We start from the raw sequence: 55,739 nt of genomic DNA, 5'->3' as shown, positions 1-55,739 counted from the left end.
GTGCTCGGGGAGCTGGGTGCGCGGGAAGTACCGGTCGGCCTCGCCGGCGACCAGGCCGGGCAGTTCGTCGTTCTCGCCGGCGCCGGTGGAGCCCCACAGCCAGTGCGTGGCGTTGCGGACGATCATCGGCGCGGGCTCGGGGACCCGGCCCGCGTACTGGATGCCGAGCAGTTGCTGCTCCGGGCGGTCGACCTCGCGCCAGAGGCTGGGGCGGCCCGGTCCGCGGCGTTTTCGGCAGGTGAGCAGCCGGTCGGCGACCCCGGAGGGGGAGGGGCCGAGCTCGACCTGCCAGTACATGGTGTTGGCGGAGAGGAAGACGAGCGAGGTCCCGTGGTTGCGTGCCCGCTCGACGGTGCGGCGCATCGGCGCCGACCAGTACTCGTCGTGGCCGGGGAAGACCAGGCCGCGGTAGCGGGCGGGGTCGACGCGGCCGGCATGCAGGTCCCGGGTGTCGGCGTAGGCGATGTCGTAGCCGTAGCGCTCGGCCCAGCGGATGAAGTCGTAGGCGTGGCCGACGTGGAGGGGCAGGCCGGCGCCCGCGTAGGGCCGGTCGAAGGAGACGGTGACGGCCGCGTCCTGCTCGCCGAGGAGCCGGCCCGCCTCGTCCCAGGCGTGGTAGAGGCTGGCGCCCGTCCGGCCGTCCTCCGGGTAGAGGTTGTAGGCCTGCCAGGTGATGTCGGGGAGCAGGAGCAGCAGGTCGGCGGGGTGGTCGTCGCGGACCGTGAAGGGGATGTGGGAGCGGTAGCCGTCGACGGTGGTGAGGACGGCGACGTACGCGCCGACGCTCCAGTAGGACGGGACCTGGAGGCGCCAGGAGAGCCACCAGTGGTGGCAGGAGACGGTGCGGTCGGCGGCGAGGGGGGCCGGCTGGACGATGCCGGAGAGGCGGGGGCTGGTGGTGATCTTCGAGGCGCCGTCGCCGCCGTAGTGGCCGATCCGGTAGACGTCCACGGAGAACTGCTGGGGCGGGTCGACGGTGATGTGGAAGTCGATGGCCTCGCCCGGGGCGACGGCGCCGGTGGAGGCGAAGCCCTTGATCTGGCGGTGCACGTCGTCGGCCGTGCGGGGGCCGCCGTTGCCGCGGGCCCGGGGGATCTGGCCGGTGCCGGCGGCCGCGGCGGCCGGGTCCACGTACCAGGGGACGACCTGGCCGGTGTCGTCGAAGTAGAGCTCGCTGCCCCGGAACCAGGGCAGGGGGCCCTGCCCGAAGGGGTCGTTCACCGCGTGCGCGAGCGCGCCCGACTCCCAACGCCGGATCTGGTCCGTGCCCATGACCGCTCCCCTCCCTCGCTCCCCCGGCCGGCATGCATCGCCTCGGTGCGCGGCGCCCCTTGCGCCGGTTCGGCGCTTCCAGGGCATCCGCCTCGGGAGCATCCAGCCGCGACCGGTCCCAGCACATCACATAACGCACGCAGTCCGTCACCGTTCGTCGCGAATTGACGAGACCGGAACATTGGCGTCCGCTTGCGTGTGCGATCCGTCGCCCGTCCGGGGACCGGACGCAGGTGTGTCTCAGACGAGACGGACGGGCTTCTCCGTGCGGACGCCGAGGGCCGACAGCCAGTCCCGCAGAGGCTCCGGGTCGCCGTCCTCGACCAGGCAGAGCACGCGGGGGGCCAGATCGGCCCGGCGGTCGCCGCCGACCAGCAGGACCGGTCCGTCGAGCCAGTCCATCCCGGGCGCGGCCCCGGCCGAGTCCACCGCCGCGCAGCACACCATCGCCGTCACGTGGTCGGCCAGCAGGTCCCGGCCGCTGCGCGGCGGCTGGAGCGGGAACAGCGGTACGGCGTCCGCGCCGCGTGCCTTCCCGGCCCCCCCGGCCGTACCCGCGGCCCGCTCCTCACGGGCCAGATCGGCGCTGAGCCGGCCGGCCAGGGCCTCGCCGAGCGCTCCCTCACCCGCGGCACCGGTGAGACAGCCCAGCACCCGCTCCAATGTGGGCCCGACGAAGCCGTCCGCGGCGGGGAGCGCCGCGTCGGCGGCTGCGATCGTCGCGGACCCCGCCGCACCGGAGGGCCCGGACGGGGCAGGTGAGGCGGAGGCGCCGGCAGCGGTGGCAGCGGGAGCCACCGAGGCGGCGGGGGCGGCAGAACCGGCCCCGGCAGGGCCCACCGAGTCGGCGGACGCGGCGGGTCCGGCCGCCCCGGCGGGCAGTCCCGCGGGACCCGCGAGCGCGTCGAGGGCCGCGTGCAGGCGGGCGGCCTCCGCCCGCCACTTGCGGTCCACGACCTCTTCCGGATATGCCGCCCACTCCACCGGCGACCAGTCGGGCCCGGACTCGGCCGGACCTCCGTGGAACAGCCGCGCGGCCAGCAGCGAGGTCGCCTCGTCGATCACGCCGGGCTGCTCCAGCAGATCACAGGCGGGCCGCTCGCCGAGCCGCGAGGTGAAGCCCTCGGCCAGCCGGTCCCGCCGCGACAGCTCGGTCAGCGCCGAGACCACCCCGGCGTCCAGGTGCGCGGGCCAGCGGCCCATCCGCCAGGCGGGCAGGGCCACCCGGGTCAGCAGCCGGTCCCAGCCCGCATAGGCGAGGCCGACCTGCTCCTGGGCGACGATGCGCAGCCCGTAGTCCACACCCTGTGCACGGTCCGACGCGGCGGCGGCCACCCCCCGCTCCATCTCGGCGGCGTCCGTCCGGCACAGCCTCAGCAGCAGCCGGGCCGGCGCCGCGATCCAGCCGAGGCCTCGGCGGCCACCCACGTCCACGGCCGCGTCCAGGCCCCGTACGAAGCCTCGCGCGTCGGCTATGTCCGGGTGGGCGGAAGGGCCCGTACCGGCGACGACCGGCGCCAGCACCGCCCGCAGTTCCGCGACCCGCATCCACCACAGGAACGGCGAGCCGATCACCAGCACCGGGGCCGCACCGGGCGCGGACTGGGGGCCGCCGGCTATGCCGCCCCGGCGGTGGGCCGCATGGGCGCGGTCCTCCAGCCAGCTGTCGCAGTCCGGCGTCAGGGCTATCGCGGAGGGCGGCGGCACGTCCATCCGGTCGGCCAGGTCCCGCACCAGCCGGTAGAGGTCGGGGGCGGCCGCCTCCGGCAGCGGCACCGTCGGCGTCACCGCCGGCCTCGACCGCAGCACCACCGCGGCGAAGATCCCGCCGAGGAGCAGCACCAGCGCCGCGACCGCGCAGACCACGAGCGTCACCGTGCCCCAGGGCTCCCCGGCCAGCCGGCCCGTCGCCCGGGCGGCCACCAGCACCACCGCGAGGGCGGCGGGCAGCAGCGCGACGGCCAGGGCCCGGCTGCGCACGCGCAGGACGGCCAAGGCGCGGGACCGCGCGGACGGAACGCCCGCTTCCATGATCGAACCGATTCCGGACACGGCCGGTCTCACCCCCTCTGCCCTGCGGCTGCGTTGCTCACTCCCCCACTGTGACACCCGCCACTGACATCGCAAGGTCGGTGGGCCAAGTGCCGGAATGCTTGCGCCGCACCCTAGTTGGGGCGCGCCCGGTCGTCAGGCAGACGAGGTGACGATCACCCGATGGAATGGCTTTGGGTAAAGCTGGGTGCGTTCGAACGAGGCCGGATGCAGTCGCACGCGGACACGCCCGCGGGCCCGGGCGCAGGACCTGCGCACCGGGCCCGCGGCCCTGCGGAGCCGCTGGTCAGCCGAGGCCGGCCGCCTTGGCGGCGATGTCCGTACGGTGCTGCGAGCCGTCCAGCCGGATGCGCGCCACCGCCGTATACGCCCTCTCACGGGCCTGCGCCAGATCGGAACCGGTCGCCGTCACCGACAGCACGCGACCACCCGCGCTGACGACGGCGTCGCCCTCGCGCCGGGTCCCGGCGTGCAGCACGTAGGCATGGGGCTCGTCCTCGGCGGCCACCTCGAGCAGGCCCTCGATCCGGTCACCGGTGCGGGGGGTCTCGGGGTAGTTGTGCGAGGCGATGACCACCGTGACCGCCGCGTCCTCGCGCCACACGAGCGGGGGCAGGGTGTCCAGGGTCCCGTTCGCGGCGTTCAGCAGGACGCCCGCGAGCGGGGTGCGCAGCCGGGCTAGGACCACCTGGGTCTCGGGGTCGCCGAACCGGGCGTTGAACTCGATGACCCGGGTACCGCGACCGGTGATCGCGAGGCCGGCGTAGAGCAGCCCCGAGAAGGGGGTGCCGCGGCGGCGCAGCTCGTCGACGGTCGGCTGGAGGACCAGTTCCATGACCTCGTCGACCAGCTTCGGGTCGGCCCAGGGCAGCGGGGAGTAGGCGCCCATGCCGCCGGTGTTGGGGCCCCGGTCGCCGTCCAGGGCGCGCTTGAAGTCCTGCGCGGGCTGGAGCGGGACCACGGTCACGCCGTCGGTGATGGCGAAGAGGGAGACCTCCGGGCCGTCGAGGTACTCCTCGATGACCACGCGGTCGCAGGCGAGCGCGTGCGCGCGGGCGGCGGCCAGGTCGTCGGTGACCACCACGCCCTTGCCGGCCGCGAGACCGTCGTCCTTGACGACGTACGGGGCGCCGAAGGCGTCGAGGGCCGCGTCCACCTCTTCGGGGGTGGTGCAGACGTAGCTGCGGGCGGTCGGGACCCCGGCCGCGGCCATCACGTCCTTCGCGAAGGCCTTGGAGCCTTCGAGCTGCGCCGCCTCGGCGGACGGCCCGAAGACGGGGATCCCGGCGGCGCGCACGGCGTCGGCGACGCCGGCGACCAGCGGGGCCTCCGGGCCGACGACGACCAGGTCGGCGGCCAGATCGGTGGCGAGAGTGGCGACGGCGTCGCCGTCGAGGGCGTCGACCGGGCGCAGCGTGGCCACGTCGGCGATCCCGGCGTTGCCGGGCGCGCAGTACAGGGCGGAGACGGCGGGGTCGAGGGACAGAGAGCGGCACAGGGCGTGTTCGCGGGCGCCGCCGCCGATGACGAGGACCTTCACGCTGCTCAGCCTAGCCCGGACGGCGGCGCCGGCTTCGTGCGGCCACCCAACTGGGACGGCCTACTCGTTTGTGTATTCCTCCACAACGGTGGCTCCGAGCTCGCGCACGATCAGGTCGTGTCCGGTCAGCGCGCTCTCGACGAGGTCGGGGTCGTCGTCCTCCGCGAAGTCGTCCTCGGGCGCGACCGGCGGGGGCGCCTGCTGTACGGGAGGCTGCGGCGCGGAGACCGACTGCTGGGGCTGCTGGGGTTGCTGGGACGGCTGCTGCGTCGGAGCCGTCGAGACCTGGGGGGCAGGGGCATGCTGCTGCGGAGGGGGCGGAGGGCTGGGGGCCGGGGCGGGCGCGTACGGCGCGCCGTACGACGAACCGGGGGCGGACGCCGGCGCCGGGCCCCCGCCGCCCACGACGGCGTCGATCTTCCAGTTGACCTGGAACTGCTCGGCCAGGACCGCCTTGAGCACGTCCTCGCTGCCGCTGCTGGCGAAGTTGTCGCGGGCTCCGGCGTTGGGGAAGCCCAGCTGGAGGGTCGTCCCGTCGAAGCCGGTGACCTGGGCGTTCTGGCTGAGCAGGATCCAGGTGAAGCGACGGCGGTTCTTGACGGCCTCCAAGACGCCCGGCCACATCGCCTGGACCTGTCCGGCGCCGGCGGCCATGCCGGGAGAGGGTGCGGGCGCGGCGGCCGCGGCCGCCGGGGCTGCGGGCGCCGGGGTGGCCGGAACGTGCGCGGGTGCCGACGCGCCCTGGCCGGGAGCGGCCGCGCTGGGCCAGGCACCGGGGGCGGGGCCGGCGGCGGGCCGGGCGGCCGGGGCACCGCTGCCGGGCTGCGCGGCCCCGGGCCACGCACCCGGCGCGGACCGGACGGGCGCGGCCTGCACGGGTGCGACGGCAGGCGCGGCTTCCGGCTGCACGGGCGCGGGGGCCTGTGCGGGAGGGGTGACCGGCGCGGGGGCCTGTACGGGGGCGGTGACCGGCGCGACGGGAGCCGGAGCCGGCGTGCGGGCGGCGGCCCGCGCGGCGGCGGGGCCCCCGGCCGGGCCGGCGGGAGCCATGGCGTGCGCCTCGGGCCCGGGCACGTAGCCCATGGCGGGCGGCCCTGCGGCGAAGGCGGCGGCCCCGCTGCGCTCCAGGCGGTCCAGCCGGGCCTGGAAGGACCTCTCGTCGTCGAAGGCGGCGGGGAGCAGCACGCGGGCGCAGATCAGCTCCAGCTGGAGCCGCGGCGAGGTCGCCCCCCGCATCTCGGTGAGGCCCGCGTTGACCAGGTCGGCGGCGCGCGAGAGCTCGGCGGCACCGAACACCGACGCCTGGGCCTGCATCCGCTCCACGACATCGGCGGGGGCGTCGATCAGCCCCTTCTCCCCGGCGTCGGGCACGGCGGCGAGGATGACCAGGTCGCGCAGCCGTTCCAGCAGGTCGGCGACGAACCGGCGCGGGTCGTTCCCGCCCTCGACGACCCGGTCGACGACCTCGAAGGCGGCTGCGCCGTCCCCGGACGCGAAGGCGTCGACGACGGAGTCCAGGAGCGAGCCCTCGGTGTAGCCGAGGAGCGAAGTGGCCATGGCATACGTCACACCCTCCTCGCCTGCGCCGGCGAGGAGCTGGTCCATGACGGACATCGAGTCACGCACGGAGCCGGCTCCGGCACGCACGACGAGCGGCAGCACGCCGTCCTCCACCTGGGCGCCCTCGCGTCCGCAGACCTCGCCCAGGTAGTCCCGCAGGGTGCCCGGCGGAACCAGACGGAAGGGGTAGTGGTGCGTCCGGGACCGGATGGTCCCGATGACCTTCTCCGGCTCGGTGGTGGCGAAGATGAACTTGAGGTGCTCCGGCGGCTCCTCGACCACCTTCAGCAGGGCGTTGAAGCCCGCCGAGGTGACCATGTGGGCCTCGTCGATGATGTAGATCTTGTAGCGGCTGGACGCGGGGCCGAAGAAGGCCTTCTCGCGCAGGTCGCGGGCGTCGTCCACACCGCCGTGCGAGGCGGCGTCGATCTCGATGACGTCGATGGAGCCCGGCCCGTTCCTGGCGAGGTCGCGGCAGGACTGGCACTCCCCGCAGGGCGTCGGAGTGGGACCCTGCTCACAGTTCAGGCACCGGGCGAGGATGCGCGCGCTGGTGGTCTTTCCACACCCGCGCGGCCCGCTGAACAGGTACGCGTGATTGACCCGGTTGTTCCGCAAGGCCTGCATCAGGGGTGCAGTGACATGCTCCTGACCGATGACCTCGGCGAACGACTCGGGGCGGTAGCGGCGGTACAGCGCAAGGGACGACACGTCTACGAGGTTATCCGGGCCCACCGACAACAGCGGCCCTCCGGCACCACGACGGCCCCCGGAACGCAAAGCGCCCCCCACGCACCCGCCAGAGCCCACTTACCCTTGCTGCCTTCCGGCCCTGGGGGAGTTGGGTGAGATAGCGCCACGTGAGGGGCTGGCCCCACCCTAGCGGATCCGCACCCCCGGAATCGACCCCGCCCCCACCTGCACCCCCGAACCGCCCTCGCGGGATCCCCTGCGAACGATCACGTTCGCGAGCACCCCTCCGCGTCTTGTATTGTTTGCGGCGGAGGATTCGCCTAGAGGCCTAGGGCGCACGCTTGGAAAGCGTGTTGGGGGCAACCCCTCACGAGTTCGAATCTCGTATCCTCCGCACCGGCCCATCAGGGCAGACGAAGGACCCGACCGCTCAGCGGTCGGGTCCTTCGTCGTTCGGCCCGGCAAGGCGGCGTCCCCCATCGAAGGCGGAGCGCAGGCGGTCCAGCCGGCAAGCGGTCCGCTACCTCTCGTCGGCGAGGGCGAGGGCTCGAAACTCGCCCCCGGGCTCGGGTTCGGTCCCGGAGGCCCAGCGGTATCCGAGCACACCGCGTCGTCGGTCACCGGCACGTACCGGGAGAGGCGGATCGGAAGGCGGAGCGGAGCGGCATACCGGGAAGCGCATCGGAAGCGCGGTGTGCCGGGCCCACGGCGTCACGGCCCGGAACGGCCCGGCACGGCCCGGCACGGCCCGTGGGCGGGGTCAGACGAAGTCCGGCATCTCGCCGACCGTCGTCGACATGTCGATCACCGCGAAGGCCGCGCCCTGCGGGTCGGAGACCGCCGCGAACCGGCCGAAGGGGCTGTCCATCGGGCCGAAGTGCAGCTTCCCGCCGTGCTTCTGGGTCTTCGACACCGCCTCGTCGCAGTCCGGGACCCCGAAGTAGACCTGGATGTACGGCGGCACCTCCGGCGGGAAGTCGTCGTCCATCTTCATCCGGCCGAGCACCGGCCGCCGCGGCTCGCCGGCGCTGAAGACCTTGAAGTCCATGTCGGCCGGCTCGGGGTCGTCCCCCGGGTCCATCCGCTCGGCGCTGTACGGGAAGACCTTCGTCAGGAAGGCGTCCGGCTTGGCCGGCTCCCGGGTGAAGACCTCCGCCCAGGCGTAGGAGCCCGCCTCGCCCATCTTCTCGAAGCCCTTGTGCTCGCCCGGCTGCCAGACGCCGAAGACGGCGCCGCTCGGCTCCTTCGCGATGAGCATCGTGCCGAAGGGTCCGACCTGCATCGGGCCCATCAGGACCTCGCCGCCGTGCTCGGTCACCTTCCCGGCCGTGGCGGCAGCGTCGGGGGAGGCGAGGTACAGACACCACTGCGAGGGGGCGTCGATCCCGGGCATCGGCGGTACGACGGCCGCGACGGCCTTGCCGTCCGAGTAGGCCTGCGTGTAGTTGCCGAACTCGGTGCTGGACTCGCCGAAGGTCCAGCCCAGCACGTCGCCGTAGAAGGTCTTGGCGCCCTCCACGTCCCTGAACATCGCGTCCACCCAGCACGGCGCGCCTTCGGGGAACTCAAGCATGATCGATCGACTCCTCGGCTCGTTCCTCGCTGTCGTACTCACGCTAGGCGCGCGGTGTGGTGACCGCGCGGGGAGCGCGCCCGCGCGGGACGCTGGAGCCATGGACAAGGACATCACCATCCGGCTGGCACAGCAGCCCGACGCCGACGCGCTGCTCGCACGGAGCCCGCTCGCCGCGCTCGTGGGAATGCTGCTGGACCAGCAGGTGCCGATGGAGTGGGCGTTCTCGGGGCCGTGGACGATCGCCCGGCGGCTGGGCTCCGACGACCTGGACGCGCACGTCATCGCCTCGTACGACCCGGAGGCCTTCGCGGCCCTGCTCTCGGAGAAGCCCGCCGTGCACCGGTACCCGGGGTCGATGGCGACGAGGATCCAGCAGCTGTGCGCGTTCCTGGTGGAGCACTACGGCGGGAACGCCGAGGCCGTCTGGGCCGACGCCCCGACGGGGCAGGAACTGCTGGGGCGCCTCAAGGCGCTGCCCGGTTTCGGGGAGCAGAAGGCCCAGATCTTCCTCGCCCTGCTGGGCAAGCGCTTCGGGGTGCGGCCGACGGGCTGGCGGGAGGCCGCGGGCGGCTACGGCCAGGCGAACGTCTACCGTTCGGCGGCCGACATCACCGGGCCGGAGTCCCTGGCCAGGGTGCGGGCGCACAAGCAGGAGATGAAGGCCGCCGCCAAGGCCGCGAAGGCCGCGGGCGGCTCCTGACCCGTTTCGGCCGTCGCCGCTCCGTCCCTGGTCAGGCCGGGGGAGCCGACGCGGATCGACCGGCCGTACGCGGTCCTGGTTGCCCCCTGCCGCCGGTCGGTCAGGACCGTAGATTGAACCCATGACAGAGATCGCGGTCCGCGCCGCCACCGCCGAGGCCGTCCAGGACGCCCCCGGCAGCCTCATCACCCTGCTGACCGACACCGCCGAGCTCACCTGCAACACCGCCACCTTCGAGGAGGGCGCGGCGGGCGCCCCGGTGCACTTCCACACCAAGGCCACCGAGTTCTTCCATGTCACCGCAGGACGCCTCGACGTCCTCGTCGGCGACGAGATCCAGACCCTGGGCACCGGCGACTTCCTCGCGATCCCGCCGGGCGTGAAGCACGCCTTCGCCCCCGCCGCCGGCCACACGGCGAGCGTCTTCGTCGGCTTCACCCCCGGCATGGGCCGCTTCGACTACTACCGGCTCCTCGGCCGGGTCAACGCGGGCGAGGCCACCGTGCAGGACATCAAGGACAGCTCGGCGACCTACGACAACCACTACGCCGAGAGCCCCGCCTGGAGCGGCCGCCGCCGCAGCGCGGAGCCGTAGACCACGTCCGCGTCCAGGCGGCGCAGTTCCTCCGCGATCAGTTCGGCGCCGCTGCGGATCTTCAGGGCGACCCTGCGGTCGGGGCTCCCCGGCAGGGTCAGGGTGGCCAGCGCGCCCGCGGGCCGGTCCACCCGGACGTCCCCGCCCGCGGTGCGCAGCACCACCCCCGTGATGACCGGGCCGCCCGTCGCGACCCGGTCCACCGGGACCCGGAGGCGGTCCTCCAGCCAGCGCGCCAGCAGCTCGGCGCTCGCGTTGTCGGGCTCGCTCTCCACGGCCGCACCGCTCACTGTCAGCGGCTTCTGGTCCAGCGCCGCGGCCAGCAGGGCCCGCCACGGCGTGAGCCGGGTCCAGGCCAGGTCGGTGTCGCCGGGCTGGTAGCCGGCGGCCCGCTGGTCGAGGACTCCCACCGGGTCGACGGCGGCGGCCGCGTCCGTGATCCGGCGCTGCGCGAGCGCGCCCAGCGGGTCGCCCGCCAGGTCGCCGGGGGCGTCGGCAGGCCACCACGCCACCACCGGCGCGTCCGGCACCAGGAGCGGCAGGACGACCGACCCGGCCTGCTCGGTCAGCGCCCCGTGCAGGCGCAGCAGCACGAGCTCCCCGGCCCCGGCGTCCGACCCGACCCGCAGCTCGGCGTCCACCCGGCTCGCGCGGAGCTTGTGCGGGCCGCGCGAGACCCGCTTGATGACCACGATGATGCGGCACGGGTGCTCGCGCGAGGCCTCGGAGGCCGCGCGCACGGCGTCGTAGGCGTTCTCCTCGTCGGTGACGACGACGAGCGTCAGAACCAGCCCCATGGTGGGGCTGCCTATCGCCCGTCGTGCTGCGAGCAGGGCCCGGTTGACCTTGCTGGACGTGGTGTCGGTGAGTTCGGTCCGCATGCCCCGAGTCTGTCACCGCATCATCTGCGCCTGCGCGCCGTCCCGAAGACGGAGCGTGAGATCTCCCGGCCCAACTGCGTGCCGACCGACCGGGCCAGCGAACGGAACAGCCCGCTGCCCACCACCTGCTCGGCCAGCGAGGGCTCCGCCTTCGGGGCGCCGCGCCCGGCAGCCCGCGCGGCCTCCTTCGCCGCCGCATCGGCCTGCTTCTCGGCCGAGGCCGCCGCTGCGGCGGCCTCGGCCTGCGCCTCCGCGGCGGCCTGCTCGGCGCTGATCCTCTCGTACGCCGACTCGCGGTCGACCGGCTCCGCATAGCGCGGCCTGAGCAGCGAGGACTTCACGGCCCGATCCAGCTCTTCGACGGGGATCGGCCCCATCAGTGACTGCGGGGCGCGCAGCCGGGTCGCGGCGACCGGTGTGGGGGCGCCGTTCTCGCTGAGCACGGTGACCACGGCCTCGCCGGTCCCCAGCCCGGTGAGCAGCTCCTCCAGGTCGTAGGCGGAGTGGGGGAAGGTCTTCACGGTCGCCCTGAGCGCCTTGGCGTCGTCGGGGGTGAAGGCGCGCAGTGCGTGCTGCACGCGGTTGCCGAGCTGGGCGAGCACGTCGGCCGGCACGTCCTTGGGGGTCTGCGTCACGAAGAAGACGCCGACACCCTTGGAGCGGATCAGCCGGACGGTCTGGATGACCGACTGCAGGAAGGCCTTCGACGCCCCGCCGAAGAGCAGGTGGGCCTCGTCGAAGAAGAAGACGAGCTTGGGCTTCTGCAGGTCGCCGACCTCGGGCAGGTCGTTGTAGAGGTCGGCCAGCAGCCACATCAGGAAGGTGGAGAAGAGCTGCGGCTTGTCCCGGACCGCGGGGAGTTCCAGTACGGACACCACTCCGCGGCCGTCCGCGGCCGTGCGCAGGAACTCGCTCGTGTCGAACTCGGGCTCGCCGAAGAACTCCGTGGCCCCCTGCGTCTCGAAGGCGGTCAGCGCCCGCAGAATCACCCCTGCCGTCGCCGTGGACAGTCCGCCGAGGCCCTTGAGCTCCGCCTTCCCCCGATCGGAGACGAGGAAGGCGACGACCGCGCGCAGGTCCTTGAGGTCGATCAGCTTCAGGCCCTTGGTGTCGGCGTAGTGGAAGATCAGGCCGAGGGACTGCTCCTGGGTCTGGTTGAGCTGGAGCACCTTCGACATCAGCACCGGGCCGAAGGCGGTGACGGTCGACCGGACGGGGATGCCGGGCCCGATGCCGCCCAGCGAGTAGAACTCGCCCGGGAATCCGGTGGGCTCCCAACTCTGGGCCACGTCCCGGGCCCGCTCGTCGATCCGCTCGCCGGGCGTACCGGGCGCGGTGATCCCCGAGACATCGCCCTTGATGTCCGCCAGGAAGACGGGGACCCCGTTCGCCGACAGCTGCTCGGCGATGAGCTGGAGCGTCTTGGTCTTGCCGGTGCCGGTGGCACCGGCGATCAGCCCGTGCCGGTTGAGCATGGACAGGGGGATGCGGATCCGACGGTCGGGCAGGCACGCGCCGTCCCAGAGGAGGGCTCCCAGATCGAGGGCGGGTCCGGTGAAGGCGTACCCGGCGGCGATCCGCCCGGCCGGGCCGGTCGGGTCCGCAGCGGCGGCGTCGGTGCTCTCGCTCATGGATTACTCCCCAATTGGCACTGCTCGCTACTTTTGCACCGCCGGTACGAGGCTGCGCCCGCAGGCACGGGCCCGGTAGGCTTTCCGTGTGATCTTCAAGCGCATCGGAAGCGGGCGGCCGTACCCCGACCACGGCAGGGAAACCACCCGGCAGTGGGCGGACGTCGCGCCGCGCCCGGTCCGGCTCGACCAGCTCGTGACGACCAAGGGCCAGCTGGACCTCGAAACGCTGCTCGCCGAGGACTCGACCTTCTACGGAGACCTCTTCGCCCATGTCGTGAAGTGGCAGGGCGACCTCTATCTGGAGGACGGCCTGCACCGCGCCGTGCGCGCGGCCCTGCAGCAGCGCCAGGTGCTGCACGCCCGCGTCCTCGAGATGGACTGACGCTTCGCGTAGATTGCGCCTTTCGGGTCACCATTGACCTATCAGCAGATCATTTAGTAGGCATCGCCACCGGGTCGCACTACGCTGCGCCCATGAGCATGCTCACTCCCCCCGGCATGGGCGGAAAGTACCGCGTCACGGGGACCGCCTACCCCCGCATGAGCCGTAAGCGGAGCCGACGTCGGATCGTCCTCGCCGTGCTCGGCTCGGTCCTCGCGCTTGCCCTGGTCGGCTACGGGGCACTGCAGCTCATCGGCGTGTTCCGGGGCGATGGCCCCAAGCGGAACACGGCAGCCGGTGCCAAGGACTGCCCGACGAAGTCACCCGGAGCCGCCGCCAAGGGCGGCGCCCCCGCGGCCGCCGCCACGGCGTCCGCGCCCGCCCAGCCGGCGGTCGTGCTCCCCCAGCCCGGCACGATCACGGTCAACGTCTACAACGCGACCCCGCGCGCAGGCCTGGCCAAGGCCGTCGGCGACGAACTCGCCAAACGCGGCTTCCTCGTCGGCACCGTCGGCAACGCCCCGGCCGACTTCGACAAGAAGGTCCCCGGCACCGGGATACTGCTGGGCTCCCCGAAGACCGACAAGGCCGTCTTCGCGGTTCTGGGCACCCAGCTCCCCGGGACCACCCAGCAGACCGACACCCGTGAGACCGCGGACGTCGACCTGATCCTGGGCGACGCCTTCAAGGAGCTCAGCACGAAGGAGGACGCGGACAAGGCCCTGGCCCTGCTGGCCAACCCCGCGCCCGCGCCCGCCAAGAACTGCTGAGCCCGCGAAGGAACTGCCGGGCACGCGGCCTGCGGCACCGGTGGTCCGCCGGCCGCCCGCCCGGCCTCCGGACCGCCGGACCTCCCCGGAACTACTCCGCCGAGCCGTACATCCGGTCGCCGGCGTCGCCCAGGCCCGGCACGATGTAGCCGTGCTCGTTGAGCCGCTCGTCCACCGCGGCCGTCACGACCGTCACCGGCGTGCCCGCCAGGTCGCGCTCCATGACCTCGACGCCCTCGGGCGCGGCCAGCAGCACCACGGCCGTGACGTCGTCGGCGCCGCGCTTGATCAGTTCCTGGATGGCCGCGACGAGCGTGCCGCCGGTGGCGAGCATCGGGTCCACGACGTAGACCTGGCGTCCGGAGAGGTCCTCCGGCATGCGGGTCGCGTACGTGGAGGCCTCCAGCGTCTCCTCGTTGCGGACCATGCCCATGAAGCCCACCTCGGCGGTCGGCAGCAGCCGCACCATGCCGTCGAGCATGCCGAGGCCGGCCCGCAGGATCGGGACGATCAGCGGCCGGGGAGCCGAGAGCTTCACGCCCGTGGTCGGGGCGACCGGCGTCTCGATGTCGGCCTGCTCGGTGCGCACGTCACGGGTGGCCTCGTACGCGAGCAGGGTCACCAGCTCGTCGGCCAGCCGCCGGAAAGTGGCGGAATCGGTGCGCTTGTCGCGCAGGGTGGTGAGTTTGTGCGCCACCAAGGGGTGATCGACGACCTGCAAACGCACAACATCCTCCAAAACTCAGCCTGCGACCAGCAAAAACGGTCGCACGACGCGACCAGCAACCAAAAGGCTACGCGCTGACGCGGCCCGTTCGCGTCCCGAGCGGCGGCCGCGCCCGCGACGGCCTGCGGATGCGGCCCGCTCGACCGCCCAGCACGCTGGACTGGTGAGCAACGCACCGGTGATCGCAGCCGTCGACGGGTCCGAGCACAGCCTCAAGGCCCTCCAGTGGGCGCGGGGCGCCGCGCTGCGGCACGGCACCGGGCTCCTCATCGCCCACGTACTGCCCGATCACGCCCAGCTGTACGCGGGCCGCCGGGCGGCGCTGCACGACGCCTCCGAACCCGCGGAGTACCCCGACCCCGTGCACGACTGGGTCCGGAGCATGATCGGCGAAAGCTCCGCGCTGCCGGACGGGGTCCGGTACGAGTCGCTGGAAGGGTCCGTCCCCGAGGCGCTGCGGGTGATCGGGGCGGGGGCCCTGATGCTCGTGATGGGCTCACGGGGCCGCGGCGGCTTCGCCAGCCTGCTGCTCGGATCGAGCAGCAGGGCGGTGGCGTCGACCGCGCCGTGCCCTGTCGTGGTGGTCCCGCACGCCGAGCGCAACGCCGAGGCGAACGTCCCGCAGGAGTCCGCCGGACGCGTCGTCCTCGGGCTGCACGCCGCCGAGACGCCCGACGACGTACTGTCCTTCGCCTTCGCGGAGGCGGCCGTGCGGGGGACCACCGTCCAGGTGGTCTCCGCGTACGCCGTTCCGCCCGCACCGGCCCTGGTGATCGACCGGCCCTTCGAGGTGATCCCGCCGGAGGGCCTCGCCGACGAGGGGGACGGCGTACCGGCCGAGCGGGAGATGCTCCGCTCCCAGACGCGGCGGCTGGAGCCGCTGCGCGCGCGCTACCCGGACGTCCCCGTCGAGCAGGCCGCCGTCCCCGGCGACCCGGCGGGCCGGCTGGTCGACGCCTCCCGGTCGGCGGCCCTCGTGGTGGTCGGCCGCCACCACCCCAGGCGCACCGCCATGTCCCTGCAGATCGGCTCGGTGGCCCATGCCGTACTGCACCACGCGCACGGCCCGGTGGCGATCGTCCCGACCCTGGGGGACGACGTCTGACCTGCAGGGGGGTGGCATCAAACGCCCTGTCCGGGGGAAGGTGGGTGCAGGGGGAAACGACCGACCAGCCCAGGGTGGTGGCCGATGCCCGACACGCAGCCGAGCGACGACACTCCGGAGACCGCGGCGCAGCGCCGAGCACGCCGCGCGCAGTTCCTGCGTGACCTGATGGAGGCCCGCGCGCTGCGCGATCGGGTACAGCCCCGCCGGGCCCGTGCGGCCCGTATGCGCCAGCAGATGCGCATGCGCACCTTCCGCTGGTGATCCGGGCGTGAACCGGGTGCGCCCCCGCGCGACACGAGCGGGCCGCCGGGCAACCGGTGCGGCCTCCGCCACCCCGGAACGCCCCGGCGCCACGGCCCCGCACCCGCCCCGGCGGGGTACGGCGCGGCACGACGCAAGCGCGGAAGACCTCTCGCAACGCCGCTGTTTCTGCCACGATGCCGATTGGGCGGGGCAGGGCGGCGAGCAGCACGGCCGTTCCGCTCCAACCTCCGGCCGGGGGGACCTCCAACCGGCACGCCTAAGACCAGTGGGAGAGTCACGGTGTATTTCGCCGCACTGCTCGCGCGCACCGAAGACGGGTGGGAAGCGAGCGACATGGAACTCGACGATGTCGAGTCCCTCAGTGATCTGATCGATCTCGCCCGTTCCGCCGCTGTCGACGACGACACGGTGGTCGCCCTCATCGAGCAGGAGGACGCCTGGTTCGGCGTCGTCCGCGTGGACGGCGAGGAGGACCCGCGGTACTTCGTGTCGAACGCCGCCGCGGCCGCCCGCAGCTCCTACGGCTCGATGCTGACCAAAGAGCTGCTGGGCAGCGACGAGGAGGACGACGAACTCGACGAGCTGGACCTGGACGGCACCGAGGACGGCGAGGAGGAATCCATCGCCGCGTTCACGGACGAGGACGCCGACGAGGACGGGGAGCGCGGGGCCGGCTCGGAGCCGGTACCGGCCGGTCCGCTCGGCGATCCCCGGCTGCTGGACGACCTCGGCGTGACCAACAAGCAACTGATGACCCTGGACGGGGACGCGCTCTCGGAGATCGCCGATTCCCTCGGCGCCACCGAGGTCCTGGAGGCCGTCCGCTAGTGCTCACCACGAACACCACCGATCCCGTCGATCCCGTACGGGACCCGTGGCGGGCCTCCATGCGCCTGGCGCTCCAGGAGGCCGCCCGGGCGGTGCCGGCCGGCGACGTGCCGGTCGGCGCCGTCGTGCTGGGCCCGGACGGGGAAATCCTCGCCACCGGGTACAACGAGCGCGAGGCGAGCGGCGACCCCACGGCGCACGCCGAGGTCCTGGCGCTGCGCAGGGCCGCCGCCGCACTCGGGGAGTGGCGGCTTCCGGGGTGCACCCTCGTGGTCACCCTGGAGCCGTGCGTGATGTGTGCGGGAGCGCTCGTGCAGTCACGGGTCGCCCGGGTCGTCTACGGCGCGGACGACGAGAAGGCCGGCGCCGCCGGCTCGCTGTGGGACCTCGTACGGGACCGCAGGCTCAACCACCGGCCGGAAGTGGTGCGCGGGGTGCTCGGCGACGAGTGCGCACGGCAGCTGTCGGAATTCTTCCGCGACCTGTGAGCCGTGCCGGACCGGCTCCGGCCGGCGTCCGAGCCTTTGCCGCACCGGCTCCGGCCGGCCTCCGGCGCCTTGCCGCACCGGCTCCGAGCGGCCACCGAGCGGCCACCCGGCCCCGCCGGGACACCCCCGGGCATACCGATTTCGGCGGATGGGGTTCCTTAGGCTAGGATCCATCTCGGTAGTGTGTCCGAGTGGCCGAAGGAGCTCGCCTCGAAAGCGAGTATGGGGCAACCCATCGGGGGTTCAAATCCCTCCACTACCGCTTCGATCGCGAGCCCCGCCCCGCAAGGGTCGGGGCTCGCGGCGTATCCCGGGGTGTTTCCCGAGCGGCACCGAGCGCGCGCCGCCGGCACGGCGGGCGGCGCGGCGGCGAGTTCGCCGCCGTTCCCGGCGCTCGGCGGGGATGTTCCCGATCGTCTCTCCGGAGGACAGCGGCGTGACCGCCCGCCCCCTCGGCCGTTGTCACGGCATGACCAAGACCCAGCGCCTCCTCGCCGCCTTCGCCCTCGCGGGGGCCGCCGCGGGCCTCGCCGCACCCGCCGCCTCCGCGGACACTGCCCCGATCTCCCCGCTGACCCTCCCCGACGTGCCGATCCCCTCGCCCGGGACGCCCGCGGGGGCCCAGCCCGCCTCCGTCCAGGAGGTCGTCGGGAAGGTCGGCGACGGCGCGAACGGGCTCAACGCGGCGGCGGACCTGCCCAACCAGCTGGCGCCCGTCATCGCCCCCGTACAGCCCCTCACCGACCTGGCCGGCGCCATCCAGTAGGCGAGGCCGCGCGAGTGCAACGCGTCGAAGGCCCCGACGGGATCGGGACCTTCGACGCGTTGGACGGGAGAAGCGGCATCGGGGGGACAAGCCGCTTCCCCCGACGAGACGGGCCTGCCGGCCCGGGGACGCAGTCAGGCAAGCCCGCGGCCCGGGCCCCGCAGTGAGGCCCTGTCCCTCACCCACCGGTTTCCTGAACCGGTGGGCTCACATCCATCGTGCGCCCGCACCGACCGCCGGAGGCCCGGCAAAAGGCCTGGAGCGGCGGGTCCTTGGTCCCTAAAGGACAGGTGAGTGCCCCATCCTGACCGGTTAGACTCACCCGACTTGCAAGGACCGGTTGGGGAGGCCGCCCGCACGTGGACACCAAGAAGCTCATCACGGGTGCCCTCACCGTATTCGCCCTCTTCGTGATCATCACCCAGCCGAAGCGAGCCGCCGAGATCGTGGAAATAGGCTTCCAGGGGATATCGGATGCCGCATCCGGCATCGGCGAGTTCATAACCGAACTGGTGCGCTGACCCGTACGCCGAAGCGGTTCCCGGACTTCCGGCCCCCCACTCGACGGGTGGGGGGCTTTTGCGTACCCACCAGCGGGCATAATGCCCGGAAATGCCCAACTTGCCCTCAACACGGCGATATACGGTGCTTGCGCACAGTGCACATCTCTTGTGATGCTATGACCGCTTTTGACGGATGATTTGACTGAAGGGGTGGCGTGACCGTGCCGGCCAGTACTGCGCCTCAAGTGCCGCCCCAGCAGGACCCCCAGGTGCCGCCCCAGCAGGAACCCCGGAACGGGACCCGCCAGGGGCAGCCGCCCGAGGAGGCCCCGGCGGCCCCGAGACCCCCGAGCCGGGGTGCGGACACCCGCGCCCTCACCCAGATCCTGTTCGGCCAGCTGAAGGGCCTCCAGCCGGGCACGAGCGAGCACACCCGGGTGCGCGGGGCCCTGATCGAGGCGAACCTCCCGCTGGTCCGGTACGCGGCCGCCCGCTTCCGCAGCCGCAACGAGCCGATGGAGGACGTGGTCCAGGTCGGCACCATCGGGCTGATCAACGCCATCGACCGGTTCGACCCGGACCGCGGCGTCCAGTTCCCGACCTTCGCGATGCCGACGGTCGTGGGCGAGATCAAGCGGTACTTCCGCGACAACGTCCGCACCGTCCACGTGCCGCGCCGCCTCCACGAGCTGTGGGTTCAGGTCAACGCCGCGACCGAGGACCTCACCACCCTCCACGGCCGCACCCCGACCACCGCCGAGATCGCCGAGCGCCTGCGGATCACCGAGGACGAGGTGCTGTCCTGCATCGAGGCCGGCCGCAGCTACCACGCGACCTCGCTGGAGGCCGCCCAGGAGGGCGACGGCATGCCCGGCCTGCTGGACCGACTCGGCTACGAGGACCCGGAGCTGGCCGGGGTCGAGCACCGCGACCTCGTCCGCCACCTCCTCGTACAGCTGCCCGAGCGCGAGCAACGGATCCTGCTCCTGCGGTACTACAACAACCTGACGCAGTCACAGATCAGTGCGGAGCTCGGTGTTTCCCAGATGCACGTCTCGCGACTGCTCGCCCGGAGCTTCGCCCGACTGAGATCCGCAAACAGGATCGAGGCGTAACCCTTACGGGTGTAGATCATTCACGCGTTTCCCGACAGAACGGGCTGATCACGTTCTGCCCCTTTCTGTCGTCGGAGATATATGTCGACATGGCGCTACAGCGTGTTGCCGACATGTGACATTCTGCGTGAACCGCGTTTGCCGCGGCCCCGCCTCCGGTATTCAGGTGGAAGCTGCGTTCCTCTGACGGGCGCGCCGTACGCGACCGTCCGCGACCTCAAGGGGGTGGCATGTCCGTAGACCAGGGCAGCTCCAAGGTGCTCACGCTCGTAAAGCCCGTGACGCCGCCGGCAGTGTCCGAACGCTCGGAAGCCATCGACACCCGCACCCTCTCCCGCTCGCTCTTCCAGCGACTCGCCACCCTGGACGCGGACAGCCCCGAACGGGTGTACGTACGCGACACCCTGATCGAGCTGAACCTGCCCCTCGTGCGGTACGCCGCCGCCCGCTTCCGCAGCCGCAACGAGCCGATGGAGGACATCGTCCAGGTCGGCACCATCGGGCTGATCAAGGCGATCGACCGGTTCGACTGCGAACGCGGCGTGGAGTTCCCAACGTTCGCCATGCCGACCGTCGTGGGCGAGATCAAACGATTCTTTAGGGACACCTCCTGGTCCGTGCGCGTCCCGCGCCGTCTCCAGGAGCTGCGCCTGGCGCTGACCAAGGCCAGCGACGAGCTCGCCCAGAAGCTGGACCGCTCGCCGACCGTGCCGGAACTCGCCGCCGTGCTCGGCGTCTCCGAGGAGGACGTCGTCGACGGCCTCGCCGTCGGGAACGCCTACACGGCCTCCTCGCTCGACTCCCCCTCCCCGGAGGACGAGGGGGGCGAGGGCTCGCTCGCGGACCGCCTCGGCTACGAGGACACCGCACTGGAGGGCGTCGAGTACCGCGAGTCCCTGAAGCCGCTGCTCGCCAAACTCCCGCCCCGGGAGCGGCAGATCATCATGCTGCGCTTCTTCGCGAACATGACGCAGTCGCAGATCGGCGAGGAGGTCGGCATCTCCCAGATGCACGTCTCCCGGCTGCTGACGCGCACACTCGCGCAGCTGCGCGTGGGCCTTATCGGCGACTGACACGAGAACCCGCAGGCCGGTATCGCCGGTCGGCCGGTATCGCCCCGGTCGGCCGGTATCGCCCCGGTCGGCCGGTATCGCCCCGGTCGCCGCGTCGCTCCGCAGGACGATCCGGCGCCGACCGCTTCCCAATTGACGGATCGTCAGGAACACTGGCGCGATGCGAAAGGGACCGCGGGCGGCCACCGCCCTGCTCGCCCTGTGCTGCACGGCCGCCGTCGGCCTCACCGGCTGCGGCGGCCCGGCGCGCGAGGGTTTCTCCGCCGTGGGCGCCGCGGCCCCGGGCCCCGAACGGGGCGCGGGGGAGAACGTCGCCCCGCAGGGCGGCGTGGAATTCCAGCAGCTCGGCGACCCGTCCGGGACGGGCGGACCCGCCGAGTCGCCCGGCACGTCGACCGGTTCTGCGGGATCGGCACCCGCGGGCGGCCCCGCCCCGGGCGAAGCCACGAGCACCGCCGGCGGCGGCTCCGCGAGCGCCCCCGGCGCCACCGCCGGCCCGGGCCGCAGCCCGACGTCTCCCGGCACTCCCGGTACGCCGACGACCCCGGCGGGCCCAGGCGGCCCCCCGGGCCCCCCGGGCTCCGCGAGCCCCACCGGCCCCCCGAGCAAGCCCGGCACGACACCGCCGACGCCGCCCCCGGCCACCCCGGCGCAACTGACGCTGTCCGCCCCTGCCCGGTCCTCCGCGGCAGACCGCTGGTGCGAGCGGGTCACGGTGACCTTCACCAACACCGGTACCACGGCAGCCCGTTCCGGCACGATCAGTTTCGCGACGCACGTCATCGGCGCCCTCGGCGTCGACTGGGCCACGATCACCACGACCCAGCCGCTGCCCGCACCCATCGCGGGCGGAGCCTCGAAGACGCAGACCTACACGGTGTGCCTGGAAGCCTGGCGGGTGCCGCTGGGCATGCATGTGGACACCCGGAAGGTCACCGCGACCTGGAGCTGACCCGCCCCGGCGGCCTCAGCGCAGGACGACCCAGGCGGCCGCGCCGATCACGAGCACGAGCGCGAGGGCCAGCGCCACCTTCACGGCCGGGCCGGACGACCTGGACGCCTCCTGCTCGGTGCGGCGCTGCTGGCGCGAGCCCGGGCCCGCCTGCCGGGCCGGTGCGGCCTCCTCGACGAAGGCCCGGAACATCTGGGTGCTGCCCGCCGGGTCGTAGTTGCCCTCGGGGACCTGTGAGTTGTGGTTCTCAGCCATGGAGCAGGACCCTAGCCGGTTTTCCGATTCCTTTACCGCCCCACCTCCCCATTCATTTGCCTGTAGCAACCACCCAGTCCTATGGTTGCCTCAAGCAACAAGATGGGGAGCCGCCGGTGCCGACACAGACAACGCGGACCACTCCGCACGAGGAGCTGGCCCGCCGGCTGTCCGGAATCGGTGCGGTCAAGCGCGAGCTCGCCCGCAACCTGCCCCCGGACTGCCCGCCCGGCACCGCCGCCGTGCTCACCGTTCTCGACCGGCACGGAGAGATGCGGCTGAGCCGGCTCGCCGACCTCATGGCCGTCGACATCTCGGTCACCAGCCGGCACGTCACCCACATCGCCGCCCGCGGCTGGATCGAGCGCGAGCCGGACCCGGGCGACGGACGCTGCCGCATCCTGCGGCTCACCCCGGCCGGACGGGCGCTGCTCGCCGACATCGGCGCCCGGTACTCGGCCGCGCTGGAGAGAGCCCTCCACGACTGGTCCGCCCAGGACATCGACGTACTCAACACCCTGCTGGCCCGACTCCGATCGAGCTTCTAGAGGAAGGAAAGACATGGCCCCGTCGGAGACGACCACCGACCCCGTGTCCACCTCCGTGGACATGACCCACCCCCAGATCATGAAAGCGCTGTCCGGGCTGATGCTCGGCATGTTCGTGGCGATCCTGTCCTCCACGATCGTCTCCAACGCCCTGCCCCAGATCATCAGCGACCTCGGCGGCACCCAGTCCTCCTACACCTGGGTGGTCACCGCCGCCCTGCTGTCCATGACGGCGGCCACCCCGCTGTGGGGCAAGCTGTCCGACCTCTTCAGCAAGAAGCTGCTGGTCCAGATATCCCTGGTGATCTACGTCCTCGGCTCCGTGGTCGCGGGCATGTCCCAGAACACCGGCACGCTCATCGCCTGCCGCGTGGTCCAGGGCATCGGCGTCGGCGGCCTCTCGGCCCTGGCCCAGATCGTGATGGCCGCGATGATCTCCCCCCGCGAGCGCGGCCGGTACAGCGGCTACCTCGGCGCGGTCTTCGCCGTGGCCACGGTCGGCGGCCCGCTGCTTGGCGGTGTGATCACCGACACCTCCTGGCTGGGCTGGCGCTGGTGCTTCTACGTCGGCGTACCCTTCGCGATCATCGCGCTGATCGTCCTCCAGAAGACGCTGCGGCTGCCGGTCGTGCGGCGCGACGTCAAGGTCGACTGGCTGGGCGCCTTCCTGATCAGCGCCGCCGTCTCGCTGCTGCTGATCTGGGTCACCCAGGCCGGCGACTCCTACGAGTGGATCTCCTGGCAGACCTGGGCGATGACGGGCGGCTCGGTGGTCCTCGGACTGCTCTTCGTCCTCGTCGAGTCCCGCGCGAGTGACCCGATCATCCCGCTGCGGCTGTTCCGCAACAAGACGATCACCCTCGCCTCGACTGCGTCGCTGTTCGTCGGCATCGCGATGTTCTCGGGGACCGTGTTTTTCAGCCAGTTCTTCCAGTTGGCCCGTGGCGAGTCCCCCACGATGTCCGGAATCCTCACGATTCCGATGATCGCCGGGCTCTTCGTCTCCTCGACCGTTTCCGGTCAGGTGATCACCAAGACCGGTAGGTGGAAGGTCTGGCTCGTCTCCGGGGGTGTGCTGCTGACGGCCGGACTGGGTCTGCTCGGCACGCTCCGCCACGACACCCCGTACTGGCACATCGCGATCTACATGGCGGTGACGGGCCTCGGTCTCGGCATGATGATGCAGAACCTCGTCCTCGCCACCCAGAACCAGGTGGCCCCCGAGGACCTGGGCGCGGCCAGCTCGGTCGTCACCTTCTTCCGCTCCCTCGGCGGCGCCATGGGCGTCTCCGCGCTCGGCGCGGTCATGGCCGACCGTGTCACGCACTACGTCCAGGACGGGCTCACCGCCCTCGGCCCGAAGGCGGCGGCCATGGGCCAGAGCGGCACCGCCGGCGGCGGGATCCCCGACCTCGACAAGCTGCCCGCGCCCGTCCGCGGGGTCATCGAGTCCGCGTACGGGCACGGCGTCGGCGACGTCTTCCTCTACGCCGCCCCGTTCGCGCTCCTCGGACTGGTCCTGGTGGTGTTCATCAAGGAGGTCGCCCTGAAGTCGAAGCCCGCGGTGCACACCCCTGCGGCGGCTTCGGCCGGTGCCTCGCCCGCCGGGACCGCCAGGATCGGCGAGGGCGCGGACGCCGCCGTCAAGGCCTGATCCCCGAGCACGGCCTGAGCGCCGCCCGGGCGCCCGGGGGGCGCTCAGGCCGTGCTCGAGGCGTGCCGGGGCCGTGATCGGGACGCGTTCCGCCCCGGGCCGCGCTCGGGCCGCTCGGGGCCGCTCGCGCCGAGTTTCGTGCTCGGGCCATACCCGCTCGCACGGGGCGGACGACGCGGGATCAGGACGTCGGGGCCGTCAGGTCGTAGAAGGCGGTGCCGCCGACCGTGGACTCCTTGAAAGTGGCCTTGACCCAGGTCTCGATCTCCGTGCTGGTGCCACCGCCCGGGCCTGCGGGACCACCGCCGCGGCGGCCGCCGCCCTCGGCGCCGGCGGTGGTGCCGCCCTGCCCGATGAACCAGTGGATCTTCCCGTCCCGCACGTACTCCTTGAACTGCTCCAGGGTCGGCGAGGGGTCACTCCCGTTGAAACCGCCGATCGGCATGACGGGCACGCCGGAGGCGAGCTGGTAACTCGCGGCGTTCTGCGCCCCGACGGCCGCCGCCGCCCAGGTGTAGGTGCCGGCGTCGGCGGTGAGTGCCGCCTTGGCCTCGGCACCGACCCGGGCGCCGTTGAGCAGGCCTCCGGCGCCGCCCGGGCCGCCCGTCATACCACCGGGCAGGCCCCCCGGCCGCTCGGCTCCGCGGCCGTCCGCTCCCGGCATGCCGCCCTGGCCCTGGCCCGGCGGCAGGACCCCCTGCGGCAGCGTTCCACCGGGCTGCTGCCCGCCTCCCGGGCGCCTATCGGCGCCGGCCTGGCCGCGCTGGTCGCCCTGACCGCCGTCCTGGCCTCCCGGCCGCATCCCGCCCGGGCCGCCCGCCATCCCGCCCGGGCCGCCCCGGCCTCCCGCCACCGCCGGTCCGGCGGTCACGATGGAGCCGGTGTGGCCGGTGCTCACCGTGGTCATGCAGTACGCAAACGGTCCGGCCAGGGCCGCAGCCACCCCGAGTCCCGCGATGGCCTGCAGCATCCGCCGGCCGGCCCGCCCCGCGAACGGCAGTGCGACCGCGGCGAGAAGCCCACCAGCCAACACCGCCCAGCGCAGCCACGGCAGATAGCCGGTGGCGCGGCCGAGCAGTACATACGACCAGATCGCCGTGAGGGCGAGCGTGCCGGAGAGGGTGACGGCGGCCGTCGCGGTGCCGCGCTCCTCCCACAGCACGGCGACGCCCATGCCGATCAGCGCGGCGACGAAGGGCGCCAGCGCCACGGTGTAGTACTCGTGGAATATGCCCTGCATGAAGCTGAACACCACCGCGGTGATCAGCAGCGAGCCACCCCAGGCCAGGAAGGCGGCGCGCGCCATGCCGTCCACCGAGTCGGTGGCGCGGCGGGCCCGCCAGGTGATCACCAGGCCGGCCACGAGCAGCACCAGGGCCGCCGGCAGCAGCCAGGAGATCTGCCCGCCGACGTTGCCCGAGAAGAGCCGGTCGATCCCGCTCTCTCCCCAGCGTCCGCCGCCGGCGGCGGCGCCGGGAGCCTCTCCGCCGCCGCCGACGCTCCCGGTCTCATTGCCGTTGATCCTGCCGAGGCCGTTGTAGCCGAGGGTCAGCTCCAGGAAGGAGTTGTTCTGCGAGCCGCCGATGTACGGGCGGGAGGAGGCGGGCCACAGTTCGACGACGGCGACCCACCAGCCGCCCGCCACCACCATGGCGCCGCCTGCGAGCAGCAGCTGGCCCAGCCTGCGGCGCAGCCCGGTGGGCGCGCAGACGGCGTACAGCACGGCGAGCGGCGGCAGGATGACGAAGGCCTGCAGGGTCTTGGTCAGGAAGGCGAAGCCGACCGCGCCCCCGGCCCAGACCAGCCAGCGGGTGTGCGCCCCCTCAAGGGCCCGCAGCAGGCAGTACACGGTCACGGTGAGCAGCAGGGTCAGCAGCGCGTCGGGGTTGTTGAAACGGAACATCAGCGCGGCGACGGGTGTCAGTGCGAAGGCGGCGCCGCTCAGCAGCGCTGCGCCCGGCCCGAACTGGCGGCGTACGGCGGCGTACAGCACGCCGGTGGTCGCCACACCCATCAGGGCCTGCGGGACGAGAATCTGCCACGAGCCCAGACCGAAGAGCCGGACCGACAGCATCATGGGCCACAGAGCGGCCGGGGGCTTGTCGACGGTGATGGAGTTGCCCGCGTCGGAGGAGCCGAAGAAGAACGCCTTCCAGCTCTCGCTGCCGGCTTGCACGGCAGCCGAGTAGAAGGAGTTCGCGTAGCCGGAGGCGCCCAGGTCCCACAGGAGCAGCGCCGCGGTGGCGATCAGCAGCCCGGTGAGGGCGGGCCGTTCCCAGCGGGGGCGGGCGGTATGTGCGCCGGCCACGGCGGCCGGGAAGATCGGGAGTGCAGCCGTGGTCATCGGCCCTCCTTGAAAGTGGATGTGCGGGCATGGGCGCCGCGTCGCTCGGGGAAGACCCAGGCGCGCAGGAGCAGGAAGCGCAGCACGGTGGCTGCGAGATTCGCGGTGATCAGGACGGCCAGCTCGGTGCCGTGCGCGGGATCCGGGGTGGCCGCCGCGAGGGCGGCGAGGGACCCGCTGGTGAGGGCCAGCCCGATACCGAAGACCACCAGTCCCTGGGCCTGGTGGCGTACGGCGCGCTCCCTGCCCCGGACGCCGAAGGTGAGCCGGCGGTTGGCAGCCGTGTTGGCCACGGCGGAGAGCAGCAGCGCCGCGCCGTTGGCGAGTTGGGGGCCGGTCCCGCCCCGGAAGGCGGAGTACAGCACCAGGTAGAGCAGGGTGGAGAGGACTCCGACGGTGCAGAAGCCGATGAGCTGGCGGGCGAGTCCGCCGTCCACCCCGGGAACCGCGGTGCGGTCGCGCGGGTCGTCGCCGAAGGGGCGGGCGAGCCTGTCGAGCGGGAGCGCTCCGACGGCCAACGCCCGACCCACGCGCCAGACGCCCTTGAGGTCCTCGGTGGCGGTCTTGACGATGTGCACGGTGGAGTCGGGGTCGTCGACCCAGTCCACGGGCACTTCGTGGATCCTCAGCCCGGCCCGTTCGGCGAGCACGAGCAGTTCGGTGTCGAAGAACCAGCCCGTGTCCTCCACCAGCGGCAGCAGTCGCTCGGCGACCTCGCGCCGGATGGCCTTGAAGCCGCACTGGGCGTCGCTGAACCGGGCGGCGAGGGAGGACCGCAGCAGGAGGTTGTAGGCGCGGGAGACGAACTCCCGCTTGGCTCCCCGCACGACCCGCGAGGAGCGGGCCAGGCGGGTGCCGATGGCGAGGTCGGAGTGGCCGGAGATCAGGGGGGCGACCAGCGGCAGCAGGGCGTTCAGGTCGGTGGAGAGGTCCACGTCCATGTAGGCGAGGACGGGGGCGTCTGAACCGGACCAGACCGTGCGCAGGGCCCTGCCCCGGCCCTTCTCCTCCAGACGGGTGCTGCGTACGCCGTCCAGGGCCGCGGCGAGGCCGGCCGCGACCTCGGGGGTGCGGTCGGTGCTCGCGTTGTCGGCGACCGTGATCCGGAAGGGGTAGGGGAAGGTCCGGGTGAGGTGCTCGTGCAGTCGGCGCACGCACGGTCCGAGGTCCTTCTCCTCGTTGAAGACCGGGACCACCACGTCGAGGACGGGCTCGCCGGGCACGGGCGCGAGGGGCGCCCGTGCCGGAAGGGCCCCGGGAGAGGTGTCGGTTGGCATGCTCCGACACTCGTGGAGCCGCCTGTCACCTCGGTGTGGTGAGCCTGTGGCCCGTCTGTGAGTCCGGAGCCGGCGTTCCGGCGGCCTTGACGAGCGGCAGGACGACCTCGAAGCAGGTCCGTCCGGGCACGCTCTGCACGCCGACGCTCCCGCCGTGGGCCGTCACCACGGCCCGGACGATGGCCAGCCCGAGGCCCGTGGAACCGGCGGCTCGGGAGCGGGAGGCGTCGCCTCGGGCGAACCGCTCGAAGACGCGGGGGAGCAGCTCGGGTGCGATGCCGGGACCGTCGTCCTCGATGCGCAGCCGGACAGCGGATGTTTCACGTGAAACATGGGCGGTGACGGTCGTGCCGGGCGGTGTGTGCGTACGGGCGTTGGCGAGCAGGTTCACCAGGACCTGCTGGATGCGGGCCGCGTCGGCGCGTACGGACGCGGGCTCCTCGGGCAGGTTCAGGCGCCAGTGATGACCCGGGCCGGCCGCCCGGGCGTCGCTGACGGCGTCGATGACGAGCGGAGCCAGGTCGGTTTCGGTGTCGGCGGTGGCCGGCGGGCGACCCGCGTCGAGCCGGGCCAGCAGGAGCAGGTCCTCGACCAGACCGGTCATCCGGGTGGCCTCGGACTCGATCCGGCCCAGGGCGTGCCGGGTGTCGGGGCCGGGCTCCTCCCGGCCGCGGCGCGTGAGTTCGGCGTAGCCGCGGATGGAGGCCAGCGGCGTACGCAGTTCGTGACTGGCATCGGCGACGAACTGCCGCACCCGCATCTCGCTCTGCTGGCGCGCCGTGAGGGCGGAGGAGACGTGGCCGAGCATCCGGTTGATGGCGGCGCCTACCTGGCCCACCTCGGTGCGGGGGTCGGCCTCGGCGTCCGGGACCCGTTCGTGGAGGGCCGGCTCGCCCTTGTGCAGGGGGAGTTCCGAGACCCGGGTGGCGGTGGCGGCGACCCGGCGCAGCGGGCGCAGGGCCACCCCGACCAGAGCCTGCCCGGCGAGCGAGGCGGCGATCAGCCCGGCCAGGGTGACGCAGACCTCGACCCCGACCAGGGTGCGGACGGTGGAGTCGACTTCAGTGAGCGGGAAGGCCAGCACGACGGTCCGGTCCGGTGAGGCGAGCACCCGGTAGGTGCCCAGTCCCGGCAGCTCCGCTCCCACGGCTCGCCCGGGCGAGCCCGTGGCCTTCTCGGCGGCCCGGGCGAGGGTCGTGCTCTGGGCTTCGGTGAGGGACGGCGGTACCTGGTCGGGAGACCATTGCTCGCCGCGGGTGTTGCGGGCGCTGCCCATGACCTCGCCGCTGTGGTCCAGCCGGATACCCACGGCGTCCAGCGGACTGCCGGGGGCCATGACGAAGCCCGCGCCGCCCTCCCGGGCCGCCTTCCCGCCGGGCACCCGGGCGGCCATCCTGATGGACGTGGCCAGCTGCTCGTCGAGCTGGGTGACCAGGTATGAGCGCAGCGCGAGGGTGGTGACGGTTCCGATGGCCGCTCCCACCACGGCGATCAGGGCCACCGCCGAGACAACGAGCCGGGTTCGCAGAGACCAGGGCCGGCGCCCGCCCGGTCGCCGGCTCCGGCGACGCGGTGCCACTACTCGGCGGGCTTGATCAGGTAGCCGGCGCCGCGGCGGGTGTGGATCATCGGGGGCAGACCGAGGCCGCTCTCCAGCTTGCGGCGCAGGTAGGAAATGTAGAGCTCGACCACGTTGGCCTGGCCGCCGAAGTCGTAGGACCAGACCCGGTCCAGGATCTGCGCCTTGCTCAGCACACGCCGCGGGTTGCGCATCAGGTAGCGCAGCAGCTCGAACTCGGTGGCGGTCAGGTGGACGTCCCGGCCGCCGCGCACCACCTCGTGGCTGTCCTCGTCGAGTCGCAGATCGCCGACGGTCAGGACCGAGCCGCCGCGCGCAGCCTGCGCCGCGCCCGAGCGCCGCACCAGGCCTCGCAGCCGGGCCACGACCTCTTCCAGGCTGAACGGCTTGGTGACGTAGTCGTCACCGCCCGCGGTGAGGCCGGCGATCCGGTCCTCCACGGAGTCCTTGGCCGTCAGGAACAGGACGGGGACCTGGGGGATCTCCCGACGCAGCTGCCCGAGGACGGTGAGACCGTCCATGTCGGGAAGCATGACGTCGAGGACGACCACGTCCGGGCGGAACCTGCGCGCGGCCCGCAACGCCCCTGCGCCGTCGCCGGCGCTGCGAACCTCGCAGCCTTCGTAGCGCAGGGCCATGGACAGCAGCTCGGAAAGCGAGGCCTCGTCGTCGACGACGAGCACCCGGCAGGGCCCGCCGTCGGGCCGTACCAAGGCCGTGTGGTTACCGGTGGACGTGGACGCTTGGGAGGTGGTCGTCGCAGTCATACGGACACGCTCCCCGGCCCCTCTGAGAGCGTTCTTGCCCCAACCTGTGAATTTCCTGAGAAAGGCCCCCGTCCCGTGGGGCCCGGGGGAAGCCAGCGCGTCAGCCGTCGAGCCGGAACAGCCGGGCGCCGTTGTCGTGGCAGACCGCACGCAGCCAGTCGTCGCCCAGGCCCAGCCGCTCGAGGGCGGCGAGCTGGTGCTCGTACGGGTAGGGGATGTTCGGGAAGTCGGTACCGAGCAGGATCCGGTCGCCGAGGTCCACGAGCCGTCCGAGGTCCGCGGGCGGGAACCCGCTGAAACGCTCGGAGAAGTCGGTGAAGGCCATGGTGGTGTCGAGGCGCACCGCCGGGTGGCGGTCGGCGAGGTCGAGGAAGTCCGCGTACTCGGGCATGCCCATGTGGGCGATGACCAGTGGCAGCCGGGGATGGCGGGCCAGCAGACGTGAGACCGGACCGGGGCCCGTGTACTTGCCGGGGACGGGCCCGGAGCCGCAGTGGATCACTGTGGGGAGGCCGGCCTCGGCCAGCAACCCCCAGACGGGGTCGAGCAGGCCGTCGTTCGGGTCGTAGCCGCCGACCTGAAGGTGTGCCTTGAAGATCCGGGCACCCGACTCCACGGCCTGGCGGACGTACCCGTCCACACCCTCCTCCGGGAAAAAGGTCGCGGTGTGCAGGCAGTCGGGTGTGCGGGCCGCGAAATCGGCGGACCAGGCGTTGAGCCAGGCGGCCATCTCCGGTCTGTGCGGATAGAGCATGGAGGTGAAGGCCCGGACTCCGAACTCCCGCAGGAGCGCGACGCGCTGCTCCTCCTCATGGCGGTAGGTGATGGGCCACTCGACGCCGGTCAACGGGCCGATCGCGTCGAAGTAGTCCCACACCTTGTCCAGGACCCGCTCGGGCATGAAGTGCGTGTGGACGTCGACGAGTCCGGGCAGCCCGAGCCGCTCCCGGAAAACGCGGACCGCATCAGGTGTTGCGGACAAAGCCATGGCTCCGCTCGACGGTCGCGACGTGGAGGGTGTAGCTCTCGTACCAGTCGGCGCGGCCCTTCTTCATGGCCGCCTGGTGCTCCAGGTTCTCGCGCCACACCGTGAGGGACTCGTGGTCCCGGAAGTAGGCGACAGTGATGCCCAGGCCTCCGGGATTGCGCGCGGACTCGTAGCCGAGGTAGCCGGGGATCGCCTGGACGATCTCCTCCATCCGGTCGTTGAGTTCATCGAGGCCGGTGTCGTCCGCGGTGCGGACGCTGCTGAAAACGGCCATGACGTAGGGCGGTTCGAAGGCCGCCACCGGCTGAGTGGTCATGCCCACCACCCTCGGCGGAGCGACCCCGGCGTGTCCACCCGGATCGGCCCCGGGAGGCCAAAGGGATCCAAGACTTGACCATGGCGCCGGTCTCTCGGATCTCCGTCCCAGGCTGTCAGAACAGGCCGTACTGCTCCATGGGAGGAGCGGCCGCGGTGGGGATCTGTGCGACCGGCACCGAGGTCGTCGCCCCCTCGCCGGGGGTGGCGAGCTCCCAGCCGGCCAGGAGCCGGGTGTCGACCACGAGCCCGTCCTCGAAGTGCAGGTCGGGCCCGGCGGCCCCGACCAGCCGCCCCACCACGGCCCGGTCGGCCGCCATCTCCTCGATCACCCGGCCCGGGGCCGGGAGTCCCTCCCAGCCCTCCATCCCGAACACCGCGGCGTGGTCCGTGACTTCGCACCGCAACCGCTCCAGGGACTCCGGCCAGCCGGCCAGCCCCGCCGCCCGGCCGCGCAGCTCGGCGACCTCCCGCGCCCGCTCCGGCGCGCCGGGCAGATGGGCCCGTACGGCGCGCTTGCGCGCGTACGCGATCCGGTCGGGGACCCCGAGCGCCGCCCGCAACAGCTCCTCGGTGCGCCGGGTGGCCATCAGCGGTCCGCGTCCCAGCCAGGTCCACGACACCGCCCCCTGCTCCAGCAGCCGGGCGGAACCGCGCTCCTCTGCGGTGATTCCGACCTTGACCATGCCGGGTCCGAACCAAGCCAGATAGACGCGGTAGGTCCGCGGATCGGCGGCGTTGGTGTCGGCCGCCACGGAGAACGACCGGTCGAGGCGGGCGCATTCGGCGCACTGCGCACTGCCTCCGCGGCCGGGGATGGTGGCGGAAGCCGGACAGGGGGTCCTCCTCCCGGCCCTCCACACGCCCAGGCATCGCCGCTCCCCGCGTGCGACGAAGGCCAGCCGCTGCCCGTACGCCGGCGCACTCACACGCTCGCCGCGCCCTTGGCAGTACCACCCGATGACCGGGGCGGAGCCCTTCCACCGGATCCCGGTGCACCACCAGGTCACAGCGGGAGCGGCCGCTCGAAGAAGGTCTCCAGGACGACGGTCGCATGCGTGCCGCTGACGCCGTTGATGGCGTAGAGGCGACGCAGGACGTCCTGGAGCTGCTCGGTCGAGGCCGTGCGCACCTTCACCAGCACCGACGCGCTGCCCGCGATGATGTGCGCCTCCTGGATCTCCGGGATCGCGGCGAAGTCGTCTCCGGACTCCCCCATCCACGCGTTGGAGTCGACCATCACGTACGCGAGGACCCCGCTGCCGACCGTGGCCGGGTCGACGTCGATGGTGGTCCGCCGGATCACCCCGCGCTCGCGCAGTTTGCGTACGCGCTCGTGCGTGGCCCCGGCCGAAAGCCCCACGGCCGTGCCGAGAGCCGCGTAGGACTGCCCGGCGTCCTGCTGCAGGCGCAGGACGAGCGCCCGGTCGATGTCGTCCACGCAATCTTCCTCTCTTGGGCCTGACAACCCTTGCGAAGACGGTACCTGATCCTGCAATCTCACCATCAGACCGAACAAAATTCGGCAGTCTGCTCTCAGGGGGAATCGTGTCTGCCATAGCTGACCTCGCGTTGTACGAAATCCTGGACGAGCGGTTCAAGACCGGGCGCTGCGCCAATGGCGACGCCCGACTGGAACGGCTCCACGACGACTGCCGCTGGGCGGAAGGCCCGCTGTACCTGCCGGCCTGGCGGCAGTTCGTGTGGAGCGACATCCCCAACGACCGGATACTGCGCTGGGACGAGGCGACCGGCGCGGTCTCCGTCTTCCGCTCGCCCGCCGGGCACTCCAACGGCAACACCCTCGACCGTGAAGGCCGCCTGATCTCCTGTGAACAGGGCAACCGGCGCGTGACCCGCACCGAACCCGACGGCAGCATCACCGTCATCGCCGACCGATTCGACGGCAAGCGGCTCAACAGCCCGAACGACGCGGTGGTCCGCTCGGACGGGTCCGTCTGGTTCTCGGACCCGGACTTCGGCATCACCAACGACTACGAAGGCCACCGCGCACCCAGCGAGATCGGAGCCTGCAACCTCTACCGGGCCGATCCCTCCACCGGCGAGGTACGCATGGTCGCCGACGGCTTCCTCGGCCCCAACGGCCTCGTCTTCTCCCCCGACGAGAGTGAGCTGTACGCCGCGGACACCAGAGCGGGCCACATCCGCGCCTTCAAGGTCACCGAGGACGGCGCCCTCAGCGGCGACCGCGTCTTCACGGTCTGCCCCGGCATCGACAACATCCGCTTCGACGACGAGGGCCGGCTGTGGGCGGCGGCGATGGAGAACGGTGTCCACTGCTACGCCGCGGACGGCACCCTGATCGGCCGCCTGCGCGTCCCCGAGCCCGTCTCCAACATCGCCTTCGGCGGCCCAAAGAACAACCGCCTCTTCATCACCGCCACCACCTCCCTCTACTCGCTGGTGATGTCGGTGACCGGCCTGCCTCGGGTCCTCTGAGGCCGGCCGGGCGGACGTCCGGCTAGCGGGCGACGAACTGCGTCAGGATCGCCTGCACCTCGTAGATGTCGACGCCCTTGGTGAAGGTCTTCTCGATCGGCGCCGAGCTGCCGGATATCCAGATCTTCAGCTCGGCGTCCAGATCGAAGTGGCCGGCGGTCTCCACCGAGAAGTGCGTGATGCTCCGGTAGGGGATGGAGTGGTACTCCACCTTCTTGCCCGTGAGCCCCTGCTTGTCGACGAGCACCAGTCGCCGGTCGGTGAACAGGATCGTGTCCCGGATCAGCAGGAAGGCGGCGTGCACCTGCTCCCCCTGACCCAGCAGACGTGCGTAGTCCCGCTGCGCCGACACGGGGTCGACGGTGTGCGCGTTCCCGAACAGTCCCATGGTTGCCCCCGTTTTCCAGCTCGGACGATCTTCAAGAACCGTACCGACGCCGCCGGGTAGCCGACGTCCCCCGCCAGGGCCATCCCGTCCCTGACATCTCCCGGGGGATGACCTCCCCATCAAGGAGGACACCCCGCCGGGAACATCCGGGATATACGACAGAGGCCCCGGACTTCCGTCCGGGGCCTCTGCCCTGCTGTGCACTCGGCAGGATTCGAACCTGCAACCTTCTGATCCGTAGTCAGATGCTCTATCCGTTAAGCTACGAGTGCTTGGGCTTCCCGGGGTTTTTCGCCCCGTTGGCCTTGCGAGAACAACAATACATGGACCTTGCCGGGACGCGAAATCCATTAGCGAAACCCGCACTGACCTGCGGAAACGGTCGCGAATGAAGATCATCCACAGGGTCGGCGCGCAGGGCAGGCAAGACGCGGAGCGCACCGGAACGCCCCAGCCGGCGTTCGGCCCCCGGAACGCATCGAAGCCCCGGTCCTGACGGACCGGGGCTTCGATGAACTGCGGAGGCGGAGGGATTTGAACCCTCGATGGGCGGTAAGACCCAAACCGCATTAGCAGTGCGGCGCCATAGACCGGACTAGGCGACGCCTCCAGCACACCCCCGCGTACGAAGGTGCGTGCAGATGATGACACAGGCGCAGGGCCCCTCACCAATCCGCTCCCACGGTACTAGGCAGGACGGGCCCAGGGCAAAGCCTTAAAGGCCCGTCGCACGCAACATCAGCGCGCCCGCGTCGTTGGTCAGGCGTATGACGTACGGACGACCTGGAGTGCCCCATGCTGCGTCTCGCCGCCTTCGCCGTCACCTCGGCCCTGGCCACCGCGGCCGCCGGGCCGCTGCCCCCGCTGCCCCTGGGACAGCTGCTGGCCGCCCCCGACCGGCTGACCATGACCATGGCCGACACCGGCAACCGCCAGCTGGACCGTGAGTACACGCTCGAATGCGGACCCGTCGGCGGCGATCACCCGCAGGCCGAGGGCGCCTGCGCGCGGCTGGACGAGCTCGCCGAAGAGGGGCGGAACCCCTTCGCCCCCGTCCCGCCGGACCAGATCTGCACCAAGCAGTACGGCGGGCCCGCCACCGCCCGTGTCACCGGAACCTGGAACGGACGCAAGGTGAACGCCACCTTCCGCCGGACGGACGGATGCGAAATCAAGCGCTGGGACGAGTTGGAACCTCTGCTTCCGAGTGGGCGTTCCTGACCTGGGAGGATGACCGGAAAGGGCGTTGCCGGCCGCACATCGGCCACCCCGCCGCGGGCCTGTGGCCTTAGACTCCTCCCGTGACTTGCCGGTAGTCGTTGGTCAGGGAGGAAGCTCGTCGTGAGCAGCAGGCCATCCCGAGGCGCTGCTCGCCTCGCAGCAATACTCGACGCCCTTCCGGACGCGCTGTTGCTCGTCAACGCCAACGGCACGGTCGTCAACGCCAATTCGATCGCGCTCGAGGTCATGGAGAGCCCGGGTACCGGACTGGTCGGCCGGGGGGTGCTCGACCTCCTGCCCGAGTTCGACTCCAAGCTGATCCCCGGCTCCATGCGCCGCCCCGGCGAGGACGAGGGCGGCCGCACCAAACCCAAGCGGATGGTCGCCCGCCGCACCGACGGCTCCGAGTTTCCCGTCGAGGTCACCAGCGCCCACCTCGACGGCCGCGACGCCTACCGCGAGCCGCAACCCGCCTACACCGGTGACGAGCTGCTGATGCTCGTGGTCCGGGACCTCTCCCAGACCGTCGACACCGAGGCCGAGCTGGCCCGCTCCCAGCGGCAGACCGAGATGATCCTGCGCGCCGCCGCCGAGGGCGTCGTGGGCACCGACACCGACGGACGCGTGGTGCTCGTCAACCCGGCGGCCGCCCAGATCCTGGGATACCGCGCCACCGACCTCGGCAACCGCGAACTGCACGGCCTGGTCCAGCACTCCCGGGCCGATGGCTCGCCCTTCCCCTTCGAGGAGTCCCCGCTCGCCGACACCCTGCGCAGCGGCCGCAAGCACCGCGTGCGCGGACAGGTGCTGTGGAACAAAGCCGGGCAGCCGGTCGCCGTCGACCTGACCACCTCTCCCGTACGGGACGGGGAGCAGCTCGTGGGCGCGGTCATGACCTTCACGGACCGCCGGCCCTACGACGCCCTGGCCGCGCGGCACGCGCAGCTCATCGCCGTCCTCGGGGACTCCCTGCGCGGACCGCTGGACGAGCTGCGCGGCGAGCTGGCGACCCTGGCCGCCGACGACGCCGGACAGCTGTGGCCCGAGGCCAATCAGCTCCTGCACCACCTGGCCGCCGGATACTCGCGGATGACCACCCTGGTGGACAACGTGCTCGGCTTCCAGCGCCTGGACTCCGGCCGCGACAAACTCTCCAAGAAGAAGGTCCTGATCAACGGCGTGGTCGCGGCCGGCGTCGACGGCGCGGTCGAGCTGATCGGCCCGGGTCGTGCGCAGTTCGCCGTCCACGCGCCGACCATCGAGGCCGAGGTGGACGCCGAGCGGATCTCGACCGCCCTCGCGCACTTGGTCGCGGACGTCGCCGGCGTGGACGCCACCGGCAAGACCCGTCAGGGCAGCGGGTACAGCGACTCGACGATCGTGGTGGCCGCCGCCCAGCGCGGCGACGTCGTACGGATCGAGGTGCGGGGCCCCTACGAGGGCGGCAACCCGGTCCACGAGCCGATCGTCCGGGGCATCGTGGCCGCCCACGGCGGTGTGCTGCAGACGGTGGAGGTGCCCGGCGCACCCGGCGGGGCCTACGTGCTGGAACTGCCGCTCGGTGCAGGTGCCGGGACGGTGACCCTGCCCGAGCCGCCGGAGGTGTCACCGGCGGGCACCGGCCCGGACGGCGGGGCCACTGCTGCGGGCGCCGCCCCCGGCAAGGTCTCCGGCGGCCGGCGGGGCCGGCGCGGGGTGGATGCCTTCCTGGAGGATGAGACTCCCGGCCCCGAAGCCGCGCAGGCCGGCCAGGGCGGGGGCGCGCTGGCGCTGCCGTCGGGTCGGCGGCGGGCGGGCGAGGCCGCGCCTCAGGCGGGTCCCGAGCTCGCACAGTCCCCGGTGAACCCCGCGGGCCTCGGCACCGGCCGCAGGCGCGGCCGGGCCGGTGACGGCAGCGGTGAGAGCGGCGCTCTCGACGGCCAGGGGGGCCCCAGCCGGCCCGTGCAGCCGCAGGGCACCGCCATGCCCGCGCTCCCGCCCGTGCCCGCGGTGCCCCCCGTCCCGGTGACCGAGCACCCCGCAGGCCGGCGGCGGGCGCTCGGTCCGGCCGGCCCGGCGCAGCCCGGCGGTCCCGTCCCCGCGACGGGGCTCGGCCCGACGCCCGCTCCCGCACGGCCCATCGCCCCGGAGGGCGGCTTCGCGCTGCCCGCCGGCCCTGCCCCGGTTCCCCCCGCCGCACAGGTCCCTGCCGAAGCCGGCCCCGCCGCCGCTGCTTCCGCCGGCGAGCCCGGACCCGACGCCGCGTCACCGGCCGGCCGTCGTGGCCGCCGGGCGCTGGGCGCGCCCGGAGTCGAGCCCGAGGCGCCGGCCGCACCGTCCGACGCGCCCGCCGAGAACCCGACCGGGCGGCGGCGCGCGCTGGCCGGCGCCCCCGCGTGGCCGGTTCCGTCGGCCACGGCCGCTGCCGGGGACGACGGGGCCTCGGGCCAGGTCGCGGTCCCCGGAGCGCGTCGGCCGCAGGACACCCCGGTGCAGGGGCAGGCCGCACAGCCGATCAGCGTGCGCGCGCTGGGCACCCTCGGCCAGGGCATCGCCGTCGATCCCGCCGGGGCGGCTGCCGCCGGTTCCGGCTCGGGCCGCCGTCGCCGGCTCGCCGAGCCCAGCCCGCAGGGCCGGGCCTTCGCCATAGGCGCCCCGGAGGCAGGTGCCGACGAGGGCCCCGAGCCGCTGGACGGCCCCGGCGGTGCGATCGAGGTGGTCAACCGGCCCGTGCCGCAGCCCGTGGACGACGAACTCCCGCCGGAGCCCCTGGACAACCCGCGCCGGCTCCTGGTGTGGCCGGCGCCCGATGTACAGACACAGCAGGCGCTCAGCGACCGCGGCTACCGCCCGGTGGTCGTGCACTCCCGTGAGGAGGTGGACGCCCAGATCGCCGCCTTCCCGGCCGCGCTGTTCGTCGACCCGCTGACCGGGCCGATCACCCGGACCGCCCTGCAGTCGCTGCGGCAGGCCGCCGTGGCCGCGGAGGTGCCCGTACTGGTCACGGCGGGGCTGGGGCACGCCACACGCGAAGCGGCGTACGGTGCGGATCCGGCCGTACTGCTCAAGGCGCTGGCACCGCGCGACAGCGAGCAGCACCCCTCCCGGGTGCTGCTGATCGAGGAACGCGACGAGATTGCGACCGCGCTGACAGCGGCCCTCGAGCGACGTGGCATGCAGGTCGCCCGGGCGGGCGCGGACACCGACGCCGTGGAGCTCGCGACGCGGATGCGGCCCAACCTGGTGGTCATGGACCTGATGCAGGTGCGCCGTCGGCGGGCCGGGATCGTGGACTGGCTGCGGGCCAACGGACAGCTGAACCGCACCCCGCTGGTCGTCTACACGGCGACCGGCATCGATCCGGCCGAACTGCCGCGTCTGGCCTCGGGCGAGAGCGTGCTCTTCCTCGCCGAGCGGGCCACCACCGCGGACGTTCAGGGCCGTATCGTGGACCTCCTGGCCAAGATCGGCACCAACTAGCGATCCTGTCCCGATGGCCATCACCGATACGACCGAGCACACAGTCCCCGCCGACAACGGGGAGGTGAACCTGCTCATCGCTCGGCAGGTCGAGCCCGGGCACGAGGAGACGTTCGAGGCCTGGGCCCACGGATCCTGGAGACGGCCGCCGGTTTTCCGGACCATCTGGGCTACGGGCTCTTCCGCCCGGCGACCGAGGGCGGGCCGTGGTTCCTGGTGCACCGATTCCGCAACCAGGCCGCCTTCCAGCGCTGGCAGGACTCCCCGGAGCGGGCCCAGTGGTTCTCCAACTGCCTGGGCCACCACCACACAGAAATAGCCCGGCGGGAACTGCAGGGCATGGAGACGTGGTTCGCCAAGCCGGGTACGACCCGGCCCGCGCCGCCGCGCTGGAAGATGGCGATCAGCTCAGGGCTTGCCATCTTCCCGATCTCGCTCGCGGGCAACGCGCTGCTCGGGCCGTACCTGGTGGATCTGCACTTCGTGCTGCGCACGGCCGCCTTCGCGGTCGTCTTCAGCACGCTGATGACCTACGTGGCCATGCCCGCCGTCAGCAGGCTGCTGCGGCCGTGGCTCACGCGGGGCCGCACCCCGTCGGGGTCCGCCCGGGTCACGCGATCTTGGTGACCTCCAGTGCGCCGTCCGCGTACTGCTGGCGGATCACCTTCTTGTCGAACTTGCCCACGCTGGTCTTCGGCACGGCGTCGATGATCGTCCAGCGCTCAGGCAGCTGCCACTTGGCGATCGACTGCGCGAGGAAGTCGCGCAGCCCCGCATAGTCCACGGTCGCGCCGTCCTTGAGGACGACGGTGGCCAGCGGCCGTTCGCCCCACTTCTCGTCGGGGACGGCGACCACCGCGGCCTCGGCGACCTCCGGGTGCGCCATCAGCGCGTTCTCCAGCTCGACGCTGGAGATCCACTCGCCGCCGGACTTGATCACGTCCTTGGCGCGGTCGGTGAGGGTGAGGTAGCCGTCAGGGCTGATGATGCCGACGTCCCCGGTCTTGAGCCAACCGTCGGCGCTGAACTTGTCCTCGGGCTGGAAGGGTTCGCCGGACGCGCCGCCGTAGTAGGCGTTCGCGATCCAGTTGCCGCGCACCTCGAGTTCGCCGGCCGACACCCCGTCCCAGGGCAGCAGGTCGCCGCCGGGACCGACGAGACGGGCCTCGACACCTGCGGGGAAGCGGCCCTGCGTGATCCGGTAGGGCCATTCCTCCTCGGCGCTCAGACCGGCCGGCGGGTGCGCCATCGTGCCCAGCGGGGAGGTCTCGGTCATGCCCCAGGCGTGGCAGACGCGGACCCCGAGCTTGTCGTAGGCCTCCATCAGCGAGGGCGGACAGGCGGCGCCGCCGATGGTGACCTGCTTCATCGAGTTCAGGTCACGCGGGTTGGCGGTGACCTCGGCCAGCAGCCCCTGCCAGATGGTGGGGACGGCCGCGGCGTGCGAGGGCTTCTCCCGCTCGATCATCTCGGCGAGCGGGGCCGGCTGCAGGAAGCGGTCAGGCATCAGCATGTTGATGCCGGTCATGAAGGTGGCGTGCGGCAGACCCCAGGCGTTCACGTGGAACTGCGGAACCACCACGAGGGTGGTGTCCTTGTCGGTCAGCCCCATGGACTCGGCCATGTTGACCTGCATGGAGTGCAGGTAGATCGAGCGATGGGAGTAGACGACGCCCTTCGGGTCCCCGGTCGTGCCGGAGGTGTAGCACATCGCGGCCGCCTGGCGCTCGTCCAGCTCGGGCCAGTCGTAGCTGTCGGAGCTGCCCTCGAGGAGCTCCTCGTACTCGTGCACGCGCACGTTCAGGCCGTCGAGCGCGGAGCGGTCGCCGATGCCGGACACGACGACGTGCTCGATGGTCGGAAGGTGCGGCAGCAACGGCGCGAGCAGCGGCAGCAGCGTGCCGTTGACCAGGACGACCCGGTCGGCGGCGTGGTTGACGATGAAGACCAGCTGCTCCGGAGGAAGCCGCAGGTTCAGCGTGTGAAGGACCGCGCCCATGGAGGGGATCGCAAAGTACGCCTCGACATGCTCGGCGTTGTTCCACATGAGGGTGGCGACCCGCTCGTCCTGCTGCACTCCGAGCTCGTCGCGCAGGGCGCCGGCGAGGCGGGTGGCTCGGAGGCCGATCTCGGCGAAACTGCGCCGGTGCGGCTCGGCCTCCCCGGTCCAGGTCGTGACCTGGGACTTCCCGTGGATCGCCATCCCGTGACGAAGTATGCGGGTGACGAGGAGCGGTACGTCCTGCATGGTGCTGAGCAAAGCGTCCTCCCGGTGAGCGCTGCGGCGCTGCGGCGGCTACGGATGCTGCCGATTCTGCGCACGTACCGGTCGGTCTGTCACTACCCGAGGGTAGAAACCGCTTCGTGTTTCACGTGAAACATCCTTTGGTTTCACGTGAAACACCGCCCGCCTCAGCGAACCGGGGTGAGCTCCGGGTCCTCACGGAGCTTGCCCAACGCGCGGGAGACGGCGCTCTTGACCGTGCCGACCGAGACTCCCAGCAGCTCGGCGGTCTGCACCTCGCTCAAGTCCTCGTAGTAGCGCAGGACGACCATGGCCCGCTGACGGTCGGGCAGTCGGGTCACCGCACGCCACATCGCGTCGCGCAGCGCCTGGGCCTCGGCCGGGTCGGAGGAGGGGGGTCCCTCGGTCTCCGGGAGTTCGTCGCATACGAGCTCGTCGACCCTGCGCTTGCGCCACTGGGAGGTCCGCGTATTGACGAGGGTCCGCCGGACGTAGCCGTCCAGGGCGCGGTGGTCCTCGATGCGGTCCCAGGCGACGTAGGTCTTCGCGAGGGCTGTCTGGAGCAGGTCCTCCGCGTCGCACGGGTTGGCGGTGAGGGAGCGCGCGGTGCGCATCAGGACCGTGCCGCGGGTACGGACGTACGCCGAGAACGACGGGTACGGCGTCGGGGTCGAGGCGAGCGTGCACACAGGCGGGGTCATGTCTCCACGCTAGGAGCGCCCGTCATCGCTGGAATCGCCCGCAGGTGCCGATGGGGGATCCATCTCAGGTTGTAGGAGTAGGGCTGCCCCCACCCCCTGAAGGTGGAGGGGGCGGGGCCCGTCAGGGACCAGGGTCTCAGGCGTCGGCGCCGAGGATCAGTCCGGACGTCGGGACCCCGGTGCCGGCCGTGACAAGCACGTGCGAGGCTCCCGACACCTGATTGACAGAGGTGCCGCGCAGCTGGCGAACGGCCTCGGCGATGCCGTTCATGCCGTGCAGGTACGCCTCTCCGAGCTGGCCGCCGTGGGTGTTGAGCGGCAGGCCGTCCGCGGCCACGAAGTCGGCGGCCTCACCCGGCTCGCAGAAGCCGAACTCCTCCAGCTGCATCAGCACGAAGGGCGTGAAGTGGTCGTAGAGGATGCCGACGTCGATGTCCGATGGCCGCAACCCGCTGGTACGCCACAGCTGGCGGGCGACCACGTCCATCTCCGGCAGCCCGGTCAGGTCGTCGCGGTAGAAGGAGGTCATGCCTTCCTGGCGGCGTCCGGCGCCCTGCGCCGCCGCAGTGATCACTGCGGGTGGGTGCCGCAGGGCGCGGGCTCGTTCGGCCGTGGTGACGACGAGGGCCTGGCCGCCGTCGGTCTCCTGGCAGCAGTCGAGCAGTCTCAGCGGCTCGACGATCCAGCGGGAGGCGGCGTGGTCGGCGAGGGTGATCGGTTTGCCGTGGAAGTAGGCGGCCGGGTTGTTCGCGGCGTGCCGGCGGTCGGTGACCGCGACATGCCCGAAGGCGTCGGGGGTGAGGTTGTAGGTGTGCAGGTACCGCTGGGCGGCCATGGCCACCCAGGAGGCGGGTGTCAGCAGTCCCCAGGGCAGCGACCAGCCCAGCGCCACCCCCTCCGCCGAGGGCTCGCGCTGCTGGACACCGGACCCGAAACGCCGTCCGGAGCGCTCGTTGAACGCGCGATAGCAGACGACGACCTCCGCGACCCCGGTGGCAACGGCGAGGGCAGCCTGCTGGACGGTGGCGCAGGCGGCACCGCCGCCGTAGTGGATGCGGGAGAAGAAGGACAGCTCTCCGATACCCGCCGCCTGGGCGACGGTGATCTCGGGGCTGGTGTCCATCGAGAAGGTGACCATGCCGTCGACGTCGGCGGGGGTGAGCCCTGCGTCGTCGAGGGCCGCGTGGACGGCTTCGACGGCGAGCTTGAGCTCGCTGCGACCGGAGTCCTTGGAGAACTCGGTGGCACCGATGCCGGCGATGGCGGCCCGACCGCCGAGCTGGTCGCGGGTACGGACGCTCATGCTGCCACCTCCGCGGTGACCGTCCCCGTCACGTGGTGGCCGATGCCGTTGGCTCCGACGACCCGGATCTCGACCGTGTTGCCGAGCACGGCCGTGACGGTGCCCGTGAGGGTCATCGTGTCCCCCGGGTAGTTCGGGGCGCCGAGGCGGATGGCCACCTTGCGCAGCACGGATCGCGGCCCGAGGTGGTCGGTGACGTAGCGGCCGACCAGACCGTTGGTGGTCAAAATGTTCATGAAGATGTCCGGGGAGCCCTTCTCCCGCGCGAGCACCGGGTCGTGGTGCACGTCCTGGTAGTCGCGGGAGGCGAGCGCGCCCGCGACGATCAAGGTGCGGGTGACCGCGATCTCCAGCGGCGGCAGCGCGTCGCCGACGTTCATACCTGTTCTCCCTCGGCTATCGAAGCTCCCAGCTCGGCCAGCAGCTCGCTGCCGCAGCCCAGGTACGCGTCCAGCTGCCGCCCCCACAGGAAGTGCCGGTGGACGGGATGGTCCAGGTCGGCGCCCATTCCGCCGTGCAGGTGCTGGCCCGCGTGGACGACGCGTTTGCCCGCCTCGGAGGCCCACCAGGCAGCCGTCAGCGCGTGCTCGTGGGCCGCGAGCCCCTGGTCGATGCGCCAGGCCGCTTCGTACGTGGTCACCCGGATCGCCTCGGTGTCCATGTACGCGTCTGCCGCACGCAGCATGACGCCCTGGTTGGTCGAAAGCGGTCGGCCGAACTGCTCCCGGGTGGAGGTGTACTCCGCTGCCCGGGCGAGCGAGCCCGCGCAGACGCCCGCCTGGAGCCCGGCGAAGGCGGTGCGCGCGGCGGTGAGAGTGTGCTCGTAGGCGCCGTCGGAACCCATGCGTTCGGCGTCGGCACCGCTCAGGACCAGTCGGCCCGCAGACCAGGGGGCGGTGGTCTCGACGGGGGATGTCCGCACCCCGGGCGCGTCGGTCCGTACGAGCCACAGTGCCCGCTCGGCGTCGGGGACCAGCACGTGCGTGGCGTCGCGCAGCCAGGGGACGGTGGGGGCGGTCCCGATGAGCCGCCCGCCCTCGGCGGTGATCCGGCCGCGGTCCGGGAAGGCCCCCGTGGCCACCGCGTCCCCGCTGCCGAGCACGGGCAGCAGTCGGGCGCGCTGCTCCGGGCTGCCGTGGGCGACCAGGGGGAGGATCCCGTATACGCAGGTGGCGGCGTAGGGGACCTGGGCTGTGGTGCGGCCCTGTTCTTCCAGCAGCAGGACCAGGCCGAGGAGGCCGATCTCCTCGACTGCCGCCGTCAGTCCGGCAGCGGTGAGGGCCTTCCATAGTTCGGCGTCGCTGCCCGTACCGGCGGCGGCGAGGCGTTCGTGAGTGGCGAGGTCGGAGAAGATCCGGGCGGCGAGACCGGCTGCGGCGGCCTGGTCCTCGGTGGGGTGGAAGTCCATCAGCCCTCGCTCCCGCGGAAGACGGGCAGTTCGAGGTCGTCGTCGACGCGCAGGAACTCCAGTTGGACGGGGAGGCCGATGCGCACCTTGTCGTGCGGGACACCGGTGATGTTGCTGATCATGCGGACCCCTTCGGCAAGCTCGACGAGCGCCACCGCGTAGGGCGGGTCGAAGGCCGGGAACGGCGGGTGGTGCATGACGACGTAGCTGAACACGGTGCCTGCGCCGGAGGCCTCGACCGTGTCCCAGCGGGGGCTCGCACAGGTGTTGCAGCCCGGGAGCCATGGGAAGCGGAGGGTCGCGCAGGAGGTACAGCGCTGGATCAGCAACCGGTGCTCCCGGACCCCGTCCCAGAAGCCCTGGTTGTCGCGGTTGACCACGGGGCGGGGGCGCTGCGCAGCGGCCTGCGCCCGAGGCGGGGCCTCCTTCGCCGGCCGGTCGGCGGGTGCGTACTTCAGGATCCGGAAGCGGTGGGTACCGGCGGGCTCCCCGCCCGCCCGGACGTCCATGCGGGTCGTCACGAAGTGGCCGGTGCCCAGCTTGGTCGTCTTGCGCGGCGACACGGACTCGATGACGGCGTCGAAGGTGATCGTGTCGCCGGGGCGCAGCGGGCGGAGGTACTCCTGCTCGCAGTCGGTGGCGACCACGGAGGTGAAACCGGCGCCGTCGAGGAGCGCGAAGAGCTCGTCGTAGGCGGTAGAGCGGTCGGAGTGTCCGGAGAGCCCGCCCATGGTCCAGGCCTGGAGCATGGTGGGGGGAGCGACGGAGTCCGGCCCGGTGTAGGCGGGGTTGGCGTCGCCCATCGCCTCGCACCAGTGGCGGATCATCGGCTCGTTGACCGCGTCCTTGCCCCGGCCTGCGGTGGCCGCCGGGGCTCCCTCGAAGGCGGCCAGCAGCGCGTGGAACCGGGCCGCCTCTTCGGCCGTGCCGGTTGCGTCCGCCGTCATCGCTTCCTCCCCTTCATGCCGAGCCGCATCATGGCGACGATCTCCCGCTGGACCTCGCTCACCCCGCCGCCGAAGGTGTTGATCTGCGCGGCCCGGTTCATCCGCTCGAGCTCGCCGCCCGCGAAGGCCGCGGGCCCCCGTACGAGCGCCTCCTCGCCCACCACCTCCTGGCACATCCGGTACACCTCGATGGCCGACTCGGTGCCGAGGAACTTCACGCCGCTGGCGTCGCCGGGCGCCAGGCTGCCGCTGCCCACGTCCTGGACGAGGCGCCAGTTGAGGAGGCGTACGGCGGACAGCCGGGCGTGGGCCTCGGCGAGGCGGGACCGTACCCAGGGAAGGTCGGCGGGCCGCACTCCGGTGGCCGGGTCGGGGGTGCGGGCGTGCCGGAGGGCGAGTTCGAAGAAGTCCTCGGCCTGCATGCCGATGGCGGCGAGGGCCACGCGCTCGTGGTTGAGCTGGTTGGTGATCAGCCCCCAGCCGCCGTGTTCGGGACCGACGAGGTTGCCGACCGGCACACGGACGGAGTCGTAGTACGTCGCCGTGGTCGTGAGCCCGCCGACGGTGCTGATCGGGGTCCACGAGAAGCCGGGCTCACTGGTGGGCACGAGGATGATCGAGATGCCCTCGTGCTTCGGGGCACCGGGGTCGGTGCGGCAGGCGAGCCAGATCCAGTCCGCGTTCTGGGCGTTGGAGGTGAAGATCTTCTGCCCGTCGATCAGCCAGTCGGCTCCGTCGCGGACCGCCCGGGTGCGCAGTGAGGCGAGGTCGGTGCCGGACTCGGGCTCGGAGTAGCCGATGGCGAAGACGATCTCGCCCTGGAGGATCCGGGGGAGGAAGTAGTCCTTCTGTTCCTCGGTCCCGTACTTCATCAGGGTCGGGCCGACGGTGTTCAGCGTGACCATGGAAACGGGGGCGCCGGCCCGGTAGGCCTCGTCGAAGAAGACGAACTGCTCGTCCGCACCGCGGCCCTGCCCGCCGTACTCGACCGGCCAGCCGAGGCCGAGCAGTCCGTCGGCGCCGATGCGGCGCAGCAGTCCGCGCTGGTCGGCCGGGTCCTCGGGGACCCCGTCGCGCAACAGTTCCTTGAAGTACGTGCGCAGTTCGGCACGGAGCCGCAACTGGTGTTCGGTCGGGGCGAGGTGCACGGCGCAGGCCTCCCGGCGTCCACATCATCGAGGTAACTGACTGTCCGTCAGATTTACCTGTGGTGTCAAGGTCGGGAAGGGAGCGGGCCATGCGCGCGGGAGCCTGCGCTACCGGAGCCCCGCCGGTCCGGTCGCACAGGCACCCTCAGGGTTCGGAACGACCGATGCCGCCAGTACCGCCGGGGATGGAGGTTGACCCCCACGCTCGAGTTGCTGATTGATCGCGGCGAGGGCCAAGCCGTTTGACCTGCACGCTGTTGTTCTGGCTGACGACGTCGCGTGCCGGAGTTGCCCACCGAATCCCCGGCGAAACGCCCCGTAATTCCCCATTCACTTACAAACATGACAAACAATGGATAAACCATATTTACGCCCCGGGGGCCCGGGGTAGCACTCCCGAACCGGCTGCCCCCGTGTCGCACAGGCGACATGCGGCGTTCCCCCGGACCATCACTTCCGGACATGCCGAAAAGGGCCGCGCCGTCCGGGAACCCCACCGTCTCCCGGGCCTGCGGCCCTGCAATTGCCGAGCTCAACGCCCCCTGCACACACCCCGGCGCCCGCCGGGGTGATCCATCCGTGCCCCGCTGCCGGGGCACCACACAGCGCGATCCGCGGTCACGGCCGACCGGGCTCCAGCGCCTGCTTGCCTACTGCCTGCGTACCTGCTTCGTCCTGCGGTCCGGCTCCGTCCTGCGGTCCGGCTCCGTCCTGCGGTCCGGCTCCGTCCTGCGGTCCGGCTCCGTCCTGCGGTCCGGCTCCGTCCTGCGTGCCCGTGCCGGGCTACGCGGCGAGCGCCAGCGCCTCGCGGGTGGTGCGTGCGGTGCGTCCGTCGCGGGGGGCGCGGGGGGCAGGCACCGCGGAAGGTGTCAGGACGCGAGCGGCGGCGGCCGGGGCGGCGGCGCCCATGGCGGCGGCGGTGGTCGAGCGGCGGACACCGGGAGTCTTGCCGTGCGCCTCGGCCCGGATGCGCTGCTTCAGGGTCGGCGGCAGCGAACCGCCCCGCATCATCTCCCGCCAGCTTCGCGGAGCCGTGGCGGCCGGCCGGCGCACCGGGGAGGCATCGACAGTGGCCGCAGTCGCGCCACCGGCGGCGGGGGCGGCGGCTGTCGGCGCCACCTTGCCGCCGAAGCCGAGGGAGGAGAGGACGGCCACGAGGGCGGCCAGGACCGAGGTCCAGATCGACGTGAGGATGTTGCGGTGAGCCATGGCTGAGTGCCTCGATTCGCGATGTACCGACGGGCGGATCTGAATACATTCGTCATGATGTGGGGGCAACCGCACTGCACCCATCACGCGCGCCGATCTTCCGACAAACACCACCCAGAAGGATCAATCCGACTTTTCAGCCCACCTCGGGGCCCCTGGTGAACCTGGCTACCGAAGCCGCCTGGACCCAGGCGGTGCCTGGCCCACCGCCTCGGCACACCGGCAGCAGGCCCGCAAGCCGAAAATCGCACCGCACGTCTCACCCCTACAGGGAGCGCGCGCCCCGGAGCACATGAATCCGACAGTGGGCGGGGGGTACAGCGTGCTGGGGGCGGGTGATGGAGCCGATGACGCCGGCCTTCACCTCCAGCACACGCGGCATGCCCAAATCTGCCGTGCTGCGGCAGTCCCTCTACGCCTGGGCCTTCCGCGCCGTCCTTGCCGAGGATGGAACCCTGCGCTCTCGCCATGAGGTCGAGAAGCCGCCGGAGGACAGCGCTGTGGCCCTCGCCTGGATCGCTGGCAACACGATCAAGGTGACCGAGGCCGGTCGGCCTGAGCGGCTGCGTGCGGCCTTGGACGCCCTCTCCAAGAGGCTCGACGGGAAGGCCGCCGCCGACAATACGGTGAGCCGCAAGCGCATGGTCCTCAGCAACGCGTTGCGGTACTCCGTGGAGCGCGGGATTCTGCCCGCCAGCCCGCTTGGCCTCGTCGATTGGAGCGCGCCGGCCAAGGACGACGAGGTCGACTTCCGCTACGTCCCGAATCCACAGCAGGCGGCCGAGCTGATCGCGGCGGTACGACAACTCGGCACACGTGGGGAGCAGATGGCCGGGTTCTTCGGCTGCCTGTACTACGCGGCGATGAGGCCTTCCGAGATCGCCGCGCTGCACAGGTCCGATTGCCGGCTGCCGGAGACGGGATGGGGCGAACTCGTTCTCGGCGGTAGCCGCCCCGAGGTCGGCTCCGGGTGGACTGATGACGGGCAGTCCTTCGACCAGCGCGGCCTGAAGCACCGCGCCCGACGAGCGACCCGATCGGTGCCAATCCCGCCGGTCCTCACCACGATGCTGCGGGAGCACATCGAGCAGTTCGGGGTGGCCGCTGATGGCCGGCTGTTCCGTGCAGCCCGAGGCGGCCGCGTGCGGTCCACGGAGTACTGCGAACTCTGGGACACCGCCAGGCTGACGGCCCTGTCTCCGGAGGAGGCAGACTCCCCGCTGGCCGACGTGCCGTACTCGCTCAGACATGCCGGGGTGTCCCGTGGATCAACTTGGGGGTCGACCCGGTGGAAGTGGCCCGCCGAGCCGGGCACAGCCTGACGGTCCTGTTCCGGTTCTACGCCAAGATCCTCAGGGGCCAGCAGTCGCGGGCGAACGAACTGATCGAGCGGGGCCTCAACGGCGGCTAGTCGCGGAATCCTCCGGCGCTGTGTGCCGGACATGGCGGGATACGTTGCGCGGTGTCCATGGCGTGCTTGCCGTGCATAGCTCTGACCAGGTACGCAGGGCCGAGCAGGATGAGTAGGCGTACTCAGGTGGCGGTCCCCGGCAGCTTCGAGACTGGGTGCAGGTCGAACGAAGCGGAACGGAACGGGGAACGTCATGGTGCGGCGCTGGTCGAAGGCTGAGATGTGGGTGCCCGGCGCGTACCTAGCCCTGGTGGTCGCGATGCTGGTCTACGTCGCGGTCGGCAGCTGGATGGGGGACATCGGGATCTTCGGAGCCTGGCCGATCCTGGCCACGGCGCCGGTCAGCCTCGTGCTGCTGACGCTCTTCGTACCCGCACCGGACGCCCTGGACTCGGACACGCCCATGGATCCCCATCCGCAGTACGGCTCCGAGCCGCCCACGAAGCTGCCCACGGACTACCCCTCGGAGTCGGACCCGCTCCCCGCAGACTGGGTACCGGACACGTCCGTGGACCCCAAGCTCGACATGTTGGACGGCTTCGGCTTCTACGCCTCGGTCTTGGTCGGCGCCCTGGTCAACGCCGCGGCCATCTGGGCCCTGTTCCGCTACGTGGCTCGGCGGCACGACGCCATGAGTGCGCAGGTCTAGCGCCATGATCCTGGCCCACAGATGGCCCATACGCGCTGGTCAACAGCGGGATACGGGTGCATCAAGGTGAGACAGGATGAGCAGAGAGGGCGGGCACCCTGATCGGGTACCCGCCCTCTGACCTGCTACTTCTCTGACCTGCAAGCGGTGGGTGTGGGATTTGAACCCACGGTGACTCGCGCCACGACGGTTTTCAAGACCGTTCCCTTAGGCCGCTCGGGCAACCCACCTGGCCGGTACAGAGTACCGGCCAGGTGGGGGTGGCGGGGCGACTGTCGGGTCAGGAGGCCTGTGCCTTGTCGTAGGCCGCCTTGGCCTCGTTGCCGAGGTACGGGCCGTACGTGCGGTTCGGCAGGAAGGTGTAGCCGAAGCTGTTCACCGAAACCTGGGTGCCGAGGCCGGTGGCCTCGTTGAAGTCCTGGAACCAGGGGCCACCGCTGGAGCCGCCGGTCATGTTGCAGCCCAGGCTGTGGTCCTTGGTCAACAGGAAGTCCTTGCCGCTGTTGCCGCTGCAGTAGACCAACTTCGTTCCGTCGTACGGGGCCGCCGCGGGGAAGCCGAAGGAGTACATCTTCTTGTTGTAGCCCCCGTTGAAGAGAACCCCCTGCGCGCCGACGGCCTGGCTGAGGGTCTGGCCGTTCAGCGGGGCGACGACGGCGAGGCCGACGTCCATGTTCATGTCCTCGCTCGCCGCCCACTGGTCGGTGGCGAAGGTCTTGGTGGCCGACCACTGACCGTAGGGCGCCGACCCGTTGTTGTAAGCGGGTACGAAGACCCAGTTCGTGTGCCAGGCGCCCTGGTACTTCACGCAGTGGCCGGCGGTCATGACCGTGCTGCCGTTGGCGCTCGTGATCGAGTTGCCGGAGCAGGAGGCGGTGCGGCCGCCCATCGTGAAGAAGACCCGGCCCGATGTCTTCACGACGGCGCCGCCGCCGGTCCAGGCCCCGCCTGCCTGCGGGAACGCCAACGGCGCCGCAGCAGACGCGGCGGCCGTCGGGGCGATGGCGGTGGGGGTGGCGGAGCCGGCCACCGTGGTACGGGCAGCGCCGGGGACCGCCGTCACGTCGAGCGGCGTGGCGGCCCGCATCCGCTCGGCGGTCCAGAAGCCCTGGGTGTGCTGCGGACGGAAGGACGCCGGGGCGTCCGCGGCGATCGAGGGGGTGGCCGCCGTCAGGACGCCCGCGACCAGGGCGCCTGCCGAGAGCAGGACGGACAAGGCCGTGCGATGACGATTCACGCATGACTCCTTCTGCCGTGCCCGGACCGGTCGGAGCCGGGCAGGGTGGGGGTGAAGAGCGGTCGGTGCGGATCGGCTGTGCGTGGTGCGCCGTACGCGGTGCGGCTTGCCGGGGCAGAGTGGCACGGGCTCGCGTCAATGTCAGCGGGCAGTAGGAACGTTCGGTCGGTTCCGGCCAGGAAATGGCCAACTCCCAGCCGTTGCAGCGTCATACGGTGAGCATCACCCCCGCGTACGAGACCCCGGCGACGACCACCCACGCGCCCAGTCCCAGCGTCGCCGCGCGCCCTCCGGTCCGGGCCAGCGTCGGCAGATGGACGGCGCTCCCCAGGCCGAACAGGGCCGCCGCCAACAGTCCCTCCTGCACGGTGTGCGCCCATGCGAGCGCTACGTCGGGCAGCAGACCGGTGGCGCGCAGCGCGGCTGCGGCCAGGAACCCCGCGACGAACAGCGGCACCGGGGCCGGACGCCGGCCCGAGGAGGTGCGCACCCCGCGCCGCCGGGCCCGTACGGCGAAGGCCACCGCCGCCACCAGCGGAGCGAGCAGGGCCACCCGCATCAGCTTGACCAGCACCGCCTCGCCCAGAGCGTCCGGACCGGCGGTCTGCGCGGTCGCTACCACCTGGCCGACGTCGTGGACACCGGCGCCGACCCACCGCCCGAAGGCCGGGTCGGAGAGCATCAACGGGTCCTGAAGGAGGGGGAGTACGGCGATGGCGAGCGTCCCGCACAAGGTGACGAGTGCCACCGAGGCCGCCACGTCCTCCTCGTCGCTGCCCGAGACCTGGCTCACCGCGCCGATCGCCGAAGCCCCGCAGATCGAGTACCCCGTGGCGATCAGCAGCGGCTGGTCGCCCGGGAGGCCCAGCCGACGTCCCAGCCAGAGGGTGCCGAAGAATGTCGCCGCGACCACCCCGACCACCATGGCCACCGTGGTCCAGCCGAGCCGAAGCACCTGGTCGAGCCCCAGGCCGAGGCCCAGCAGGACGATGCCGATCCGCATGAGCCGCCGACCGGCCAGGGAGAGGCCCGCACGTCCGGCCCCACGGACGAAGGTCCGCGGTCCGGGGAGGTGCGCCACCGCAATCCCCAGAACCACCGAGGCGGTCAGCATCGGTACGGCCGGTATGAGGCGGTGGACGCACCATGCGACCAGGGCCCCGCCCACCGCCATCGCCAACCCGGGCCAGGGGGTGGATGTTTCACGTGAAACATGCCGAACCGCGGTGCTCTGCGGGCGATGGAGGAGGGCCATCAGTCGACCGGAAGCTTGTAGACGCGACGGATGCTGGTCCCCAGCCGGGACACGTCGGCGCCGTACACATGCAGCGATATGGCTTTGCTGGAACAGGAGTTGCGCACCTTGTGGATGTCGCCGGGCGGAGCAAATCCGCAGACCTCCCCCTGGGTATTGACCACGTCCTCCGTCGCCACCAGACGGGCGGGTCCGGCACCGGGTGCGAGGCGGAAGCGGCGTTCGCTCTCCTCGCCCTGGTGCACACCCGCCACGCACCAGGACACGTGGTCGTGGATGCAGGTCTCCTGCCCCGGCAGCCACACCAGCGCCACCACGGAGAAGCTTCCATCGGACTCCGCGTGCAGGATGTGCTGCCGGTAGCGCTCGGCGGCGCCCTCCTGCTGCGTCGGCGTCAGCAGGTCGGGGGCCCCCAGGTACGGGGCGAGCCTTTCGCCCACGAGGTGGGCGGTGAGGTCGGGAGCCAGTCCCCGCTCCACGACCGTGCGGATCTCACTGACGAGGGCGGCCATCCTCGTGGTGGTACGGGCCGGTGTGGTGGTGGTCATACGGGCAGCGTGCGGGCGCCCTTCCCGCGCGTCCAACGACAGTTGTGACGTGAAATCCCAAGCAGTGCTTATGGGTTGGTCAACAGCCGACCCGGTTGGCGGCCACTCGCTTCAATGCGTTGAGCACCACGGCCGTCGCCGGGATCCGAAGATGGTCGCGGTGGACGTACGCGGCGATGTGCCGCCGGGCAGCAGGTTGGAGCGCACGTCCGCAGACCCGGCTCAGCGAGAGCGAGGGCAGGACCAGCGCTGGCATCATCGCCACGCCCAGGCCCTGGGCCACCAGGCTCTGCACCACCAGATTGTCGTCGGTGGCGAATCGGATGTCGGGCACGAAGCCCAGCTCCGCGCACTCGTGCAGCAGGTTCGCCCGGCAGCGCGGACAGCCCGCGATCCACCGTTCCTCCGCGAGATCGGCCAGGTGCACGGCGCGGCGCCGGGCCAGCGGATGCCCGGTCGGGAGGAGCACCGTCAGCTGGTCCTCCAGCAGCCTGACCTCGGTGACGTCCTCCGGCACCTCCTCGTGCAGGCCGGGATAGGTGAAGGCCAAGGTGATGTCGCATTCGCCGCGCTCCAGCCGCCGCAGCGACTCAGGGGGCTCTCCCTCCAACAGTTCCACCTGGATACCCGGGTAGTCCTTGGCCAGGCCGCTCAAGGCTTCCGGGACGAGGGTGACGTTGGCGCTGGGGAAGCCGCACAGTCTGACCCGGCCGGTGCGCAGGCGCGCGTACGCCCTCAGCTGGGCCTCGGCGGCGCAGAGGTTGCCGAGGATGGTCTCGGCGTGCCGGGAGAGCGACTCCCCGGCCTCGGTGAGCTGCATCTTGCGGCCCACGCGGGTGAACAGCGGGGTTCCTACGGCGCGTTCGAGCGCCTTCATCTGCTGGGTGATGGCGGGCTGGGTGTATCCCAGCACGCGCGCGGCCGCCGAGTACGAACCGGAGGCGACCACCGTGTGGAACGTCCGTATGTGCCGAGAATCGAACACGACCGAAGCATAAGCGGACGTTGGAGGGGCCGTGGGCGGAATCCCGCCCACGGCCCCTCGTCAGCGCGCCACTGCCGTGGCCGGTGGGGTGCTACTTGTCGCCGATCCTGGAGCCGAGCGTGATGTCGACGGTGGTCGGCTTGCCGTCGCGCAGATAGGTCAGCTTCACCGTGTCGCCGGGCTTGTAGGTCCAGATCATGCTGATCAGGGTCGGGCCGCTGTCGACCGGCTTGCCGCCGAAATCGGTGATGATGTCGCCCGGCTTGAGGCCCGCCTTGCCGGCCGGACCGTTGGGGTCGACGAGCTCGTTGGCGGCCGCGCCCTGCTCGGAGATCTTCGCGCCTTCGGTCTTGGCCTGGAGATCCACCGATACCGAGATCACCGGATAGACCGGCTTGCCCGTCTTGATCAGCGACTCGGCCACGTTCTTGGCCTGATTGATCGGAATGGCGAAGCCGAGGCCGATCGAGCCGGCCTGACCCCCACCGAAGCCGCCGTTGCCCGCCGACTGGATCGCGGAATTGATGCCGATGACCGCGCCGCGGCCGTCGAGCAGCGGACCGCCGGAGTTGCCGGGGTTGATCGAGGCGTCCGTCTGGAGCGCACTCATGTACGAGTTCTTGCTGCCGGTGCCGTCACCGGAGGCGACCGGGCGGTTCTTGGCGCTGACGATGCCGGTGGTGACCGTGTTGGACAGGCCGAACGGGGCACCGATCGCAATCGTGGCATCGCCGACCGCGACCTTGTCGGAGTCGCCGAGCGCCAGCGGCTTGAGGCCGGCCGGCGGGTTCTTCAGTTTCAGCACGGCGACGTCGTAGCCCTGGGCGCGGCCGATCACCTCGGCGTCGTACCGCTTGCCGTCGGAGAAGGTCGCGAAGAGCTTGCCGCCGTTCGCGGCGGAGGCCACCACGTGGTTGTTGGTGAGGATGTGGCCCTGCTGGTCGTAGACGAACCCGGTGCCGGTACCGCCCTCGCCGTCCCCGGCCGAGGCCTCGATGGTGACCACGCTGGGCAGTGCGCCCGCGGCGAGCCCGGCGATCGAGCCGGCCTCGCGCTTGAGGTCCTTAGGAGTGTTGGTCGCGCTGATGGTGGTCGAGCCGCTGCCGTTGTCGCTGCGCTCGGCGGCCCAGTAGCCGACGCTGCCGCCGATGCCGCCCGCGAGGAGGGCCGCCACGAGCACGGCCGCGATCATGCCACCCTTGCCCTTCGCCTTGGGCGCCGCGGGGAAGCCGTCGGCGGCCGGGGGAGCGCCCCAGACCGGGCCGCCGCCCGCACCGCCGGCGCCGTACGCCGGCACGGTGGGCGGCGGGGGCGGCCAGCCCTCGGCTGCGTGCGCGGCCGACGCCGGGGGCGGGCCGTAGCCGGGAGCCTGCGCCTGGGGGGCGGGCGGGATCTGCTGGGTCGGCTCGGCTCCCGGCCCGGGCGTCGGCGGAAGCTGCTGGGTCACCGGCTCACCGACGGCGGGCGCCGAGGCAGAGACGGGTGCCGCAGGCGGAGTAGGCGGGACGGCCGGAGCGGCCTCCTCGGGGGCGTGGTCCGGCCGCGGGGCGGGCGCGGAGGCCGCCTGCGCCGTCTCGGAGCCCTGAGCAGGGGTCACAGACGGGGCCGCGGGGGGTGTGGGGGCCGCGGTGCCCTCGTTCTCGGTGCTCACAGCTCTCTCTCCTCGTCACACACAGCTGCAGAAATCCGGCGATATCGATCCGGCTGAACGTTCGACATGCCGTACAAGTTCCAGGGCAAAGCCTTTCCCATGCCCCGTCAGAGCACTGTAAGCCGGACCTGTGCATCTCCCCCCATTCTTTATGTCCGGCAATTCGGATGCACTCGCAGGGCGGTACCCCGACCCCCAGAGGGCTTGCGGTGGCACCATGACCCGGTGACCCACGCAATGCCGCGCACCATCCAGGTCGTCGCCCACCGCGGCGCCTCGGAGGATGCCCCCGAGCACACCCTCGCCGC

53 protein-coding genes, 5 tRNA genes and 1 other RNA gene (2 of these 59 only partly in view) are annotated in these 55,739 nt (G+C 72.0%); 24 read left to right on the top strand and 35 right to left on the bottom strand.

The window, feature by feature from the left end:
* The 5 genes from ACZ6JS_RS12720 to ffs form a co-directional block, all read right to left on the bottom strand.
* On the bottom strand, positions 1-1,272 hold the 5' portion of the coding sequence (locus ACZ6JS_RS12720) for a N,N-dimethylformamidase beta subunit family domain-containing protein (protein ID WP_469297616.1). Its footprint begins 216 nt before the window's first position; only the first 1,272 of its 1,488 coding nucleotides appear in the window; the start codon lies at positions 1,270-1,272; the stop codon falls past the left edge of the window.
* 240 nt (positions 1,273-1,512) lie between these two features.
* On the bottom strand, positions 1,513-3,324 hold the full coding sequence (locus ACZ6JS_RS12715) for a M48 family metalloprotease (protein ID WP_469297615.1): 1,812 nt from the start codon (positions 3,322-3,324) through the stop codon (positions 1,513-1,515).
* Positions 3,325-3,610: 286 nt separating this feature from the next.
* On the bottom strand, positions 3,611-4,864 hold the full coding sequence (gene purD, locus ACZ6JS_RS12710) for a phosphoribosylamine--glycine ligase (protein ID WP_469297614.1): 1,254 nt from the start codon (positions 4,862-4,864) through the stop codon (positions 3,611-3,613).
* 60 nt (positions 4,865-4,924) lie between these two features.
* A complete protein-coding gene (locus ACZ6JS_RS12705) occupies positions 4,925-7,135 on the bottom strand; it encodes a DNA polymerase III subunit gamma and tau (RefSeq protein WP_469297613.1) in 2,211 nt (736 codons plus the stop codon).
* A gap of 63 nt (positions 7,136-7,198) precedes the next feature.
* Positions 7,199-7,297: signal recognition particle sRNA small type (gene ffs / locus ACZ6JS_RS12700), an RNA gene on the bottom strand.
* Between the two features lie 129 nt (positions 7,298-7,426).
* On the opposite strand from ffs, the gene ACZ6JS_RS12695 reads away from it, so the two are divergent.
* Positions 7,427-7,511 (top strand) — tRNA-Ser (locus ACZ6JS_RS12695).
* Between the two features lie 366 nt (positions 7,512-7,877).
* Here the strand turns inward: ACZ6JS_RS12695 and ACZ6JS_RS12690 are convergent.
* Complete coding sequence (locus ACZ6JS_RS12690) at positions 7,878-8,690, bottom strand: VOC family protein (RefSeq protein WP_469297612.1); 813 nt, start codon at positions 8,688-8,690, stop codon at positions 7,878-7,880.
* Positions 8,691-8,790: 100 nt separating this feature from the next.
* Between ACZ6JS_RS12690 and ACZ6JS_RS12685 the strand changes: the two genes are divergently transcribed.
* Positions 8,791-9,393 carry an HhH-GPD-type base excision DNA repair protein gene (locus tag ACZ6JS_RS12685; RefSeq protein ID WP_469297611.1) on the top strand — a complete coding sequence of 201 codons (603 nt, stop codon included), beginning with the start codon at positions 8,791-8,793 and terminating at the stop codon, positions 9,391-9,393.
* A gap of 121 nt (positions 9,394-9,514) precedes the next feature.
* The gene (locus tag ACZ6JS_RS12680) at positions 9,515-9,988 is read left to right on the top strand and encodes a cupin domain-containing protein (RefSeq protein ID WP_469297610.1); all 474 of its coding nucleotides are present in this window, start codon (positions 9,515-9,517) and stop codon (positions 9,986-9,988) included.
* Here ACZ6JS_RS12680 and opcA read toward each other — a convergent pair.
* Both opcA and ACZ6JS_RS12670 read right to left on the bottom strand, forming a co-directional pair.
* Positions 9,937-10,869, bottom strand: a complete 933-nt coding sequence (opcA, locus tag ACZ6JS_RS12675; protein ID WP_469297609.1) for a glucose-6-phosphate dehydrogenase assembly protein OpcA — start codon at positions 10,867-10,869, stop codon at positions 9,937-9,939. The two genes, ACZ6JS_RS12680 and opcA, sit on opposite strands and share 52 nt — an antisense overlap.
* A 20-nt stretch (positions 10,870-10,889) precedes the next feature.
* The gene (locus tag ACZ6JS_RS12670; RefSeq protein ID WP_469297608.1) at positions 10,890-12,500 is read right to left on the bottom strand and encodes a helicase HerA-like domain-containing protein; all 1,611 of its coding nucleotides are present in this window, start codon (positions 12,498-12,500) and stop codon (positions 10,890-10,892) included.
* An 88-nt stretch (positions 12,501-12,588) separates the two neighbouring features.
* Here ACZ6JS_RS12670 and ACZ6JS_RS12665 point away from each other — a divergent pair, with 88 nt between their 5' ends.
* Complete coding sequence (locus tag ACZ6JS_RS12665) at positions 12,589-12,885, top strand: type II toxin-antitoxin system VapB family antitoxin (protein ID WP_008740979.1); 297 nt, start codon at positions 12,589-12,591, stop codon at positions 12,883-12,885.
* A 92-nt stretch (positions 12,886-12,977) separates the two neighbouring features.
* Entirely contained in the window at positions 12,978-13,655 is a 678-nt protein-coding gene (locus tag ACZ6JS_RS12660; RefSeq protein WP_469297607.1) for a LytR C-terminal domain-containing protein, read from the top strand.
* A gap of 91 nt (positions 13,656-13,746) precedes the next feature.
* Here the strand turns inward: ACZ6JS_RS12660 and upp are convergent, their stop codons facing one another.
* Positions 13,747-14,382: a uracil phosphoribosyltransferase gene (upp, locus tag ACZ6JS_RS12655; protein WP_030647077.1), complete on the bottom strand. Its 636-nt coding sequence runs from the start codon at positions 14,380-14,382 to the stop codon at positions 13,747-13,749.
* Positions 14,383-14,545: 163 nt separating this feature from the next.
* Between upp and ACZ6JS_RS12650 the strand changes: the two genes are divergently transcribed.
* The 10 genes from ACZ6JS_RS12650 (at position 14,546) to ACZ6JS_RS12605 (ending at position 21,479) form a co-directional block, all read left to right on the top strand.
* Complete coding sequence (locus ACZ6JS_RS12650) at positions 14,546-15,487, top strand: universal stress protein (protein WP_469297606.1); 942 nt, start codon at positions 14,546-14,548, stop codon at positions 15,485-15,487.
* 84 nt (positions 15,488-15,571) lie between these two features.
* A complete protein-coding gene (locus tag ACZ6JS_RS12645; protein ID WP_030647083.1) occupies positions 15,572-15,751 on the top strand; it encodes a hypothetical protein in 180 nt (59 codons plus the stop codon).
* A gap of 282 nt (positions 15,752-16,033) precedes the next feature.
* Positions 16,034-16,582, top strand: coding sequence for a tRNA adenosine deaminase-associated protein (locus ACZ6JS_RS12640; protein ID WP_030839634.1), 549 nt, complete (start codon positions 16,034-16,036; stop codon positions 16,580-16,582).
* A gap of 59 nt (positions 16,583-16,641) precedes the next feature.
* Positions 16,642-17,070 (top strand): tRNA adenosine(34) deaminase TadA, encoded by a 429-nt coding sequence (gene tadA, locus ACZ6JS_RS12635; protein WP_469297673.1) that lies wholly within the window; start codon positions 16,642-16,644, stop codon positions 17,068-17,070.
* A 177-nt stretch (positions 17,071-17,247) separates the two neighbouring features.
* Positions 17,248-17,332 (top strand) — tRNA-Ser (locus tag ACZ6JS_RS12630).
* 207 nt (positions 17,333-17,539) lie between these two features.
* Positions 17,540-17,836 (top strand): hypothetical protein, encoded by a 297-nt coding sequence (locus tag ACZ6JS_RS12625; protein WP_469297605.1) that lies wholly within the window; start codon positions 17,540-17,542, stop codon positions 17,834-17,836.
* 359 nt (positions 17,837-18,195) lie between these two features.
* The gene (locus tag ACZ6JS_RS12620) at positions 18,196-18,357 is read left to right on the top strand and encodes a hypothetical protein (RefSeq protein WP_167344740.1); all 162 of its coding nucleotides are present in this window, start codon (positions 18,196-18,198) and stop codon (positions 18,355-18,357) included.
* A gap of 203 nt (positions 18,358-18,560) precedes the next feature.
* A complete protein-coding gene (locus ACZ6JS_RS12615) occupies positions 18,561-19,454 on the top strand; it encodes an RNA polymerase sigma factor SigF (protein ID WP_469297604.1) in 894 nt (297 codons plus the stop codon).
* Between the two features lie 230 nt (positions 19,455-19,684).
* Positions 19,685-20,527 carry an RNA polymerase sigma factor SigF gene (locus ACZ6JS_RS12610; RefSeq protein WP_136230383.1) on the top strand — a complete coding sequence of 281 codons (843 nt, stop codon included), beginning with the start codon at positions 19,685-19,687 and terminating at the stop codon, positions 20,525-20,527.
* Positions 20,528-20,687: 160 nt separating this feature from the next.
* Positions 20,688-21,479 (top strand): hypothetical protein, encoded by a 792-nt coding sequence (locus tag ACZ6JS_RS12605; RefSeq protein WP_469297603.1) that lies wholly within the window; start codon positions 20,688-20,690, stop codon positions 21,477-21,479.
* Positions 21,480-21,494: 15 nt separating this feature from the next.
* Here the strand turns inward: ACZ6JS_RS12605 and ACZ6JS_RS12600 are convergent, their stop codons facing one another.
* On the bottom strand, positions 21,495-21,734 hold the full coding sequence (locus ACZ6JS_RS12600; protein WP_469297602.1) for a hypothetical protein: 240 nt from the start codon (positions 21,732-21,734) through the stop codon (positions 21,495-21,497).
* A gap of 116 nt (positions 21,735-21,850) precedes the next feature.
* Between ACZ6JS_RS12600 and ACZ6JS_RS12595 the strand changes: the two genes are divergently transcribed.
* Both ACZ6JS_RS12595 and ACZ6JS_RS12590 read left to right on the top strand, forming a co-directional pair.
* The gene (locus ACZ6JS_RS12595) at positions 21,851-22,282 is read left to right on the top strand and encodes a MarR family winged helix-turn-helix transcriptional regulator (protein ID WP_469297601.1); all 432 of its coding nucleotides are present in this window, start codon (positions 21,851-21,853) and stop codon (positions 22,280-22,282) included.
* Positions 22,283-22,343: 61 nt separating this feature from the next.
* A complete protein-coding gene (locus tag ACZ6JS_RS12590) occupies positions 22,344-23,936 on the top strand; it encodes an MDR family MFS transporter (protein WP_469297672.1) in 1,593 nt (530 codons plus the stop codon).
* Positions 23,937-24,117: 181 nt separating this feature from the next.
* Here the strand turns inward: ACZ6JS_RS12590 and ACZ6JS_RS12585 are convergent, their stop codons facing one another.
* The 8 genes from ACZ6JS_RS12585 to ACZ6JS_RS12550 form a co-directional block, all read right to left on the bottom strand.
* Positions 24,118-26,280 (bottom strand): ArnT family glycosyltransferase, encoded by a 2,163-nt coding sequence (locus ACZ6JS_RS12585; protein ID WP_469297600.1) that lies wholly within the window; start codon positions 26,278-26,280, stop codon positions 24,118-24,120.
* Positions 26,277-27,557 (bottom strand): bifunctional glycosyltransferase family 2/GtrA family protein, encoded by a 1,281-nt coding sequence (locus ACZ6JS_RS12580; protein WP_469297599.1) that lies wholly within the window; start codon positions 27,555-27,557, stop codon positions 26,277-26,279. The genes ACZ6JS_RS12585 and ACZ6JS_RS12580 overlap by 4 nt, the downstream gene beginning before the upstream one ends.
* Before the next feature lie 25 nt (positions 27,558-27,582).
* On the bottom strand, positions 27,583-29,058 hold the full coding sequence (locus ACZ6JS_RS12575; RefSeq protein ID WP_469297598.1) for a sensor histidine kinase: 1,476 nt from the start codon (positions 29,056-29,058) through the stop codon (positions 27,583-27,585).
* A gap of 77 nt (positions 29,059-29,135) precedes the next feature.
* A complete protein-coding gene (locus tag ACZ6JS_RS12570) occupies positions 29,136-29,903 on the bottom strand; it encodes a response regulator transcription factor (RefSeq protein WP_469297597.1) in 768 nt (255 codons plus the stop codon).
* A gap of 100 nt (positions 29,904-30,003) precedes the next feature.
* Complete coding sequence (locus ACZ6JS_RS12565) at positions 30,004-30,891, bottom strand: amidohydrolase family protein (RefSeq protein ID WP_469297596.1); 888 nt, start codon at positions 30,889-30,891, stop codon at positions 30,004-30,006.
* The gene (locus ACZ6JS_RS12560) at positions 30,869-31,207 is read right to left on the bottom strand and encodes an antibiotic biosynthesis monooxygenase family protein (RefSeq protein WP_469297595.1); all 339 of its coding nucleotides are present in this window, start codon (positions 31,205-31,207) and stop codon (positions 30,869-30,871) included. Before ACZ6JS_RS12560 ends, ACZ6JS_RS12565 begins: the two co-directional genes overlap by 23 nt.
* 115 nt (positions 31,208-31,322) lie before the next feature.
* Positions 31,323-32,216, bottom strand: coding sequence for a DUF2797 domain-containing protein (locus ACZ6JS_RS12555; protein ID WP_469297594.1), 894 nt, complete (start codon positions 32,214-32,216; stop codon positions 31,323-31,325).
* Positions 32,213-32,647, bottom strand: coding sequence for an Lrp/AsnC family transcriptional regulator (locus ACZ6JS_RS12550; RefSeq protein ID WP_469297593.1), 435 nt, complete (start codon positions 32,645-32,647; stop codon positions 32,213-32,215). The genes ACZ6JS_RS12555 and ACZ6JS_RS12550 overlap by 4 nt, the downstream gene beginning before the upstream one ends.
* A 107-nt stretch (positions 32,648-32,754) precedes the next feature.
* Here ACZ6JS_RS12550 and ACZ6JS_RS12545 point away from each other — a divergent pair, with 107 nt between their 5' ends.
* Complete coding sequence (locus tag ACZ6JS_RS12545) at positions 32,755-33,666, top strand: SMP-30/gluconolactonase/LRE family protein (RefSeq protein WP_469297592.1); 912 nt, start codon at positions 32,755-32,757, stop codon at positions 33,664-33,666.
* 22 nt (positions 33,667-33,688) lie between these two features.
* On the opposite strand, the gene ACZ6JS_RS12540 is transcribed toward ACZ6JS_RS12545, so the two are convergent.
* The 3 genes from ACZ6JS_RS12540 to ACZ6JS_RS12530 all read right to left on the bottom strand — a co-directional run bounded on the left by ACZ6JS_RS12540 (position 33,689) and on the right by ACZ6JS_RS12530 (position 34,664).
* Positions 33,689-34,054, bottom strand: a complete 366-nt coding sequence (locus ACZ6JS_RS12540; protein ID WP_469297591.1) for a PH domain-containing protein — start codon at positions 34,052-34,054, stop codon at positions 33,689-33,691.
* 199 nt (positions 34,055-34,253) lie between these two features.
* A tRNA-Arg gene (locus tag ACZ6JS_RS12535) sits at positions 34,254-34,326 on the bottom strand.
* A 247-nt stretch (positions 34,327-34,573) separates the two neighbouring features.
* A tRNA-Ser gene (locus tag ACZ6JS_RS12530) sits at positions 34,574-34,664 on the bottom strand.
* A gap of 185 nt (positions 34,665-34,849) precedes the next feature.
* Between ACZ6JS_RS12530 and ACZ6JS_RS12525 the strand changes: the two genes are divergently transcribed.
* From ACZ6JS_RS12525 to ACZ6JS_RS12515, 3 genes are all read left to right on the top strand, one after another.
* Positions 34,850-35,275, top strand: coding sequence for an SSI family serine proteinase inhibitor (locus ACZ6JS_RS12525; RefSeq protein WP_469297590.1), 426 nt, complete (start codon positions 34,850-34,852; stop codon positions 35,273-35,275).
* Positions 35,276-35,395: 120 nt separating this feature from the next.
* A complete protein-coding gene (locus ACZ6JS_RS12520) occupies positions 35,396-38,734 on the top strand; it encodes a response regulator (RefSeq protein ID WP_469297589.1) in 3,339 nt (1,112 codons plus the stop codon).
* Between the two features lie 120 nt (positions 38,735-38,854).
* Positions 38,855-39,361, top strand: coding sequence for an antibiotic biosynthesis monooxygenase (locus ACZ6JS_RS12515; protein WP_469297671.1), 507 nt, complete (start codon positions 38,855-38,857; stop codon positions 39,359-39,361).
* Here the strand turns inward: ACZ6JS_RS12515 and ACZ6JS_RS12510 are convergent.
* The 8 genes from ACZ6JS_RS12510 to ACZ6JS_RS12475 form a co-directional block, all read right to left on the bottom strand.
* A complete protein-coding gene (locus ACZ6JS_RS12510) occupies positions 39,345-40,994 on the bottom strand; it encodes a long-chain fatty acid--CoA ligase (RefSeq protein WP_469297588.1) in 1,650 nt (549 codons plus the stop codon). The genes ACZ6JS_RS12515 and ACZ6JS_RS12510 overlap by 17 nt on opposite strands.
* A 152-nt stretch (positions 40,995-41,146) precedes the next feature.
* Positions 41,147-41,680: a SigE family RNA polymerase sigma factor gene (locus tag ACZ6JS_RS12505; RefSeq protein WP_469297587.1), complete on the bottom strand. Its 534-nt coding sequence runs from the start codon at positions 41,678-41,680 to the stop codon at positions 41,147-41,149.
* Between the two features lie 136 nt (positions 41,681-41,816).
* Entirely contained in the window at positions 41,817-42,983 is a 1,167-nt protein-coding gene (locus tag ACZ6JS_RS12500; RefSeq protein WP_469297586.1) for a lipid-transfer protein, read from the bottom strand.
* The gene (locus tag ACZ6JS_RS12495) at positions 42,980-43,363 is read right to left on the bottom strand and encodes a MaoC family dehydratase (protein ID WP_469297585.1); all 384 of its coding nucleotides are present in this window, start codon (positions 43,361-43,363) and stop codon (positions 42,980-42,982) included. Before ACZ6JS_RS12495 ends, ACZ6JS_RS12500 begins: the two co-directional genes overlap by 4 nt.
* Positions 43,360-44,391, bottom strand: coding sequence for an acyl-CoA dehydrogenase family protein (locus ACZ6JS_RS12490; RefSeq protein WP_469297584.1), 1,032 nt, complete (start codon positions 44,389-44,391; stop codon positions 43,360-43,362). The genes ACZ6JS_RS12495 and ACZ6JS_RS12490 overlap by 4 nt, the downstream gene beginning before the upstream one ends.
* Positions 44,391-45,338: a bifunctional MaoC family dehydratase N-terminal/OB-fold nucleic acid binding domain-containing protein gene (locus ACZ6JS_RS12485; protein WP_469297583.1), complete on the bottom strand. Its 948-nt coding sequence runs from the start codon at positions 45,336-45,338 to the stop codon at positions 44,391-44,393. Before ACZ6JS_RS12485 ends, ACZ6JS_RS12490 begins: the two co-directional genes overlap by 1 nt.
* Positions 45,335-46,486: an acyl-CoA dehydrogenase family protein gene (locus tag ACZ6JS_RS12480; protein WP_469297582.1), complete on the bottom strand. Its 1,152-nt coding sequence runs from the start codon at positions 46,484-46,486 to the stop codon at positions 45,335-45,337. The genes ACZ6JS_RS12485 and ACZ6JS_RS12480 overlap by 4 nt, the downstream gene beginning before the upstream one ends.
* Before the next feature lie 783 nt (positions 46,487-47,269).
* On the bottom strand, positions 47,270-47,695 hold the full coding sequence (locus ACZ6JS_RS12475; protein WP_469297581.1) for a DUF6344 domain-containing protein: 426 nt from the start codon (positions 47,693-47,695) through the stop codon (positions 47,270-47,272).
* Between the two features lie 347 nt (positions 47,696-48,042).
* On the opposite strand from ACZ6JS_RS12475, the gene ACZ6JS_RS12470 reads away from it, so the two are divergent.
* Both ACZ6JS_RS12470 and ACZ6JS_RS12465 read left to right on the top strand, forming a co-directional pair.
* Positions 48,043-49,017, top strand: a complete 975-nt coding sequence (locus ACZ6JS_RS12470) for a hypothetical protein (protein ID WP_469297580.1) — start codon at positions 48,043-48,045, stop codon at positions 49,015-49,017.
* Positions 49,018-49,299: 282 nt separating this feature from the next.
* Positions 49,300-49,755, top strand: a complete 456-nt coding sequence (locus ACZ6JS_RS12465) for an SCO4225 family membrane protein (RefSeq protein ID WP_469297579.1) — start codon at positions 49,300-49,302, stop codon at positions 49,753-49,755.
* Between the two features lie 145 nt (positions 49,756-49,900).
* Here the strand turns inward: ACZ6JS_RS12465 and ACZ6JS_RS12460 are convergent.
* The 6 genes from ACZ6JS_RS12460 to ACZ6JS_RS12435 form a co-directional block, all read right to left on the bottom strand.
* Positions 49,901-49,985 (bottom strand) — tRNA-Ser (locus tag ACZ6JS_RS12460).
* A 50-nt stretch (positions 49,986-50,035) separates the two neighbouring features.
* The gene (locus ACZ6JS_RS12455) at positions 50,036-50,992 is read right to left on the bottom strand and encodes a trypsin-like serine peptidase (RefSeq protein ID WP_469297578.1); all 957 of its coding nucleotides are present in this window, start codon (positions 50,990-50,992) and stop codon (positions 50,036-50,038) included.
* A 208-nt stretch (positions 50,993-51,200) separates the two neighbouring features.
* Positions 51,201-52,247, bottom strand: coding sequence for a YeiH family protein (locus ACZ6JS_RS12450; protein WP_469297577.1), 1,047 nt, complete (start codon positions 52,245-52,247; stop codon positions 51,201-51,203).
* On the bottom strand, positions 52,247-52,795 hold the full coding sequence (locus ACZ6JS_RS12445; RefSeq protein ID WP_469297576.1) for a cysteine dioxygenase family protein: 549 nt from the start codon (positions 52,793-52,795) through the stop codon (positions 52,247-52,249). Before ACZ6JS_RS12445 ends, ACZ6JS_RS12450 begins: the two co-directional genes overlap by 1 nt.
* A gap of 79 nt (positions 52,796-52,874) precedes the next feature.
* Positions 52,875-53,780, bottom strand: coding sequence for a LysR family transcriptional regulator (locus ACZ6JS_RS12440; RefSeq protein ID WP_469297575.1), 906 nt, complete (start codon positions 53,778-53,780; stop codon positions 52,875-52,877).
* A 91-nt stretch (positions 53,781-53,871) separates the two neighbouring features.
* Positions 53,872-55,431, bottom strand: a complete 1,560-nt coding sequence (locus ACZ6JS_RS12435) for a S1C family serine protease (RefSeq protein ID WP_469297574.1) — start codon at positions 55,429-55,431, stop codon at positions 53,872-53,874.
* Positions 55,432-55,668: 237 nt separating this feature from the next.
* Here ACZ6JS_RS12435 and ACZ6JS_RS12430 point away from each other — a divergent pair, with 237 nt between their 5' ends.
* Positions 55,669-55,739, top strand: partial view of a glycerophosphodiester phosphodiesterase gene (locus ACZ6JS_RS12430; protein ID WP_469297670.1) — the 5' end (the start) only. 718 nt of this gene lie beyond the right edge of the window; the window shows 71 of its 789 coding nt (coding positions 1-71); its start codon is at positions 55,669-55,671; the stop codon falls past the right edge of the window.

This window comes from Streptomyces sp. NPDC046349 (genome assembly GCF_055587885.1).
This window is presented reverse-complemented; position numbering and strand designations above follow the sequence as displayed.

Excerpts from the sequence above, each read along its gene's own strand:
- ACZ6JS_RS12690 (WP_469297612.1), bottom strand. The coding sequence starts at position 8,690 with ATGCTTGAGTTCCCCGAAGGCGCGCCGTGCTGGGTGGACGCGATGTTC.
- ACZ6JS_RS12685 (WP_469297611.1), top strand. The coding sequence starts at position 8,791 with ATGGACAAGGACATCACCATCCGGCTGGCACAGCAGCCCGACGCCGAC.
- ACZ6JS_RS12680 (WP_469297610.1), top strand. The coding sequence starts at position 9,515 with ATGACAGAGATCGCGGTCCGCGCCGCCACCGCCGAGGCCGTCCAGGAC.
- opcA (WP_469297609.1), bottom strand. The coding sequence starts at position 10,869 with ATGCGGACCGAACTCACCGACACCACGTCCAGCAAGGTCAACCGGGCC.
- ACZ6JS_RS12670 (WP_469297608.1), bottom strand. The coding sequence starts at position 12,500 with ATGAGCGAGAGCACCGACGCCGCCGCTGCGGACCCGACCGGCCCGGCC.
- ACZ6JS_RS12660 (WP_469297607.1), top strand. The coding sequence starts at position 12,978 with ATGAGCATGCTCACTCCCCCCGGCATGGGCGGAAAGTACCGCGTCACG.
- ACZ6JS_RS12645 (WP_030647083.1), top strand. The coding sequence starts at position 15,572 with ATGCCCGACACGCAGCCGAGCGACGACACTCCGGAGACCGCGGCGCAG.
- tadA (WP_469297673.1), top strand. The coding sequence starts at position 16,642 with ATGCGCCTGGCGCTCCAGGAGGCCGCCCGGGCGGTGCCGGCCGGCGAC.
- ACZ6JS_RS12625 (WP_469297605.1), top strand. The coding sequence starts at position 17,540 with ATGACCAAGACCCAGCGCCTCCTCGCCGCCTTCGCCCTCGCGGGGGCC.
- ACZ6JS_RS12610 (WP_136230383.1), top strand. The coding sequence starts at position 19,685 with ATGTCCGTAGACCAGGGCAGCTCCAAGGTGCTCACGCTCGTAAAGCCC.
- ACZ6JS_RS12605 (WP_469297603.1), top strand. The coding sequence starts at position 20,688 with ATGCGAAAGGGACCGCGGGCGGCCACCGCCCTGCTCGCCCTGTGCTGC.
- ACZ6JS_RS12600 (WP_469297602.1), bottom strand. The coding sequence starts at position 21,734 with ATGGCTGAGAACCACAACTCACAGGTCCCCGAGGGCAACTACGACCCG.
- ACZ6JS_RS12590 (WP_469297672.1), top strand. The coding sequence starts at position 22,344 with ATGACCCACCCCCAGATCATGAAAGCGCTGTCCGGGCTGATGCTCGGC.
- ACZ6JS_RS12585 (WP_469297600.1), bottom strand. The coding sequence starts at position 26,280 with ATGACCACGGCTGCACTCCCGATCTTCCCGGCCGCCGTGGCCGGCGCA.
- ACZ6JS_RS12580 (WP_469297599.1), bottom strand. The coding sequence starts at position 27,557 with ATGCCAACCGACACCTCTCCCGGGGCCCTTCCGGCACGGGCGCCCCTC.
- ACZ6JS_RS12570 (WP_469297597.1), bottom strand. The coding sequence starts at position 29,903 with ATGACTGCGACGACCACCTCCCAAGCGTCCACGTCCACCGGTAACCAC.
- ACZ6JS_RS12565 (WP_469297596.1), bottom strand. The coding sequence starts at position 30,891 with ATGGCTTTGTCCGCAACACCTGATGCGGTCCGCGTTTTCCGGGAGCGG.
- ACZ6JS_RS12560 (WP_469297595.1), bottom strand. The coding sequence starts at position 31,207 with ATGACCACTCAGCCGGTGGCGGCCTTCGAACCGCCCTACGTCATGGCC.
- ACZ6JS_RS12540 (WP_469297591.1), bottom strand. The coding sequence starts at position 34,054 with ATGGGACTGTTCGGGAACGCGCACACCGTCGACCCCGTGTCGGCGCAG.
- ACZ6JS_RS12525 (WP_469297590.1), top strand. The coding sequence starts at position 34,850 with ATGCTGCGTCTCGCCGCCTTCGCCGTCACCTCGGCCCTGGCCACCGCG.
- ACZ6JS_RS12505 (WP_469297587.1), bottom strand. The coding sequence starts at position 41,680 with ATGACCCCGCCTGTGTGCACGCTCGCCTCGACCCCGACGCCGTACCCG.
- ACZ6JS_RS12500 (WP_469297586.1), bottom strand. The coding sequence starts at position 42,983 with ATGAGCGTCCGTACCCGCGACCAGCTCGGCGGTCGGGCCGCCATCGCC.
- ACZ6JS_RS12495 (WP_469297585.1), bottom strand. The coding sequence starts at position 43,363 with ATGAACGTCGGCGACGCGCTGCCGCCGCTGGAGATCGCGGTCACCCGC.
- ACZ6JS_RS12490 (WP_469297584.1), bottom strand. The coding sequence starts at position 44,391 with ATGGACTTCCACCCCACCGAGGACCAGGCCGCCGCAGCCGGTCTCGCC.
- ACZ6JS_RS12485 (WP_469297583.1), bottom strand. The coding sequence starts at position 45,338 with ATGACGGCGGACGCAACCGGCACGGCCGAAGAGGCGGCCCGGTTCCAC.
- ACZ6JS_RS12475 (WP_469297581.1), bottom strand. The coding sequence starts at position 47,695 with ATGGCTCACCGCAACATCCTCACGTCGATCTGGACCTCGGTCCTGGCC.
- ACZ6JS_RS12470 (WP_469297580.1), top strand. The coding sequence starts at position 48,043 with ATGACGCCGGCCTTCACCTCCAGCACACGCGGCATGCCCAAATCTGCC.
- ACZ6JS_RS12465 (WP_469297579.1), top strand. The coding sequence starts at position 49,300 with ATGGTGCGGCGCTGGTCGAAGGCTGAGATGTGGGTGCCCGGCGCGTAC.
- ACZ6JS_RS12450 (WP_469297577.1), bottom strand. The coding sequence starts at position 52,247 with ATGGCCCTCCTCCATCGCCCGCAGAGCACCGCGGTTCGGCATGTTTCA.
- ACZ6JS_RS12445 (WP_469297576.1), bottom strand. The coding sequence starts at position 52,795 with ATGACCACCACCACACCGGCCCGTACCACCACGAGGATGGCCGCCCTC.